A 55,918-nucleotide genomic window follows, 5' to 3' on the forward strand; every position below is an offset into this window, starting at 1 on the left:
CGCAGGTCAGAGGGCACGTCCAACAGCCTTTAGGAGGGCTCGACAACAAACGGTTGTCGGCGCTGGCAGGGCCCGGGTTAACCTGCGAGTGATCGTCCCGCCCACCCGGGCGGGCAATTGCGGACGACGGACGGGGGCCCGTGGATCTCGACCTGGCGCAGGTGCGCGCCTTCGTCGTCACGGCGGAACGGCTGCACTTCGGGCAGGCCGCCGCCGAGCTCTACCTCTCGCAGCAGGCGCTGTCCAAACGGGTGGCCCGGCTGGAGGAGGCGCTCGGCCGCCGGCTCTTCGAACGCTCCGGCCACGGCGTCGAACTCACCGAGGCCGGACGGCGGTTCCTGGACCCCGCGCGTGACGTGATCAGGGCCGGCGAGGCGGCGGTCGCCGCCGCCCGGCACGAGGAACGGGCCCTGCGCGTCAGCGTCTGGGGCCACATGTTCGCACCGCTGCGCACCATACGGACCGCGGTGCTCCGCGAGCCGGGCCTCGACATCGAACTCAGCCTGCGGCCCGGCTTCCTGGCCGCGCTCGCCGGACTGCGCGCCGACGAGATCGACTTCGCGCTCGGCCGCACCCACGCGCTGGACGAGCCGTGGCCGGCGGCGGTCACCCGGCGGCTGGTGCGGCTGGAACCCGTCAAGGCGGTGATGAGCGCTTCCAGCGAACTGGCCGGGGTGTCGGCGGTGACCCCCGCGGGGCTGCGGGCCGGGCGGCTGTGGTTCCCCGCGCCCCGGGAGAAGGTGGAGTTCCTGGACGCGTTCACCCAACGCTTCGACGTGCCAGCGGAGTTCGGGGGGATCAACCTAGGACTCGACCCGTTCTTCGGGCACTTGCGGGAGCACCCGGGTCTGTTCTCGCTGCTGCCCGGGGATGTGGAGGTGCTCGGGGAGGGCCTGTGCGAGGTACCGGTGGTGGATCCCACGCCTTTGTACGCGTGGCATGTGATCTGGCGGACGGGGGAGCGGCATCCGGTGCTGGCCGACCTGCTGGCGACGTTCGCGGCGACGGCGCGCGAGGAGAACTGGCTCTCGTACGACCCGGCGCGCCAGTGGCTGCCGGAGGCGGATCAGGCGGTGCTCGGTTAGGGACGGGGACGGGTGCGGTACGGGCTGCCGCGGAAGTACAGGCTGTGGTGCGGCCGGGGCCGGTCGCCCCGGGGATACGCGGCGTCCGACCGCGCGTCGGGCGCCGAGCGCCCGGCCAGTTCGCGCAGCCGGCTGATCCCGGCGAGGACGGCGGACCGGTTCGCCGCCCGCTTCATCCACGGCGGCAGCCGGGCGATCATCGACATGGTCGGCCGGGCGGCTGCGCGCTCGCGCAGGCGGGCACCTACGTAGGCTTCCAGCTCGTCGAGGTGCTCCTCGTTGAACGCCCACAGCACGTGGCCCGCGCAGCGGGTCTGCAACCAGAGGGGCTGCCCGAAGAACGGATCCTCGGTGCCCCCCAGCGTCACCCCGACCAGCCCGGCCCCGCGGGCCGCCGGCTCCCACTCGGCGGCTGCGCCGCAGCGGGCACAGGTGAGGCGGCGGGGCTGGAACAGCAGCTCACTGAAGTACGCGGGGGCGGGAAGCCCGGGCGCCGGCACGACGCCCGCCCGCCCCCGGCAGCGCGGACACACGACGAGCACCCGCCCGGCATACCGCGCGAGCCACCCTCCGGTGTCCCGATGCCGCGCGACCCGATGCTCTCCGCTTCTCCCCATGGGCCCCAGCCTCCCGCCTACCGCAGCAGCGGTCACCCCCTTTTCCCGGCCGGCCGGGGAATCCGCCCCGGTGGTCGGTTCCGTTGCTTCCCGGCGTGCGGCGCCGTGCCTGCCGTTTTTCCCACCGCCCCGCCCGTGCGGGTGCGTCCTTGGGTGCGGGTCTTCTGGTGGGTGGGGTCGGTGCCGGTCCGTGGCACCTCCTCGGATTTCCTCCGCGCGGGTTTCGCCGTCGGGCGCGCCCCGGTCTGTCGGAAATCCTGCGGGGGCACCCCGGCCCGTCCCCTCCCAGGTCCGGACGGCGGCTTTAAGACCGCTGGGGGTGATCGGTGGGGGTGCGCGTTTGTTGTCGACTGAAGGCCACCGAGGGCCGTTGACCCCATTTCTCCGCGCTAGGGCAGATCCCTACGCCCAACCGACGAACGGCTGGAAGCCGCCGACCGGGCTCTATCAGTAACCGGCACCCGACAACGAACCCCCCGCCGCCCACCGATCACCCCTCGCGGCCTCAAAGCCGCCACTCGGCCTGGGAGGGGACGGTCCGGGGTGCCCCCGCAGGGCTGTGAACGACATGGGGTTCACCAATTGCGCCCCGGTGCCGTGATCAGCCCGAGGAGGTGCCCCGGACCGGCCCCGACCCCACCCACCACAAGACGTGCACCCAAGGACGCACATGGGGGCACCCCCGGCCGAAGGTTGGGGGAGGGTGGGGCGGTGGGAAAAACGGCAGGCACGGCGCCCAGCCGGAAACGAAAAGGGGTCCGCCCACCGGGGCGGAAAGCCCAGCCGGTGGCAACCGGGAGCGACCCACCACCTCCCCCACCCACGATCCGGGGCGACGGCGCCCAGCCGGGAGACTAACCACACCACCCACCCCCCGGTCGCTCGCTTGTAGCCTCCGTGCAGGCGGAGACGCTGCCGTTCCGCCCTTAGAGCTCGTAACACGATCTTGTGGTCTCAGTTGCTGTACCGATGATGCTTGGCCGTCCACCTGCCCGTGATACTTGGGCGATGGACAGCTTCGAGGGCATCGCGACGCTTGAGTGGTGGGCCAACCGGTCGACGTGTTTGGCCAGGCTCGGCGTGCGAGTCGCGGTTCGCATCAGTGGCAATGATTGGGCGTGCGACGCGGTCCTCGAACCGCCCCTGACTGCGGAGGACCGAGAGGGCTTCGACTTCCTGATGGCGTTCGATCCGCTCTTCACCCTGCGCTTCGACGAAGAAGGCATGCTGCACGTAAACGTGGTCGCAGCTGGAGACGACGGACGACTCACTCTTACCGCTTATCAGGCAGAGGCCGCGGAGACAGCCGGTTCCAGGCGGCTGCCGTAGAAGCAGCCCCCTCCAACATCGACTACTTGGTTGAGCCTCGGCGCCCTACGAGGTCCAGACATTGTGATCAGCGTGGCTCTCGGCAGGGCTTGATCAAGTTCCGTGGGGGTCTGGATTGTTCGTAGTGCCCAGGAGCGGAAGTGCGCGTTCGGGGTGGTCGCGGATTGCTTGGGTGGTCTTGGCGATGTTGTCGGCTCCGAGGGTTTTCAGCACGCCGATGGCGAGGTTGCGCAGGGTCGCCATAGCGCGTGGTGCGGTCCCGGTGTGGACTGTGGAGGCGTCCTCGGCGAAGGTGACGTCTCGGATGTGGTGAGAGGAGTTCTCCACTTCCCAGTGCCCGCGGATGGCTGTGGCCAGGTCGGCGGGGCTGGTCTGGTGGGCGTCGAGGCAGGTGACGGCGTAGAGAGCGGATGGCGGCGGATGCCGATAACCGACAGCAGCATGGTCGAGGCGCGCTCGCCCCACTCCGCGAGTTCATCGATGCTCCTCGCGCCCGACCGGACTGCGAAAGCGCACTCCAGCAGGACCGCCGTCAGCGGGTACCACCGGCCGCGCCGCGAGCGCGGGTCGGGCACCGAGTCGCGGTAGGGGCGCAGGTCAGCGACGCGGCCGGCGTCCAGCAGACCTGGCTTCAGCAGCACAGCGGGGACGGGAGAAGATCTAGCGGCAGGCACGGGCGACCTCGTGTTCATCGGGCTTCGACACCGCAATGATCATGGAGCCCGTGCCTGCCCTGCTACGCCCCCACGTCGGTCACCACTCGACCAACCTGCACAACCCCGGAACGTGCAGCCGCCCTGAAGTGGATGTGCATGACAAGGCTTGTCCTGGTCCCTCGTACGTCGATGTCCGCTTCGTGGTGCCGGGCAGCGAGCGGCGGGGAGTCAGACGGCGGTGGTCGAGTACGTGTCGCTATGCCCGTCGGAGCGAACCAGGGTTGTAGTGGTCTGCATTACCACGCCGCGGGTCAAGGACCCCCCGGAAGGGGCGTAGAGGGTCAGCGAACTCCAGGTGGCCGAGCAGCCGTACACGTTGGGGCCGCACGTCCTGTCGTAGGTGAGGGTCTCCTGGCTCGGTCCGGCAGAGCAGGAGAAGCCGAACGGAAGAGAGATCGAGCAGCCCTGCAGGTTGGAGCCGAACACGGTGAAGGAGACCGTCATGTTGATGTGGTCGGCGTAGACGCCGTACCCACCGGGCCCGCAGTCGGTCATCTGATCCACCCACGCGTGCGCGTTGGTGATCGTGTAGTGGCTGTGGTTGGAGGTGTCAGCCGAGTAGATCTCGTGCGTCTCGGAGGATGCCCCATACGGGTTGTACGTCCACTCCTTGCTGCAGCCTTCTGCTTTCTGCGTACTCCAGGTTCCGGAGGCGAAGGCCATCTCGGAGGCGCCGAACACGAGGGCTACGGCAAGCGAGGCGATGACCGCGATTCGGCGGATGATGCGTTGCGGCTGTCGGTCCGACCTGGATATCCGAGTTCGAGTCAAGCCGAGCATTCTGAGCTTCATTCATTTCTCCCTTGGGCGGCGACCCGGGCGGGTCGACCCGCATCTTCGATTCCGGACAGGCTGCGTGGGCACTGCCGGCATGTTGATCGTGAGCCGCCTTCCCGATGCTGGTAAGTTCCTTCGGCCGCACGCCGGCCAGGGGTGCGTCGGGAAGATCAGGGGGCGCTCTTCCCTTCCTTCCGTGGGCGGATCACCCCTCGTCCGAACGGTATGGACGCCTGTCCGTCGTCCGTCCTAGATTCGTCCTAGTGCGAGGTCGGACGGGGGTTCGGCGCTGCTCGGTGAAGTGCCGGGGGACTATGAGATTCGGCGTGCTCGGGCCGCTGCATGCCCGCATCGAGGGGCGCGAGGTCCGCCTCGACGGGCCGCGGCGGTCAAGATGCTGGCCGCGCTGCTGTTCGACGCAAACGGTGTCGTGGCCATGGAGCGGCTCGTCGCCGTGATGTGGGACAAGAAGATTCCCGCGACTGCGGTCCGCCAGGTCCAGGACGCGCTGTCGGGGCTGCTTCGCAATCTCGCCGCGTCCGGGGCACTCGCGTCCCTGATCAGTACGCGGCGCGGCGGCTATCAGATCCATCTGGAACGGGAACAGCTGGACCTGCTGGAATTCGACCGAAAGCGCACTCCAGCAGGACCGCCGTCAGCGGGTACCACCGGCCGCGCCGCGAGCGCGGGTCGGGCACCGAGTCGCGGTAGGGGCGCAGGTCAGCGACGCGGCCGGCGTCCAGCAGACCTGGCTTCAGCAGCACAGCGGGGACGGGAGAAGATCTAGCGGCAGGCACGGGCGACCTCGTGTTCATCGGGCTTCGACACCGCAATGATCATGGAGCCCGTGCCTGCCCTGCTACGCCCCCACGTCGGTCACCACTCGACCAACCTGCACAACCCCGGAACGTGCAGCCGCCCTGGGCTCTCGGTGGAGTCGACGCCAGCAGATGAGCCCGCAGGCGAGTGAGACGAGGGCCTTGTGGAGGTCGAGGCGTCGTTCCCAGCGGATCGCGAGGCGCTTGAACTGATGCAGCAGAGCGAAGGTCTGCTCGACGACATAGCGGAGCTTCCCCAGGCCGGCGATGTTGGGGCCGCCCTGGTACGAGATGACCGGCAGGATTCGGCGGTTCCGTAGTTCCCGGCGGTTGGGGTTGCTGGCGTAGCCCTTGTCGCCGAGGAGAGCATCGGGCCTCCTGCGGGGTCGTCCCCTGCGGCCGGCGACCGGCGGAATGCCGTCGACCAGGGCGAGGGTCTGGGTGACATCGTTGACGTTGGCCGCGGTGGTGATGACTGTGAAGGGAGTGCCGTTGCCGTCGCAGATCAGGTGGTGTTTGCTGCCGGTCTTGCCCCGGTCGACGGGTGACGGGCCGGTCGCCTCGCCCCTTTTTTCGCCTTCACGTGGGAGGCGTCAATGCAGGCGCGCGTCCAGTCGATCTGCCCGGCCGCGTTCAACTCGACTAGCAGTATGCGGTGCAGGGCTTCGAAGACCCCCGCTTGATGCCACCGGCCGAGCCGCCGCCAGCAGGTCTGTCCCGAGCCGAAGCCCAGCTCCAGAGGCAGTTGCTGCCAGGTGATCCCGGTATACAGCACGAACAGGATGCCCTCCAGGCACCGCCGGTCGTCCACCGGACGCGGCCCCGGCGACCGCTGCGGCCACTTCGGCAGCAGCGGCTCGACCACCGCCCATAATGCGTCGTCCACGATCCACGGCCTGTTGCTCACACCTTCACGAACGGCCGAATCGTCACACCGGACACGCCCGCCTGCGCCGAATCACAAGATCGTGTTACGAGCTCTTAGGGATTGGGGTATGCGTGCTCATCGCAGGAGCTCATGACGGGGTAGCAGGCCCCGTGCTGCTGGAGCCCGACCCGACCGGGATGAACGCAGGCTTCGTCTTGGTCTCGACGGAGGATGTGCGTAGCGGGTTGTCCCGATGGGACGCCGAGACCGGTGCGCTGCTCTGGTGTTCGAGAGAGGAATTGTCGGGTGTGAATGCGCTCGCCGCGGTCCGGGTGGCCGGAACCGGGATGTTGATCGCGGCGGCGGGTGAGCAAGGCGTGGATTTCTGGGACGCGTCAGACGGCCGCCCGCTGCCATGGCGGAGCGCGTATCGAGGAACGGTGTGGTCCCTGGCGGCCGCCTATCTGCCCGGTGGGCGAGCGATTCTGGTGGGGGCGGGACACGACGAGAAGGTGCATCGCTGGGAAGTCGATGCCAGCGCTCGTCCGGCTCCCGCGCTGGAGGGCCACGGTGCCATCGTCACGTGCGTGGCTACGAGCAACCTGCCTGACGGCTCCGCACTGATCGCCTCGGGTGGGGACGACGGGCGCGTGCTTCGTTGGGATGCCGCAAGCGGATGCTGGGAGCGCCGCTACGGAGCTGCCGCTTCGCCGGTATCACCAACGTGGCTCTGTTCCCATTGCCGACCGGCCAAATGGTGGTAACGGCAGCTGACACCAACGACCTGCTGTACCGGTGGGACGCGCTCACCGGCCAGCCGATCGGACCACCCATTGCGATGGGCGACCGCGCGCGAATGCTGTGCGCGATCCATCTGAGGGGGACTCCGCTTGTCATTGCCTCCGGTGACGACGAAGTGGTGCGCTGCTGGAACGCCGTCACGGGTGAGCAAATCGACTGGACCGTAACCGGCGTTGCCGTCGCTTGCGCACAGCGCGCCGACGGGACGGTCTTCCTCGCCACCGGCTCATACGGCGGTGACGTCACAGTCCACGACCTGGGCCACGTTCGGCTCTGATGCACCTCGCAGGTCCTGATCGTGCAACCGGCTGCTGGGCCCCGTCATTCAGGCATTGTGCTCGACCGGCTCATCCCGGCCAGCCACGCCTTCAACTCCTTCCAGGCGGCCTGCTCCTCCGCCTGGGTGCCCCACCACCACGTGAAGGGCGGCGTGTCGGACTCCAGGTCCTCCCGCCACCACTCGACGCATTCATCCAAATGCCGTCTGCCGATCTGGCCCATTTCCAATTCCCAGCGGGCCAGCCACGGGGTGGCTGTGGAACTCGCGATCACACACGACGCGAACACCTCCGGCACGGGGGTCGGTGGCGACGTCTCGCGCAGAGTGTGCGTCCACCACGCATCCAGGAAGCCGGAGATTGAGTCGGCCTGTTCACCGGGCCACCGCGACCAGCCCGCCGCAGCCACCCCCCGTGCGATGAGCTCCGGTTCGTTCGCCCCCTCCGCGAGGTAGGCGACGAGTCGCGGCAACTCCCGCCGGATGACCGCCGGTTGGTCACCCCAGTGGCCTGGTTCCTTCTGCGCGACCTGGCGGACGAGATCTACGGGAAGGGGGATTCCAGGACTCCGAAGCAACTCGACCTCCGCTTCGGTAAAGCACCGACCGCAACCGGTCTCGTCCGCGCGGGCCGTCATCCCCCCGAAAGCCGCTGCCACCCGGCCTATCGCAGCGCCGAGGGCGTCGACATCCTCAAAAGTCACAAAGCATCCCGTCAACACTCCAGCAGGCACCCCAGCCGAAGAGAGCAATCCTAGCTCCAGAGCAAGCGTTGCCTGATCCGGCATTAGGGACTGTTCGAGGTTCGGATCATGACCCGAGCCCTGGCTAGACTCACCTCGTGAGGATCAGCCAGGCGAGTGCAGACGACACTTCCGACTTGGCCCGGCTGCTGTGGCTAGATACCCGCAATGAGGAGCCGGCGCAGCGGTCCGTTGACGCATTTGCGGCGGAACTCGCGCAGTGGTGGTCTGCCCGCCAGGACTCGCACCTAGCGTTCGTGGCCCGACTCCTCCGGCCGGAGATCGTCGGCATGGCCTGGGTCGCGGTCGTCCCTCGCGTGCCGAGACCTGGAGCGACGAGTCGGCTATCGGCAGACATCCAGAGCGTATTCGTCGTACCGGAGCACCGGGGCCGGGGGGTCGGCTCGGCACTCGTGGACGCCGCTTCGGAGCATGCGGCACGCCTCGGGGCCCTTCGCGTGACGGTCCACTCCGGTCGCAAGGCAGTTCCGGTGTACGAGCGGCTGGGCTTCGAGTCGTCCCGACAGCTCCTACAGCGATCGCCTGGCTAAAGGTATTTCTGGATGCGCTCCATGGGCTGGTAGGAAGCTGGCGATCCAGATCGTCGCGGCGCGAAGGTGTAGTCCGGCGAGGTAGCTCTCGGGGTTCTTGTCGTAGCGGGTCGCGATGCCTCCCCAGGTCTTCAGCGGCAAGGAGTATGCCTTGTCACCGGCGACTGCGTCGGCCGGGTGGGGACGGCCGGCTTCCCCATACGCCCGAGTGAGTTCAGCTGCCCACAAGCCCAAGCCACGCTCCCACCGGGCTCTTGAAGCCCCATCAGTGACCGTCAGATGACGACGGACCTCCCCCCACCGATCACCCCTCGCGGCCTCAAAGCCGCCGTCCGGCCTGGGAGGGGGCGGTCCGGGGTGCCCCCGCAGGGCTGTGAACGACATGGGGCGAACGAGTTACCCCGGGTGCGTGAGCAGCCCGAGGAGGTGCCCCGGGCCGGCCTCGACCCCCACCCACCAGAAAACGTGCACCCAAGGACGCACTCGCACGGGCGAGCGAAGCGAGATGGGGGTCCCCCCGGCCGAAGGTTGGGGGAGGGTGGGAAACATCGGAAGGCAACCGGGCCGCGCCCGGGATGCAACCGCTCCGGCCGGCCCGGCTAGGGCTCGCGGGTCAGGAGGGCCACCGGGGAGGAGCCCAGGAGGTCGGAGAGGGGAACGTGGGACTCGTACGAGGCGCCGGGGTGGAGCGCGTTGTGCCAGGTGCCTGGGGGGAGGGGGAGCGTGGTGGTGGTGGGCCAGCCGCCGGACTGGGTCAGGCGGTGGGGGAGGCGGGTCACCGCGGTGATCGCGCCGTCGCCGCGGATGAAGGACAGGACGTGGCCGGCCGCGGGGCCCTCCGCCAGGAGCGGGGTGTAGCCGGCCTCCGGGCCGTACCACTCGGGGTGCTCGCGGCGCAGCCGCAACACCACGGCCGTCAGCCGCAACTTCGCGCGGGCGAAGTCAACGGGCTGGTCCTCCCGGGAGAGAAGCGCTTCCAGCGCCTCGACGTCCGCACGCGCCATCGGCCCCCGGTTGTCCGGGTCGACAAGCGTGAACACCGGCCCCTCCGTCCCCTGGTAGACATCCGGCACCCCCGGCATCGTCAGATGCAAAAGCGCCGCCCCCAGCGCGTTCGCCTCCGCCGAAGGCCCCAGCAACCGGGCCAACTCGCCGACCTCCTCGGCGTGGCCCCCGCAGGCCGACACAAAAGCGGTCACCGCCTTCTCGTACGCCTCGTCCTGCTCCGTCCACGTCGTCCGCAGCCCCGCCTCCCGTACCGCCTTCAAAGCGGCCGGGACCAGCCGCTCGGTGTCGCAGCCGGCGAGGCCGACGGCGGTCTGGAAGACGGTGTACTCCGTGTGCCGGTCCGGCGCCGCCGGCGCGCCCGCCCCGACAGCGCGTTCGGCACGCTCGCCGAGCCAGTCCCGCCAGGCGCCGGGGTGTTCGGTCAGTGCGGCCAGCCGCAGACGGAGGTCGGCGCTGCGCTTGGTGTCGTGGGTGGACAGGACCGTGCCGGTGGCCGGACGGTTCCGCTGGATCGTCGCGCAGTACGCGTGGAACTCCTCCGGCGTCGTCGCCGGCTGCCCCGGGTCGCGGCCGACCTCGCACAGCGACAGCAGCGGCGTGTAGCGGTAGAACCCGGCGTCCTCAACGGACTTGGCGTGCAGCGCGGACGCGACCTGCGCGAAGCGCACCGCGAAGTCGGCGGAATCCGGGCCGAGTTCGACCCCGGCACAGGCCCCCAGCGCGAGATCGCGCAAGTAGCCGAGCGCGGAGGCCAGTTCGGGCGCCGACTCCGACACCGCGTCGGCAGCGGCCCGCTGGACCATCTCCGTGTCAGCCGCGGTCGCCGGCCGCCCCGGCACCACGTACGGGCGGTAGACCGGGATGCGGACCAGGAGTTCACGCAGCGCGGCCGTCAGCACCGCGACGTCGCACGCCGGCCGGTCCCGCTGCGCGGCCCGCTGCGCCGCGCCCACCAGCCGGGTCACCTCGGCGGCCAGGTCATGGCCGACCACCCGGTACGCGGCCTGCCGCACGGTCGCCGGCCAGCGCCCGCCCAGATCGTCCGCGACCCCGGTGAACTCCCGGTAGAAGTCGGCGACTTCGGCCGCACCCGCCGGGTCGGTGAACACACCGTCGATCCGGTCGAGCGCGTCGTATCCGGTGGTGCCCGCGCAGTCCCAGTCCGCGGGCAGCGGCTCGTCGCGCTGGAGGATCTTCTCGACCACCGTCCAGCGCCCGCCGGTCGCCTCGGCGAGCTGGCGCAGGTAGCCGGCCGGGTCGGCGAGGCCGTCCGGGTGGTCGATCCGCAGCCCGTCGGCGACACCTTCCCGCAGCAGCCGCAACACCGTGGCGTGGGTGGCCTCGAAGACCTCGGGGCGCTCCACGCGGACGGCGATCAGGTCGGAGATGGTGAAGAAGCGGCGGTAGTTGAGCTCGGTGTGGGCCTGCCGCCAGTACGCCAGCCGGTACCACTGGGCGGCGACGAGTTCGGCCATCGGCAGGGTCTGCGTGCCGGGGCGCAACGGGAAGCGGTGGTCGTAGTAGTGCAACTCCCCGTCGACCACGGACAGTTCGTCCAGCACGTCGGGCAGTGGCGCGCCCAGCACCGGCAGCAGCACCTGGCCGCCGAGCGCGTCCCAGTCGATGTCGAACCAGTCGGCGTACGGCGACCGCGGGCCGTCCCGCAGCACGGACCACAGCGGTTCGTTCAGCTGCTCGGGCACGGGTACGGCCATGTGGTTGGGCACGATGTCCAGGACGAGCCCGAGCCCGTGCGAGCGCGCGGTCTGCGACAGCTCGCGCAGCCCCCGCTCGCCGCCCAGCTCCTCCCGGACCCGGGTGTGGTCCACGACGTCATACCCGTGCGTGGAGCCGGGCACGGCCTCCAGCACCGGCGACAGATGCAGGTGCGAGACGCCGAGCGCGGCGAGGTAGGGCACCTGCCCGGCGACGTCGGCGAAGGTGAACCCGGGCTGCACTTGCACGCGATACGTCGCACTGGGCGTCACGAGCCCCGCGGCGGGCGACCCTGCGGTCACGAAGTCGGCGTTCATGCCACCTTCCCTACCCCGGATCCCCGCCGCAGTGCCCACTCCATGCCGAAGGCGCCCCGATGAACCACCCGCCCGCGCCGCAAGCGCGCACCCACCGCCCGCGCCCCAAGCGTCCACGCACGGCGCGCACCCACGACCCGTGCCGCAAGCGCGCCCCGCGGGCCCCGGCTCAGTCAGCCGGCCGCTGAAGAACCATCATGCTCCGATCCACCAGCACCAACTTGTCCCCCGGCAGAACCTTCTCCCCGGCCCCCGGCGGCACCCCGTCCACCCGCTCCGTGTCCACCACCATCTGCCACTCCTTCCCGTGGTTCACCGGCACCACGAACTCCTGTGGCTTCGGCGCCGCGTTGAAGAGCAGCAGGAACGAGTCGTCGACCACCGGCTCGCCCCGCGGCCCCGGCTCGGAGATCGCGTTGCCGTTCAGGAACACCGCCAGCGACCTGGCGTGCGCCGCCTGCCACTCGCGCTGCGTCATCTCGTTGCCCTCGGGGGTGAACCAGGCGATGTCGGAGAGCTCGTCGTGCGTGCCGTCCGGCGGGCCGCCGTGGAAGAAGCGGCGGCGGCGGAACACCGCGTGGTCGCGGCGCAACCACACCATCGTGCGCAGGAACTCGTGCAGCCGGTGCGCCTCCTCGTCCTGGCCGGCCTTCGGCCAGGCCACCCAGGCGAGTTCGTTGTCCTGGCAGTACACGTTGTTGTTGCCGCTCTGCGTGCGGCCGAACTCGTCGCCGTGCGAGATCATCGGCACGCCCTGCGAGAGCATCAGCGTGGCAAGGAAGTTGCGCTTCTGCCGGCCGCGCAGCGCGAGCACCTTCGGGTCGTCGGTGTCGCCCTCGACGCCGCAGTTCCAGGACCGGTTGAAGCTCTCGCCGTCCCGGTTGTTCTCGCCGTTGGCGTCGTTGTGCTTGTCGTTGTACGACACCATGTCGTGCAGCGTGAAACCGTCGTGGCAGGTGACGAAGTTGATCGAGGCCAGCGGGCGCCGGCCGTCGTCCTGGTAGAGGTCGGACGAGCCGGTCAGCCGGGAGCCGAACTCGGCGAGCGTGGCGCTCTCGCCGCGCCACAGGTCCCGTACGGTGTCGCGGAACTTGCCGTTCCACTCGGTCCACAGCGGCGGGAAGTTGCCCACCTGGTAGCCGCCCTCGCCGACGTCCCACGGTTCGGCGATCAGCTTCACCTGGGAGACCACCGGGTCCTGCTGCACGAGGTCGAAGAACGACGACAGCCGGTCCACCTCGTGGAACTGCCGGGCCAGGGTGGCCGCGAGGTCGAACCGGAACCCGTCCACGTGCATCTCGGTGACCCAGTAGCGCAGCGAGTCCATGATCATCTGAAGGACGTGCGGGCTGCGCATCAGCAGCGAGTTACCGGTGCCGGTGGTGTCGGTGTAGTAGCGCTTGTCGCCGCCGAGCCGGTAGTACGAGGCGTTGTCCAGGCCGCGCAGCGACAGCGTCGGGCCCAGGTGGCTGCCCTCGGCGGTGTGGTTGTAGACCACGTCGAGGATCACCTCGATGCCGGCCCGGTGCAGCGCCCGTACCGCCGTCTTGAACTCCAGCACCTGCTGCCCGCGGTCGCCCAGCGAGGAGTAGGAGTGGTGCGGGGCGAAAAATCCGATGGTGTTGTAACCCCAGTAGTTCGCCAGCCCCGCGTCCATCAACCGGTGGTCCTGGACGAACTGGTGTACCGGCATCAGCTCCAGAGTCGTCACCCCGAGTTCCACCAGATGGCCGATCACGGATGGGTGCGCGAGGGCCGCGTACGTGCCCCGGATCTCCTCCGGCAGGCCCGGATGGGTCATCGTCAGACCCTTCACGTGGGCCTCGTAGATGACGGTCCTGTGGTAGTCGATCCGCGGCTGCCGGTCGTCGGCCCAGTCGAAGTACGGGTTGACCACGACCGACGTCATGGTGTGCGGGGCCGAGTCCAGGTCGTTGCGCGAGTCGGGCTGGCCGAACCGGTAGCCGTAGACCGACTCGTCCCAGTCGATGGCGCCGCTCATCGCTTTCGCGTACGGGTCGAGCAGCAGCTTCGCGGAGTTGCAGCGGTGGCCGCGGGCCGGGTCGTGGGGCCCGTGCACCCGGAATCCGTACCGCTGTCCCGGCATCACGCCCGGCAGATAGGCGTGCCGTACGAAGGCGTCCGCCTCGCGCAGTTCCACCGCTGTCTCGGAACCGTCGTCGTGCAGCAGGCACAACTCGATGCGCGACGCCACCTCTGAGAAGACGGCGAAGTTGGTGCCCGCCCCGTCGAAGGTGGCGCCGAGGGGGTACGACTGACCCGGCCAGACTTGCATGTCGAGACTCTTCCACTCCCGGACCGGGCCACGCGGTCGTCCGCGCGTCCGGCCGTTACGTTGCGATACGTGCGTACGTGCATACGTTCCGAATGTGCATCCTCCCACCTGGTCCAGCCGACGGTGACACCTTCGCAACCGGCAGCAACCGCAAGGGTGATGAGGTTTTCCGGTAGTAGTCAAGTAGGGTCAACACGGCTGCGACGCCCCCCGCACCGCAGTACCCTTCCTTGATCGTGGACGGGGGTGGGAGGCGGTGCCGTGGTGACGTCCGGAGGTCTGATGCTCCCGGGTGGTGGCGAGCAGGGAGACCAGCACGACGACACCTTGGCGGGGATGCCGGCCACGGTCTCCCTGGCCCAGCCGGTGGAGATCGGATCGGAACTTGACTGGGGCGCCGAGGCGTGGGCCGAGGTACGCACCCGGGCCACCCGCGCCGGGCGCGCGTACGTCTGGCTGAACCTGGTGGAGCAGCGGCTGCGCGCCGTCGTCAACGCGGTGCTGCGGCCCATCTACGAGCCCGTGCACGGCGAGGAGTGGGTGGTCGCCGCCGCCGGCCCGGCCGGGCACGAGTGGGTGCAGCGGGCCGTCGCCGTACGCGAGGTGAGCCGGCGCAAGGGCTTCCTGCTCGACCCGGCCGACGACAACGTGCTCAGCTTCCTGACGCTGCCGCAGCTGCGCGAGCTGGTGGTGCAGCACTGGCCGTGCTTCGAGCCCTACTTCGACGACCGCCGCGACCTCGAACTCGCCCTGGACGAGCTGGAGGTGGCCCGGCACGTGGTGTCCCGCAACCGGGCGCTGTCCAGGACGGTCCTGGAGCAGGCCGAACGGGCCTCCTCCCGGCTGCTGGCGCTGCTCGGCGCGGGGCCGTCCGAGGCGGCCTCGCAGCGGCTGCCGGTGGACGCGGTGGAGGACCTGGTCGCCGACCGCTACGCCGACGTCATCGGGGTGTACTCCGACCGGGTGCGGTTGCAGAGGCAGTTGCCCGTCGAGGACCTGTTCTCCGGGGCGCGCCGGCTGGACGCGATAGGCATCGGCCTGAACCTGCTGGTGCAGAACTACTCCGGACGGCGGCTGGTGCGGCTCGCCGAATCCGGCTGCCGGGTGCGGCTGCTGTTCCTGAACCCGGCGAGCAGCGCGGTGCGCCGCCGGGAACGCGAACTCGGCCTCGGGCGCGGCGAGATGAGCCGGTCGGTGGAGATGAACATCATGCACATGCGACGGGTCCGGGCCCGGCTGCGCGACCCCGGCGCGTTCGAGATCCAGGTGTACGACGAGACGCCGCGCTTCACCGCGTACCTGGTCGACGGTGACAGCGGCGACGGGCTCGCCGTCGTGCAGTCCTACCTGCGCCGGGCGCGCGGCATGGAGGTCCCGGTGATGCTGCTGCGGGGCGGGTCGCGGCGGGTGGTCGCCGACGACCGGCCGGCCGAGATGGGCCTGTTCGAGGTCTACCGCGAGGAGTTCGAGGGGATCTGGGGCGACGCCAGACCGGTGTCCTGACGGCGGCGGGGCCGCGCGGCGGTCGTGCGGTGACCGTACGCCGGGTTGTGCGGTGGTCGTACGGCGGGCCGTCGTGCGGCGGTGTCAGTGGTGCGCGCGATGATGGCAGCGCACACCGGGGACGGGGATTCGGGGCGGAAGGAAGCTCGCCATGGCATGGCACGAGGAGCTGTTGGTCGGTTTCGACCTGGAGACCACAGGTACGGATCCGCTGCAGGCGCGGATCGTCACCGCGGCGGTGACCGAGGTGAAGGGCGGTGAGCCGGTCAGGCGGCGGGCCTGGCTCGCCGATCCCGGCGTCCCGATCCCGGCCGAGACCACCGCGATCCACGGCGTCAGCACCGAACGCGCCACGACCGCCGGGCGCCCGGCGCCCGAGGTCGTCGCGGAGATCGCGGACGCGCTGCGCGGCTACTGGGCTGTCGAGGTCCCCGTCGTCGTCTACAACGCGCCCTTCGACCTCACCCTGCTCGACGAGGAGTTGCGCCGCTACGCGCTCCCCCCGCTGGTCGCCCCCGGCGGCCGCCCGGGCCCGGTCATCGACCCCCTGGTGATCGACCGCACCCTGGACAAGTACCGCAAGGGCAAACGCACGCTTGAGGCCGCCTGCACGGTTTACGGCGTCCCCCTGGACGGCGCCCACGAGGCCGGCGCCGACGCCCTGGCCGCCGTCCGCGTGGCAGTGGCCCTGGCCGCCCGCTACCCCGAGGCCGCGGAATCCGACGTCTGGACCCTGCACCACTCCCAGACGACGTGGTACGCCGCCTGGGCCGAGGATTTCTCGGCGTGGCTCCGCCGCAAGGGTTCCGCTGACGCGGAGTTGGACACGGGCTGGCCGCTGCGGGCGGTGGAACACCAGCCCTCTCATCAAGCCCGGCCCGGCTCCTGATCACGGAGCGGGAGAGCTCATGTCCGGGCGAGAGCGGCTCAGAACCATTCAGAGCAGGCGACAGGCTTCCACGACGTGGTCAGATATCCCTGCCCGCAGGCTCTCATTGGGAATTGAACTGGGCCCAGCTGTACTGGTCGCCGTCCGTCACACCATACAGCAGATCAACCTCCGCGAATATGTCGGGGATATCGCCGAACGTCACGGTCTTCGGCCCGGATTGCCATGTCTGAATGTCCGGGTCATGCCCGTCGCAGCCGTAACCGCGGCACGAGGCGGCGGCGGTCACGGTCTTACACGGCAGCTGTAGACCGTTTGTTGATTGCCCTGTGCGTCAAGGGCTCGGCCGGCTGGTTGGGGATGACCGGGCGGCCGTGGGTGACGGCGGACAGCAGGTGCCGGCGGGGTTAGTTCAGGCGGGCGGAGCTGCGCAGTGCCATGGGACTTGCCCTTGATGAAGATGTCCGCTTTTGGGATAGATGGCATTGCTTCCGAACTGGCAGCCAGGTCAAGTGAGGTTAAAGCATGGCGCCCTCCGCCTAGAAAATTAGGCGGAGGGGATTGCTCCGCCTCTGGGGTGCGCATGGTTGAACGCTGGGGTGCGAACGAAATCGTATTCCACGAGGGGGTGGCGGGATTCGGATCCCGACGGCTCGTACGTCCTCCCCAGCGGCGACACCCTATTGAAGGGATAAACCAGTACGCCATGAGACAACAGCCACGGAAGAGGCGGAGCCGACGATCATCCGCTGTCGTCTTCGCTGCGGCAACCGCGTTGGTCGCTTCCGCCTTCACCGTCAACGCCGCACAGGCGGCGACATCGCAACCAGCCGCGAACCCGGCGCAGAAGCAGGCCACCACGCCAGAGAAGCAGAAGCAGAAGCAGGCCACCACACCATCGGCCGCGGTCCCGCTGAAGGACCGTGACAAGGTTCTTGGGAAGGGCTGGAAGACCTCCACCGACCGGGCCGTGACCACAGCTGCCGACAGCGACGGACTCCACCTCCTGACCGCCGACAGCACGACCGGCTACGCATGGAAAACGGCCGCGGTGCTGACCGAGCCCCAGCTCCCGGCCGACATCTGGATCGGCAACAGCTGTGTCATGGACGACCACCACGCGGCCATCGCCTACGCACCCCGCACCTTCACCAACAAGCAGGACCTCATGATGGGCGGCGCGTTCACCGCGATCGTGAACCTCGATGACGGCCGCGTCACCAAGCTGCCCTTCACCGCGTCCCTGGCCTATTTCGACCCCACCTGCAACCCGGCCACGCACAGCGCCGTCTTCACCGCGCTCCGCGACTCGCAGACACGCCTGGTCACGGTGAACACCAAGGGCACAACCCTCGCGGACACCACGGCGAAGGGCGAGATCACCTCTGCCGTGCCCACCAAGGACGGTGTGATCGCAGCCGCGGGGAACCAGCTCGTCACCGTCGACCGCAACGGCCGGACGAGCAGGCTCACCGCCACGAAGCACGCCCCCTACGGCATCCGCGTGACCGGCGACGGCACGGTCGACTACATCGACCGCACAGGCGACACTGACGCCAACGTGCAGACTTACGCGCACGGCAAGAAGACCACCGTCGCCAGCGGCAAGATCACCGCGATGAACCTCCGCCAGGGCACGGATAGCACCGTCTACCTCGCCGGGAGAGCCGGCCACGGCAAGGGCTTCACAGCCAGTCGCATCAAGCCGCTGGATGTCTCGCCCGACGCGGAGGTCTCCACTCGCGGCCGTCTGGCTGTCGACCCGGTTCTGGCGCCCGCCGTGCAGACCGGCCTGACGAGAATCGCGGGGGCGGGGCAAGCCGTGACCGGCACCGAGCCGCAGCCAGCCGCCACCGCGGCCTCCGACGGCCCGCTCGCGGTCACGTCCACGGCCACACCCACGGGCAGCAAGGTCACCCAGACCGTCGTCCCCTGGTCCGGCGGCGCGCCCGCCACGCAGTCCGGCGCGCCCGCCGCGCGGTCCGGAGCGTCGGCCGGCGCGAACGGCACGGCCCCCTCCCCGGCGCTCGCCGGCATGTCGGTGGCGTCTGGTGGCGCGACCGCCAAAGCCGCCGCGACCACCGCGGACCACGACCCGGTGGACACCGACCGCTGGTGCTCCGTGCCGCGCAACGACGTCAACGCCCAGGCCCTGCAACCCACACCGAACCAGGTCGAGTGGGCCGTCGACATGGCCGTCCGCGGCGACCTGACCTCGGCATGGGTTTCCCAGGGCGGCTGGCGCTCCCAGGCCGGACTGGGCACCATCAGCCCGCAGGCTCTGTTCCCCAAGCCCAGCCTGGTCGGCGGCGGAAGTATCCCCGCGCAGGTCGAACTGGGCATCCTGGCCCAGGAGTCCAATCTGTGGCAGGCCGAATCCGGCGCGATACCCGGCCAGATGGGCAATCCCCTGGCGTCGGTGGCCGGCTTCTACGGCCACAAAGGCACCACATCTTCCGACTACTGGAAGATCGACTGGGAGAACTCCGACTGCGGCTACGGAGTCGGCCAGGTCACCGACGGCATGCGCCTGGCGGGGCATGAGAAGACCGGCGAGACCAGCCTGTCGCCGCCCGTGCAGAAAGCCGTCGCGCTTGACTACACCGTCAACGTGGCCGCATCACTGCAGATCCTCGCCGACAAGTGGAACGAGGTGCACACCGCCGGCCAGACCGTCACCGTCAACAACGACGACGCCTCCAAGCCGGAGAACTGGTTCACCGCCGTGTGGAACTACAACCTCGGCTACAACCCGCCCGGCTCCGGCCCCGGCGGACCCAACGGCCCGTGGGGGCTGGGCTGGTACAACAACCCCGCCAACCCCATCTACCCGGCGGCCCGGCAGGCGTTCATGGACACCAGCCTCGACGCGGGCGCCAACCACGACGCCGCCCACCCGCAGGACTGGCCCTACGAGGAGAAGGTGATGGGCTGGGCCGCCTGGTCCATCGACACCGGCCACTCCTACGCCACCTCAGGACGGCAGGACTGGCCCGGCGACAGCGGCTTCTCCTCCGCCGGCTTCCAGCCCTCCTGGTGGCTCACCAACGGCGACCGCAGCGAGATCAAGCCCCCACTGGGCACCTTCTGCAACGAGTCCAACGACTGCGACGTCTCTGACCCGCCTCCGTGCGAGACCGACCACATCGAGGGCTGTGACCAACTCCACTGGTGGCACGAGCAGAACACCGTCTGGAAGACCGACTGCGCCGACACCTGCGGCCACGAGAGCATCAAATACCTGACCCTGCGCGCCGAACCCGGACGCGGCTACCGCCTCCAGTACGGCGAAGCCGACTGCGCGGCAGTCCCCGCAGGCGCCATGGTCGTCCACTCCGTACCCAACGGAACACCCACCTGGAGCCAGACCTGCGGCAACGCCGCCTCCTCCGGAACCTTCCAGTTCACCTTCTACCCCGACAGTGCCGGCCAGTACGAGGCCAAAGGCGACCTGAGCCAGATAGGCGGCGGCTACCAAGGCCACTACTGGTACGCGCACACCCGCAATGAGGCGCACCTCGGCGGTGACGAGGGAAGGATGACCGTCGATGGCACGTGGACGCTCAACCAGAGCCTCAACCAATGGGCCCGGGTCATGGTGCACGTGCCCGACACCGGCGCCCAGACCCAACAGGCGCACTACAAGATCTACGGAATCGCAGGGAAGAGCGGCGGCTACGACCGCTACATCAACCAGCACCGGCAGTCCAACGCATGGCTCTCCCTCGGCGTCTACCAGTTCTCCGGAACCCCGAAGGTGGACCTCAGTAACGCGACCGATGACGGAAGCGCGGACGACGACGTCGCCTGGGACGCGGTCGCGTTCCAACCGCTGCCAGGAAAGCCGAAGCACATCGTTGCGGCTCTCGGCGACTCCTACTCCTCCGGTGAGGGTGCGGGCAACTACTTCCCGGAGACCGACCAGGACCATGGCACCAGCACCTGGAATGCCTGCTCGCGCAGCAAGGACGCCTGGCCCCGCAAGCTCGTGCTACCGGGCGAGACCTCCACGCTGGGCTCGCTCAGCGACGCCTGGAGCACCAGCGCAGAACTCGGCTTCGTCGCCTGCTCCGGCGCCAAGAACTGGAACGTCCAGACGCAAGGCGAACTGACGACGCCGGGCGAATACGGCGCGTACCCGACCGACTGGGACGACCGCACGAAGGACCCCGCCGACGGGCAGTTCCACGAGATGAATCAGATGGACTCCGGCGTACTCGACGACGATACGACACTGGTGACGTTGACCATCGGAGGCAACGACCAGAACGCTTTCAGCGACGCGATCTCGGAATGCGCCAGCAGTCCATTCAGCTGCGGCGGCGACGCCTTCACGGCGAAGTACGAAAAGCTCATCGACGACGCCGAGACAAACATCCTCGAAACACTCAAGGAGATCAGGGACAGGGCAACCAACGCCGAGATCGTACTGATCGGCTACCCGGCCCCGATCAGTACGAGCAATACCTGCGACGCTGCCGGCGGCGCCGTGGGGGGCGACCCGCAGGCCCTGACCGACCTGGCGTTCTACTTCGCCGCAGAGGACCAGGACACGATTTTCAAGATCAACGACACGAAGGTTAACCAAATCGATCCGTACTCGTGGTTCACCGACCACGAGGTCTGCGACAGCGACTCCTGGATCAAGGGAGTCAGCATCGGGCCCAACAGCGAGGGCGACTTCCACGCCGGCGACCCCAACGCCACGTGCGCGTGGAAGTTCGACACCTGTGTGAGTCGGGAGTCCTTCCACCCCAACGTGTCGGGAACCACCGGCTACGCGGAGTTGGTCGACCAGGAGTTGGCCAACACCATTGGATATACTGGAGGATGATTCAAATACGGTCGGCCCACACGCCCGGCCACAACCCGTGGTCGGTCGTGTGGGCCATCGCCCTCTTCCTTGTGCTGCTGTTCATCGGGACATGGATTCCTTACACCATGCTCAGGGGCCTCTCGCCGCACGACCCCAAGCCCCACGGCCCCGACACGCGATCGGCCGTAAAGGCGGCCGAGCAGACAGCGCACGCCCTGGAGCAGGCCGACGCTGACGGAACCCTGTCCGAACCGGAGGCCCGATCGGCCGTCGCAGACGGCGGCGTACTGACCCAGCTGAGCCTGGAGGACGACTCGGGCAGCCTGACGGTGGCCTTTCCCTACACCGAGGAACCCCCGGGGACCGGCGTCACACTCCGCCGCTACGTGTGCGTGTACTTCCTCGTGCTCACCGGGCAGGCCGTGGAGACCAACTACTCCGGTGGCTGCTCCGCGCACCCGCGGCCCATCACCACCACTACCACCACCGGCGTCGGCGAGTCTGTACGGTGACCGGCTCTGTTCCTTAGTCGGTGGTAGTCGTCGCAGCAGGACGCGATGGCGGAGGAGGCCGAAGCCGGTGTCCTTTCCTAGCCGGTCGGAGGGGCGCGGAGGGTTGCGGTGATCTCCGCTATAGCATGCGGGGACCGCTGTGTTCGCCCCGATGGAAGGCGCGTTCGTGATCACTCCCTCCGATGAGGTCCTGCTGCGGCGGGCGATCGGGCTCGCGGCCCGGGCCGTGGAGTTGGGGGACGCGCCCTACGGGTCGCTGCTCGCCTCCGCGGAGGGTGACGTGCTCGTCGAGGAGCACAACACCGTGCGGCGGGACAAGGACATCAGTGCGCATCCGGAGCTGAAGCTCGCGCGGTGGGCGGCGCGGGAGCTCGACGCCGCGACGGCCGCGCGCACCACCATGTACACCAGTTGCCAGCCGTGCGGGATGTGCGCCGGGGGGATCGTGCGGTCGGGGCTCGGGCGGGTGGTCTACGCGCTGTCCACCGAGCAACTGGTCGAGCTCAACCCGGAGTCGGGGGCGTGGCCGGACGTGGCGCAGGACGGGCCCGGGCTGTTCGAGGAGGCGCGCGGACCCATCGAGGTGTACTACCGGCCGTAGACCGGCTGTCGGGGGCGGCGGAAGAGGGCCGTCCACAGGAACGGCTCACCGAACGCGCCGGACTCCGGGGGCTCGTCGCGCATCGGGCGCAGCTCGACCTCCGTCAGGTCGGCGAAGATCCAGCGCAGCGACTCCTCGGTGTACGCGAGGCCGCCGTGCAGGGCGGACTGCCGGTAGAAGTCGGCGTCGGGCACCTCCGAGCCCATCTTCCCGGCGGCGAAACACGTCAGGGACAGGTGGCCGCCGGGCGCCAACGTCCGCTCCACCAGGGCGAGATAGCTGATCCGGCGGTGCGGCGGCAGGTGGTGGAAGCAGCCGGAGTCGTGAATCAGATCGTACGGTCCGGCCAACTCGGCCCCGGCGAGGGCGAACGCGTCGCCGTGGTGGAACGTGATGCCCTCCGCGCCGACCTCGCGGGCCCGTTCCCGCGCCCAGGTGATCGCCGCGCCGGACAGGTCGACTGCGTCCACCTCGTAGCCCGCGGCGGCCAGTTGGAGGGCGTTGCGGCCGGGCCCGCACCCCAGGTCCAGCGCGCGGCCGGGTGCGACCAGGCCCCGGTCCAGGTACGAGACCAGGTTCTCGTCCGGCTTCGCCGCGAAGAACGGGATCGGCTTGTCGCGGTCGGCGTAGAAGCCGTCCCACCAGTCGGCGCCACCGGCCGTCCAACGGTCCGCCTCCGGCGCGAACAGGCCGTCGAGCAGGGCGAGTACGTCGTCGACGCTGCGGATGTTCCGGTCCATCGGGTCCCCCTCCGTGAGGCCCCCAGAATATCGCTCCCGCGAGGTAAAACACCAGGTCAGCGGCTATGTGCGGATGTCGTGAGCGGCTGCTTCCCGGGCCGCCGGCCCGGTGGCGGACCGACGCCCCGGACTCCGCGCGCCCGGCCGCTCGTGCCCCCGCCGGGGGCGCTCCCGGGCACGTTCTCGGGTGACCTCACCGCACTGAGGGAACACGTTTGGGCAATAGCGTTGTCGGCGAGAGGAGTTGGCGGTGAGTGACGTGCGGTCGCAGGCCGGGAGGGCTGTGCGGAGCGCTCTCGCCGTGCTGCTCGTTTTCGGCCGGGCCGCGGGCGGGGCCGTCTTCTCGGGCATCCCGGTCAATCTCCGGTTGCACCGGATCGCCCGGTCGGGTCCCGTCCGCCGGGCCCGGCGGGAGGCGGAGGATGCGCTGCGGGAACGGATCGCGGCGGCGGCCGCGGCGCTTCCTTCGGCGCGGCTGGTGTGTGTTCGCGTTGAGGACCGCGTCGTGCGGGAGCGGCGCTTCGCGCCGCGGATCTTCGGCCGGCGTCCGGCGGGCCCCGCGGGCGGGGGCGCGATGAGGGGGACGGTTTACGCGGCGGCGTATTTCGCTGGGGGCGGGGCGATGGACGAGCGCGAGCTTGCGGAGGGTTTGGCGGGGGAGTGGCGGGCCGGGGGTTCGACGTGGAGCGCGACGTCATTCGCCGCATGGGAGTACGACCGCCCGGGCCGCCCGGTGGTGTTGCCCCCGCTCCGCCCCGCCGGGGGCCCCGAGGTGATCCTCCACCGCGAGGCGGTGGCCCCTCCGGGTTGGTCGCCCGGCGACGCGCGCGGCCCGGCGACTCCCACGCTGATGCGCTGGACCTCCCAGCTCACCTACCTGACCACCCCGAGGTGGCCCCTCCTCCACCGTCTGTCCCACCGGGCCGCCGGGTAGGCGGGGCGCCTTGGGGGGCGGCCGTTGCGTTTCCGGGCTCCGGGTGGGTGGGGGAGGCGGTGGCTCGCCCCGGTTGCCACCGGCTGGGCTTTCCGCCCGGTGGGCGGACCCGTTCGTTTTCACGGCTGGGCGCCGTGCCTGCCGTTTTTTCCCACCCCGCCCGCCCGTGCGGGTGCGTCCTTGGGTGCACGTTTTCTGGTGGGTGGGGTCGGTGCCGGTCCGGGGCACCTCCTCGGATTTCCTCCGTGCGGGTTTCGTCGTCGGGTGCGCCCCAGTTTGTCGGAAATCCTGCGGGGGCACCCCGGCCCGTCCCCTCCCGGGCCGAGTGGCGGCTTCACGGCCGCTGGGGGTGATCGGTGGGGGTGCGCGTTGGTTGTTGGGTGCGGGTTACTGATGGAGCATTGCGCCCCTGCCCGTGCCTGCTGGGGCCCGGTTGGCGGCTGCGGGTCGTTGGTGGGTGAGGTCTTGGGCTGATAGCCGCCGTCGAAGTTCAGCCCTCCACCCTGGCTACTTGCGGAAGACTTTCGCCCTCAGCGGCCGTGAGCCGCCAGCCGGGCGCAGGAGGGGACCCGCAGGGCGCTTGATGCTCCCTCAGTGACCGTCACCTGCCAACGAACCTCGGCCCCATCCACCGGTGTCTTGCGGAAGACCTTCGCCTCGGGCGGCCGTCAGCCGCCAGCCGGGCTCAAGCGAGGACCGGTAGGGGGCGCAATGCTGCATCAGTGACCGGCACCCGACCACGAACCCCCGCCGCCCACCGATCACCCCTCGCGGCCTCAAGCCGCCGTCCGGCCTGGGAGGGGGCGGTCCGGGGTGCCCCCGCAGGGCTGTGAACGACATGGGGCTTCACGATCTACCCCGGTGCCGTGATCAGCCCGAGGAGGTGCCCCGGGCCGGCCCCGACCCCCACCCACCAGAAGACCCGCACCTAAGGACGCACCTGCACGGGCGGGCGGGGTGGGAAAAACGGTAGACACGGCACCGTTCGCCGGGAGATCACGGAACTGACCGCCGGCGCCCGGGGCGCAGCCCCAGTCCCGCCCCGGCCGCCCCCGGTCAGAGCAGCTGCGCCGCGATGGCCTGCGCGCAGGCCAATGACTCCGTCCGCGTCGTGTCGACCTCCAGGTCGTAGAACACCCCCCGGTGCACCAGGTCCGCCTGCTGCGCCGCCATGCCGGCGACCCGGTCACCCCGCGCGACCTCGCGGCCCGCGGCGACAGCCGCCTCGCAGCGGACGCCGACCCACAACACCCGCACATCGTGCAGCGCCTTCACCCATCGCCGCTGCGACTCCGTCCCGCCGAGGAACACCTCGTCCACGATGACCCGGGCCCCCGCGCGGGCCATCGCCGCGATCCCCTCGATCCACGCCGCCTCCAGCGTGCGGAACTCCGGGCCGACGCTCACCCCGCCGTCAGCGGCGAACGCGATGCCCCCGTCCGACGCCCGCATCGCCGCGGGCATCGCGTCGACGAGGGTGTCCGTCCCGAGCGTGAGCCACGGATCTGGCAGGACCGCCTGCAAGCACCGGGCCACCCCGGACTTCCCCGAACTGGAACCCCCGTTCAGGACGATCACCTGGGTCCCCACGATCACCTGGCTCATCAGCGCGCCACACCTCTCAATGCCGGACTCGGACGACCAGTTTGCCGGTGGCGCGGTCGTTTTCCATGGCTTCGTGGGCCTCGGGGACCTGGGCGAGGCCGTCGTAGACGCGGTCTACGGGGAAGGAGAGTTGACCTGCGGCGACCGCGTCGACGATCTCCTGGAACGTTGCCCGCGGCAGATCCGCCGCGTCGCCGAAGTAGCCGGAGAGGCGGACGCCCCGGGGGAGGTACTCGTTCGGGGAGAAGTCCCGGACCGTCCACTGGTTGGAGAGGCTGCCGCCGAAGCAGCACGTGCCGTGCACGCGGACGGTGCGGAGGGTGTCGGGGAGCGTCGGCGTGCCGACGAGGTCCAGGGCCGCGTCGACCCCGTCGGGGTAGAGCTCGCGCACGGCGGGTGCGACCTCGCCGGTGTCGAGGAGGGGGTGGTGGACGCCGTGCTCCTTGAGCGCGTCGAGCCGGTCGGCCCGCCGGGTCGTGGACAGGACGGTGGCCCCGCGCCACGCGGCCAGAGCGGCGGCGGCCAGGCCGACGGAGGACGTGCCGCCGCGGATCAGCAGCGTCTGGCCGGGCTGGAGGTCGAGGCCGACGGTGAGCGAGCCGTTGGCCGTCTGCACCATCTCGGGGAGCGCGCCGAGCACCTCCCAGGGCAGGTCGGTCTCGACGGGGATCACCTGCGACACCGGCACCGACGTGTACTCGGCGTACCCGCCGTCGTACGTGCGACCCATATCGCCCATCATCGCGACGACCTTCTGCCCGCGGACCAGCCCGCTGCCGGCCGGCGCCGCGTCTATCGTCCCGGCGGCCTCGATCCCCGGCACCCGGGGAAAGCTGACGCCCACGCTCACGCCCAGCCGCAGCTTCAGCTCCGAGCGGTTGAGGCCGAACGCCTCGACGCGGATCCGCGCCCACCCGTCCCGCTCGGGCGGCAGCGGGAGCGTGGTCAGCCGCAGGTTGTCGGCCGGACCCGGCGCGAGGAGCTGGACGGCGCGCATGGTGGCCGGTGCCGGTGCCGGTGCCGGTGCTGGTCTCGGTTCCGATGCCGGTCCCGATGATGGTGGCGGTGGCGGTGAGGACGTCATGACCTTGCCTTCTTCCCGAGATACCCGAGGCACCACCTGATGTAGCGCAGAGGTAGCGGAGTCGTCAGGCGTGATCAACCGCCGGCCGCCGCCCCGGCATTCCCCCTCCGGGGCCGTCAGAGGTCGAGTTGGTACTCGAACGTCGTGTGCGTCGGCACGTAGCCGAGCGCGTCGTTGATCTGCCGCATGTACGGGTTGTTGTCGGCGGTGTCCGTGAGCAGGCCGCCGAGTTCGGGGTGCCGTTCGGCCGCCTGCCGGATCGAGGCCGCCTTCATCCAGCGGCCGAGGCCGTGCCCGCGGTGCGCGCTGAGGACGCCGGTGCCGTAGTGCTGGCCGTCGCCCTTGCCGTCGCCGGGGACCACCAACTCGGTGAACCCGGCGATCGAACCGTCCGACTCGTCGATCGCGACGACCGTGTGCAGCAGCTCCCCGCGCTTCTCGACGGCGGCGGCCGCGGCCCGGACGCGTTCCAGGTCCCAGACCACCGTGCCGAAGTCGGTGCCGCCCATCGGCATGTCGTCCATGGCGTGCCGCGACGCGACGAAGGTCACGGCGAGGTCGTCCGGGACCGTGCCCTCCCACGACGCCAACCGGTAACCGGGGTGCGGCCGTTCGCTGAGCGCGGCGACTGCCGTGAGGTCCGCGCCGGCCAGCGGGAGACGGGTGTAGGTCATCGTCAGGACCTTGCGGAAGCCCCGGGCCGGGAGGAATCCGTCGCCGGGAGAGCCGGCCTCGGCCTGGGTGACGACGGAGCGCCGGCCGTCCTGGCGCGCGGCGGCCACGGCCGCCTCCAGGAGCAGGGAGCCCGTGCCGCGACGCCGCTCGGCCGGATGGACGCCCAGGTCGAGTTCGGCGAGGTGGTCCTGCCCGGCCCGGGTGAAGAGGCGCAGGAACGCCGACCCGACCGGGACCCCGTCCGCGTCGGACGCCAGCCACGCCAGGCGGCGGGCCGACGTCCCGCCGTCGGGGTCGATCAGTGCGGTGATGCGAACGGACAAGGACAAGGTGTCTCCGTCGAGGCGAGGGGACGAGGGGGCGGGGGTGCCGGTGGTCGGGCGAAGGTAGCCGCCCCCCTCGTCGGGAGCAACGGATTTACCCCGGCCCCCGGAGACCCCCGCTCAGGCCGCCGGCCCCGGCGTCCCGGTCCCGGTCCGGGTCCGGGTCCGCGTCCGGGTCAGAGCGTGACCGGTGTGCACTTCGTGAGTTCGGTGATGAGCTGGTTCGCCAGGAACCAGCGGGTGGCGTTCGTCCGGCCGTACGGCAGGTGGTCGTCCTGCGCGCGGGGGATGAGGCGGCCGACGCGGTTGGGGATGTAGACGCCGCCGAAGGCGCCCCAGAGCAGCGGTTTGCGGCTGCGGAAGGCGACCGGGTCGCCCAGGTGCGGGCACATGCGGGCCGCGAGCTGCGCGCATCCGGAGCAGACGGGCGGCTTGGACGTGCAGCCCTGGTAAGGGGCCGACGGGTCGGGCAGGTTGGCCATGTGCTCGCCGCGCGCCTCCAGGAACAGCCAGCCCTCGCGCGTGCGGTCGGCCGGCTTGCCGCACACCTGGCAGAGCTTGAGCAGCATGGCGTCCCGCTGGCGGAGCGGGTGCATGTCCGCGAAGCGCGGCTTGCCGGAGCCCGGCGCCCACGTCATCCGGGCCCACAGCACGCCGTGCCGGTCGCGGTCCTCGGGGCGCTCGTCCCGGTAGGCCAGCCCCGGCACCCCCTTGTGGTCGGTCCGTACGTAGAGCTGGCTGATGTCGGTGTGCTCGCCGGTCCACGAGACCGAGAACGGCACCGGCATCTCCCGTGGCCCCCAGGTGACTTGGGACCAGGTGTACACACCGGGCTGACCGGCGGGCTGAACGGCAGGCTGTGCGGCGGATCGTGTTGCAGACATCGTCTTCCTCGATGAGCGGTCGGAGCAGGCTGAGTTGGCATGGGTGGAGTTGGCATGGGTTGAGTTGAGGGGGCGGGCGGTACGCGGCCGTCCCCGATCGCCCGCGCGCGCGTTGTCCGGTGCACCGGCCGCAGGCCGTACGGGTCAGCCGACGAGCGCCCACACGCTCTTGCCGGGCCGGAGGTCGGTCAGAACGCCCCACCGCCCACCGGTGATCGCGTCGACGAGGCCCAGTCCGCGCCCGCCGTCGTCCTCGTCGCCGGCGGCCCGCACGCGCGGGCGGACCTCCGAAGCGTCGTGCACTTCCAGCCGCACGCCGGCGCCGTCGAGTTCGAGACGCGTCTCGATGTCCCAGCCGCAACCGGCCGCGTGCTGGAGGGAGTTGGTCAGCAGCTCGGAGAGGACGAGCTCGGCGGCGTCGGCCAGCTCCGACCGTCCCCACTCGGCAAGAGCGGCCCGCAACTCCTGGCGGGCGAGCGGCACGGACAGCGGGTTCTGCGGCCAACGTCCCGTCAGGGGCGCGGTGCTGGTGGGACGCACAGTCACCATGGGGGGTGGCCTTCCGTTCGCTGTCTGTGCTGGACTGCTCACAGCGTGACGCAAAAGGGGCTAGCCTCGGGAGGGTTGGCTGTTGTCCCTTCTGGGTGGTCAACAGGTGAAATCGGTGGAGGGGTGCAAGCTGTGACGGTGGAACCATCCGGACGGCCATCGGCCAGAAAAGTCTTCGCCGTCGAACTGGCGCGGTTGCGCGAGGCGTCGGGCTGGTCGCTCAGCGATCTCGCCGACAAGACGACGTACGACCGGACGTATCTCTCCAAGCTGGAGCACGGCCACAAGCTCGGCGCGATCGAGGCGATTGCCGCACTCGACGCCGCCTACGGGACCGGCAACCACCTCCAGCAGCTCTGGAGACTGGCCGACGACGAGGTCGTGCCGGACCGCTACAAGCGGTTCATGCGGCTCGAACCCGACGCCACGGTCATGCAGCAGTACAACACCGCTACCGTTCCCGGGCTGCTCCAGACCGAGGACTACGCCCGAGCTCAACTGCGGACTGCCCGTCCCCGTAGCGAAGAGGTGCTGGCCGAAAAACTCGCCGCCCGTATGAGGCGGAAGTCACTTCTGGATCGTGACGATCCGCCACATCTGCGCGCACTGATGGACGAGTCGGTCATCCGCCGTCCCACGGCCGAGCGGGAGATCTGGCGGAACCAACTCGAAGTACTGGTGGACGAGAAGCGGCCGAACGTCGTTCTCCAAATCCTGCCGTTCAGCGCCGGTATTCACGATCTGCTCGAAGGCTGCATGACGCTGCTGTGGCTGCCGGGTGGCCGGTCTGTCGCCTGGGTGGAGAGCAGCGTCGAGGGCGTGCTGATCGAGGACGCGCCACGAGTCGAGCAGCTCAAGCTGTCCTATGATCTGTTGCGGGACTCCGCACTGTCACCCTCCGAGTCCCGGGCATTCATCCGGCACGTGATGGAGGACAGCACCTCATGCACACCCCCGATTCAGCTCTGAGCGCTGCGTGCTGGCGCAAGTCCACGTACAGCAATGCCGACGGGGGCAACTGCATCGAGGTCGCTGACGGCATCCCCGGCGTCGTCCCGGTCCGCGACAGCAAGGACCCGCAGGGCCCGGCCCTGACGTTCACCCCGGGCGCCTGGTCCGCCTTCGTCGCCGACGTGAAGGCGGGCACGCTCGCCTGAGCGCGCCTTCCCGCTTCGTCCCGCCCCCTGGCCCTCTGGGCCCAGGGGGCGTTCTTCGTTTTCGGCGGGATTGCCGCCGCCGCGCGACCCGGCCCGAGCGGTGGCCGAATCGCGCCACCGCGCCCGGGCAGCACCCCGTCGCGACCGGGAAGACGGATTGCGGAATTCGGCGCTCCGAATGGGCTCTGGCCTGTGCTCCGGGACTCGGAAAAGCCCCGAACCCATCCACGAACCTCTGAGTTCACGTATTGATCCAAGCCACATCACTGGCTCAGAAGTGACTGATGAGCGCGCACTCCGGATGGCTAATGTCGTCGCCGGATCAACGTGATCCGTGAAACACCCCGAGGGGGAGACGGCATGAGTGGTGCGCGTAAGCGGTTGATGGGTCTGGCGGCGCTTCCGGTGGCCGTCGTGGCGGTGCTGGCGGCGGCGCCGCAGGCCATGGCGGGGTCGGGCAGTGCCTGTGGGACCGACACCCAGTCGGTGGACCGGTGCCTTCGGTTCTCCTTCAACAGCAACGAACAGGGGTCGCAGACCTATGTCTGGGGGAACATCCCGAACCTGGCGTCCTACAAGTTCATCACCCTCGGCGGCGGCCAGGGCTACTCGTTGAAGAACCACGCCGCGTCGGCGGCCAACTTCAGCAACACCAGTACGACGATCTACTACAACAGCAATTACGGCGGTTCGTGCGACACGCTCACCTACTACGCCATCGCCGAAAAGCTGCACTACACGTACAACAACGACGCGTCGGTGAAGTTCAACTACGGCAAGTCCTCTTGCTACCAGTTCTGAACGCGGCGCGATGAGGCACACCACAGGGTCGGCCGCGCTGGCCGCTCTCGCGGGCGTCGTCGTACTGGCCGGCTGTTCGACGGCGGAGCACTCCGCTGCCGGGCGGCCGGCCGTGTCGGCCCCCTCCGGGACGGCGACGACCGCCGAGCCCCCGGCGGGTGATGACCCCCGGTTCACCGCGAGGCTGCCGATCGCGGAATACTCCTTCACCGATCAGCAGACGTCGGCGATCGATGCCGCCGTGAGCGTCCTCACCGACCGCTGCATGCGGCGGTACGGCATGACGTTCCGCGCGCCCGGGCAACCGCCGCCGCTCGCACGGGAGTCGGCAGATCGCCGCTACGGGTTGTCGAGTGCGTTCGACGCCGCTCACTACGGCTATCACCTGACCCCCGACGAGGAGTCGGCGCAGGCGCCCGCCGACCCGGTGCGCAGCGGCACCGCGCAGTACCTGGTGCTCTTCGGGCGGAAGGACGCGCGGCAGCCCGACGCGACGACGGCCGTGAGCTATCACGGCCGGGCGGTGCCGGTTGGCGGCTGTCGTGGTGAGGCGGCCACCGCGATGGGCGCATACGACGACCCGTCGGCGTCGCAGACCGCCTCCGACATCGCGAGCGGGAGCTATGCCGCCTCGGCGAAGGACCCGGCGGTGCGGAAGGCGACCGGGGCGTGGTCGGCCTGTATGAGGGCGAAGGGCTTCGACTACCCGACGCCGATGGACGCGCTCGGCGACAACGCGTTCCTCAGCGGTGCCGCGCCCTCGGCGCGTGAACTGGCCACCGCGAAGGCGGACATGGCGTGCAAGGACAGCACGGGGCTGCTGGACACGTGGTTCGCGGCGGAGAGCCGGATCCAGCGCGGGATGATCGCGTCCCGGCAGGCGGACCTGACCCGGCTCAAGTCCGCGCACGCGGCGAAGGTGGCGGCGGCCGAGAAGATCGCCCAGGGGACGTGACCGCGTCCAGGCGTCAGCGGGGGACGAGGTCGCGGAGGTCGGCGAAGATGCGGTTCTGTGCGGCTTCGGCGGCGGGGTCGTCGTTCTGGATGAAGCCGTGTTCGAGGCTCGGTTCGCAGCGGTGGCGGACCGGGACGCCGGCCAGGGCGAGGCGGCGGGCGTAGGCGTCGCCCTCGTCGCGGAGGGGGTCGTGCTCGGCGGTGACCACCAGGGCGGAAGGTAGGTCCGCGAAGTCGTCTGCGTGCAGGGGTGAGGCGGCCCGGCGGGCGGCGGGGTCGGGGACGAACGACTCGACGAACACGGCGAGCGTTTCGGCGTCCAGGCCGTGGCCGGTGCCCTTCTCGATGACGGACGGGCCGGCCAGCGTCAGGTCGGTGTTGGGGCAGAACAGCGCCTGGACGGCGGGCAGTCGGGACCCCTCGTCGCGCAGCGCCATGCAGGCCGCGATGGCCAGGAACCCGCCCGCGCTGTCACCGGCGACGGCGGCGGGCCGCGACTGGCGCAGCACGGCGACGGCGTCCTCGACACCGGCGGGGTAGGGGTGTTCGGGGGCGAGCCGGTAGTCGACGGCCAGCACGTCGAGTTCGCAGGTGAGGGCGATCCGGCGGCAGACGCGGTCATGGGTGTCGAGGTCGCCGAGGACGAAGCCGCCGCCGTGCAGGAACACCAGCAGGGGGCGGTCCCCGTCGGCGGGGCGGTAACGGCGCAGCGGCAGGCCGCCGGGCCCCGACACGTCCTCCACGGACCGGAGTTCGGGGCCGCGAACCCGCGTCGCGCGCCGCTCGCGGGAGCCGGCCCGCAGCCGGGTGACAAGATCGTCAGGCGTCGTCATGCCCCCATCCTGACGGACCCGCGCCCCGGCCATGGTGGCGCCGGGCCGGATGTCCGGTTCCGGGCGGCCCCGGGGCTGTGAGGTCAGCCGGCGGCAGCCGTGGCCAGGGCCTCCAGCAGCGCCGGAAGCCGGCCCAGTGCCGTCGCGCCCGCGATCGGGTCGGCGTAGTCGCGGGTGTGCACGATCAGGCCGTCCCGCACGGTCATCACCATCAGGAACGACAGCGTGAACGGCTCCCCGCCGGCGAGCAGCCGCCCGTGCAGGTCGTACTCGACGATCACGACCTCCGGGTCGGCCGTCTCGTGGATCCGCACGCCGGACAGGCGCTCGTACCGGCGCAGCGCGGCGCCGGCCCGGAACCGGGCGCGCAGCGACTCGCGGTCGGTCTCCGTGCGGGCCGGGTAGAGGGCGGCCGGCGCGAACGGCATCTCGATGACGACCTGCGGGGCGTAGCAGTCGGCGAGGTCGCCGGGGTCGGCTCCGGTGGTGGCGCCGAGGAAGCGTTCCGCGATGTCGCGGGCGGTGCTGGGCATGCTGGTGTCCTCCCTGGGGGCGGACAGGCCGTAGGATCGGCGGCAGTGAATCGGAGAGTGCGCCCCGGTTAGACCGTACCGGAGAGTGCGCCCCGGTTGGAAGGACTCCCGGAGAGTGGGGTGGCCGCAGATGCGGGCCGACGCACGGCGCAACCGCGACCTGGTGCTGCGAGCGGCGCAGGACGCCTTCGCCGAGGAGGGGCTGGCGGTGCCGCTCGACCGGATCGCCCGCCGGGCCGGGGTCGGCCCGGGCACCCTCTACCGGCACTTCCCGACCAAGGAGGCGCTCTTCGAGGCCGTCGTCCACGAACGCCTGCGCCAACTCGTCGGCCACGCGCGCGAGTCCGCCGCCGCCGCAGACCCGGGCGCGGCCTTCTTCGACTTCGTCGCCCACCTGGTGCGCGAGGCCGCGCCCAAGCAGGACCTGGTCGACGCGCTCGGCGGCGCCGGGGTCGACGTGCGAACCGCCGTCTCCGCCACCGCCGCCGAACTGCGGGACGAGGTCGGCCGCCTCCTGGCAGCGGCCCAGCGCAGCGGTGCGGTGCGGCCCGACCTGACCGCCGACGACCTGATGACGCTCCTCGCAGGCGTCCTCCACGCGCTCCGCGCCCACCCGGCCGCCCCGATGGACGAGCGCCTGGCGGTGTCCGTACTGTGCGACGGGCTGGCCGCCCGGGCTGTCAGGTGATCGGCAGGACGAGTCCTAGTCCTGCCAGTAGAACAGCAGGGTGCTCACGCCCAGGGGCTTCCGCTCGCCGAAGTAGTACACGCACAGGCCCGTGACGAGGATCTGGTGGACCGGTTCGTCGATCCAGCGGAAACCGGCTGATTCGAGGGCCCGGTGAGCGGCGGGATCGACGTCGTCGTCGCAGTACGCGAAGCGGCCGAGCGTGCTGATGAGCACGCGGTCCCCGTCGTACCGGATGACGTGATAGGTGCCCTCGCCCTGCCGGTTGTCCGCGCCGGCCGAGACCGGGGGCTCCGGATGGAAGCCGGCCTCCCGCAACGCGGTGGTCGCGGCGCGGAGTCGGGCGTCCTTGTCGGGCCGGGCGGGCGGCTCCGCGCAGAGCGCTTCGACCCGCCACCGCGGATCGCTCTGCCACTCGCAGCCGCTCGCGTACTCGTGCAGGATCGCGGCGCGCAACTCCTCGTCCAAGCCCGGTACTTCGACCCGGGGGCGACCCAACGACGCGTATATCGCCCGGGTCTCGGCGGTGTCGTCGGTCAGCCGGTGCAGGGCGTAGGCGGTCCAGAGCTTCGCCTCGGTCGTCGGCGCCGCGTCGAGCCGGGCGCGCAGCCGGACCGGGTCCGTCAGGAGGGACTGGGCCAGGTACGCCACACCGTGATCGGGGTCCGCCAGCGCGTCCGCGACGTCGTCCCCGGCGCGGTGCCTCATCCGGACGCGGAAGGCCCGGTCCTCAGGCCGCGTGTCGCCGAGTTCCGACAGCACCGCCTCAACCCCGTACCGGGTGACCAGCGCGTCAAGCCCCGCCTCGCCGCTCTCCCGCCGATGCGGCCAGGGCGAGGCCGCGAGCGTCGCAAGACCGCCGGCCGCCGAACGGTCGCCGAGCACGCCGCGCGCCTTGATGATCGCCTCGGGCATGCCGTACGACCGGTCTCGCCGCCGGTCCTCGTGCCGGAGCCAGGGCAGGAGCTCGGTCCGGTCCGCGAGCAGGTCGAGCAGCGCGATCCGGACCATGGCCTCGTCCCGCGGGTCGCAGGCGCGGGCGATCAGGGCGGCCACCCGCGATTCCGGGACCCGGCCCGCCAGCGCGACCACGCACGGCCTTCGCCGCCACCACGGGTGCGCCGGATCGGCCACATATGCGGCGAGTTCGTCGCCGCTCAGCTCGCGGAGCGCGGCGGCGTCGACCTCGCCGGCCGACGGCACCAGCGTCTCTATGGTCGGCATCCCGGGATGCTACCGCGCGGCCGCGGACCGGTCAGAAGCTGTACCAGCGCACCGTCGGGTCGTCCGCGCGGAGTGAGGCCACCCGGCGGCGGAACTCCGTGCGGGCGGCCGGGTTGGCCGGGGCGAACTGGGCCACCCAGGCGCAGCTGGCCGTTTCGCGGGCCGCGCGCAGGACCGTGGAGCCGGGCCAGGTGGCGACGTCCCAGCCGTACGCGGTGGTGAAGGCGTCGTAGGCGGCGGGATCGACGCCGTAGCGGTCACGGCTGAGGGTCTGGACGACGAGGTCGTGCTCGCGCAGGTCGGAGGAGAACGTCTCCAGGTCGACCAGGACCGGGCCGTCGGGGCCGATGTGCACGTTGCGGGGGAGCGCGTCGCCGTGGATCGGGCCGCGCTCCAGGTGCGGCACGAGTTGGGCGGAGGCCACCGCGTAGTCGTCCCTGCGGGCCCGCAGGAAGGCGGCGTCGGCCGGGTCGATCGCGTCGCCCGCCAGCCGCAGCCAGCGTTCGACGCCGCCGAGCAGGTCGCGCGCCGGCAGCCCGAAGTCGGGCTCGGGCAGCGCGTGCACCAGGAGGAGCAGCGGGGCCACGTCGGCGGGCTCGGCGGGGCGCAGCGACTCCGGCAGCCGCTGCCAGTACGACACCGGGTGGCCGTCGATCAGGCCGACCTCGGACTCGGCCGAGCGGACGGCGGGCACGTCGTGCTTGGCGAGCCAGTCGGCGGTACGCACCTCGCGCCGCGCGCGGTCGAGCAGGTCGGTGCGGCCGACCTTGATCACCAGCCGGCCGGCCGCGAAGACCGCGTTCTCCCCGAAGGAGAGCAGCTCCGCCGCCGGATACCCGGCCGCCTCCACCACCGCCCGCGCCCGCTCCTGCGTGAACCCCGCGTCCGCCATCCGAGCGCCTTCCTGGTTGCGTTGGTCGCATATGCCGTTGTCATCGCTCGCCCGTATCGGACACCGTCAGTGTCGCACCCGCGCGCCCCCGTTTCGCGCCCGTATTCCCGCGAATGCGCCGCGAATACGTCTGCGCGCGGGCGATGAGTCCGACGGGTGAGAAGGGTCGGTATGGAGGGGGCCTCATGGCGGGGCCCGGATCGAGGTGATCGACAGTGGCGGCGGTCTCCGGCCCGGACGGGCCGGGCGATCCGGCGTGCCCTCGGGCGACGCTGGTGCTCGACGTGAGCGGGCTGGTTCCGGCAGGTGAGCGGGCCGGGGATGAGCAGCGGGAAGCCGGGCGGGTGCCGGAGCCGCTGCCGGAGGCGGACCTGCGGCTGCTGGCCGCCCTCGCCCGGCTGCGGCTGGCCGCGCGCAGGACCGGGCACCAGGTCAGGCTCAGCGGCGCCTGCCCGGCACTTCGCTCGCTGTGTGAACTTGCAGGGCTAGCGGGGGAGTTCGAGTGGGAGACCGAACAGCGGGAAGAGGTGCGCGGTGTCAAGGAATGAGTTCAGCCCGGTGATCCGGCCGTCCCTGATCTCCAGCACCTGGAGCGCCCACGCCTGGTGCTCGCCGTTCGGACCGCTGGGCCGGTACTGGCCGAAACCGGGCGATCCGTTCGCCGACACCGGCAGCAGCCGGGAGCCCCGGCACTCGATGCCGGTGCCGAGCATCCACGCGGTTATGTCCTCGTGCCCGCGCAGCCACAGCTCGTAAGGCGGCATGGACAGCGTCGCGTCCTCGTGCAGCAGGCTGGTCAGCGACTCCAGGTCGTACTGCTCGAAGGCCGCCACGTAGCGGTCGAGCAGCGCCCGCTGGTCCTCGTCCATCGGGGCCGGCGGTGCGGGCTCGGAGGTGCTGACGCCGGCCTCGGACAGCGTGGCCCTGGCCCGTTGCAGCGCGCTGTTGACCGAGGCGACGGTGGTGCCGAGCAGCTCGGCGGTCTCGGCGGCCTTCCAGGCCAGCACCTCGCGCAGGATCAGCACGGCCCGCTGCCGGGGCGGCAGGTACTGGAGCGCGGCGACGAAGGCCAGCCGGATGGTCTCCCGGGAGACCACCACGTCGGCCGGGTCGCCGGCCGACGGCAGTGCCCGCACGTCGGGCACCGGCTCCACCCACACCGACTCGGCGGTGGCGGCGGGCAGCGTGGCGTCCGCGTGCGAGGCGGGGGACAGGTCCATCGGGCGGGCCCGGCGCTTGCCCGCGTTCAGGCTGTCCAGGCACACGTTGGTGGCGATCCGGTAGAGCCAGGACCGCAGGCTCGACCGGCCCTCGAAACGGTCATGGCTGCGCCAGGCGCGCACCAGGGTCTCCTGCACGGCGTCCTCGGCCTCGAAGGCGGAGCCGAGCATCCGATAGCAGTACCCGGTCAGTTCGACCCGGTGCTCCTCAAGGCGACGCTCGATGCCGTCGCCCACCAGTACCGTTCCGGTGCGTTCACTGTCCATTGCGGTCACAAAATCCACCCTACTCGCGGGCACTGACAGTGCCCCCGTCCACGCGTGGACGAGGGCACTGTGTTCACCGTTTCAGCAGGTCAGGCTCTTCGCTGCGGGTTCGCAGCAGGCCCGGACCCGGTTCCGCTTCCGGTTCAGACCCGGTCCGGCACCGGCGCCAGGGGACGCGTCCCGGCCGGCTCGCCGGCCCCCGCCACCGGAGGCTGCGGCAGCGCCGACTCGTCGTGCGTCATGTCGGGCAGCCGGTGCATCCAGCGCGGCAGGTACCAGTTGCGCTCGCCCAGCAGCGTCATCACCGCCGGCAGCAGCACCCCGCGGATCACGGTGGCGTCGATCAGCACCGCGAAGGCCAGGCCGACACCCATCTGCTTCATGCTCTGCATCGACAGCGTCCCGAAGATCGCGAACACCGCGACCATGATGACGGCGGCGCTGGTGACCACACCCGCCGTGGTGGTGATGCCGTGCTCGATCGCGGCCTTCGTGCTCAGCCCGCGCATCTTGGCCTCGCGGATCCGGGAGACCACGAACACGTGGTAGTCCATGCTCAGCCCGAACAGGATCACGAAGAGGAACAGCGGCAGCCAGGCCACCACCGCGCCGGTGCCCGTCGCGCCGACCAGCGAGGCGCCCCAGCCGTGCTGGAAGACGATGGTCAGCACACCGTAGGCCGCGCCCACCGACAGCAGGTTCAGCACCACCGAGGTCAGCGCGATGGTCAGCGACCTGAAGGACAGCAGCATCAGCAGGAAGGCGAAGACGATCACGAAGGCGAACACCGGCGGCACGCTGCTGGTGATCTTGTGGGTGAAGTCCATCGAGCCGGCCGTCTCACCGCTGACCGGCGCCTGGACGCCGTCGATCTTGCCGAGCGTGTCCGGCCGCACCTTGTCCCGCAGCGTGTGGACGTCCGCCTCCGCCTTGTCGTGGTCGGTGCCGCCCGCCAGCGGTACGTCGATCTGGGCGACGTTCTCCTTGGCGTGCACGGTGACCGTCACCGGGCCCTTGCTCGCGCCGGACGAGACCGCCTCGGCGCGGAAGTCCGCGATGGCCTGCTTGACGGCCGGGGAGTTGATCGAGTCGGCCTTGACCACGACGTGCGCCGGGTCCGGGCCGCCGGGGAACGCGGTGTTGATGTCGTCGTAGGTCTGGATGATCGGCAGGCTGCCGCCCAGCTCCTGGTCGAGCGAGAGGTTCGCGGTGTGCATGGTGAACGCGGGCACCGCGATGGCCGCCAGCAGCCCGCCGGCGATCACGGTGGCCGCCTTGGGGTTGCGCAGCACCGGCCGCAGCACGGTCTTCCAGAACCGGCTGCCGCTGTTCACCGGGCGCTTGCCGCGGCGGCCCGCCGCCTTGCCCAGGAACGGGATCCGGCCCTTCTCGACCTTCTCGCCGAGCAGCGACAGCAGCGCGGGCAGCACCGTGACCGAGCCGAACATCGCGATGGCCACCACGATCATCGTGGCCACGCCCATCGCCTTGAAGTCGCCGATGCCGGTGAAGAGCATGCCCGCCATGGCCACGATCACGGTGACACCGGAGATCAGGATCGCCCGGCCGGAGGTGGCTGCGGCGATCCGCAGCGCCGTCCCCGCGTCATGCCCGGCGGCCCGCTCCTCGCGCTCCCGGCGCAGGTAGAACAGGCAGTAGTCGACGCCGACCGCGAGGCCGACCAGCAGCATCACCGAGTTGGCGGTGTCACTCATCGGCACGATGTGGCTGACCAGCGCCACCACCCCGGTCGCCGCCAGGAACGCGGTCATCGCGAGCGCCACCGGCAGCAGCGCCGCCACCAGTGCGCCGAACGCGATCAGCAGGATGCCGAGCGCCACCGGCAGCGCCGAGAACTCGGCGGTGGCGAAGTCCGAGCCGAAGGCGTCGTTCTCCGCCTTGTCCGCGCTGGCGTCACCGAACTCGGCGATCTTCAGGGCGGGATGCCTGGCCTGGGCGTGGTCCACCGCGTCGAGCACCGGCTTGACCCGGTCGCCCGCGGTGTCCTCGTCACCGAGCATGTCGAACCTGACCAGCGCGCTGCGATGGTCGGCCGAGATCGCCTTGGTGTCGTAAGGGGAGGTCACCGCGGTCACCTTGCCGGTGGCCTTCACGGTGTTGATCACATCGGTGACGGCGGCCCTGAAGGCCGGGTCGGTGGTTCCGCCGCCGCCCGCCTTGGCCTGGATCAGCACCATCTCGTTGGCCGCGCCCTTGAGGCCGTTGTCGTCGATGATGCTCGCGGCCTGGCTGACCTCGCCGGACATCGACTTGTCCTCGTTGACGTCCACCCGGCCCGCCGACTGGCCGATGAAGATGGCGAGCAGGACGAAGAGCAGCCACCCGCCCACCGCGGCCCAGCGGTGGCGTGCGCTCCAACCCCCCATCGCCGCCGCGATACCCATCTTGCTGCCGTGTGCGCCTGCGCGACTCACGGTGTCCCCCTTTGCCCGAGGCCGGTGAAGAATCGTCATGGGAAGGAGGCGGTGAAACCGTCGCTCGTTCCATTGACGAATCTATGAGCCGCAGGGGCCATGACCCATCCGGCCTGCTGGTGAGATCCCGGCGGGCCATCTCCCCCTTGAGGGGTGGGGACAACCCCACCATGGCGCGCAGTTGTCCCCTACACGCAAAGCTTCCGGAGGGCCGGGGCCGTCAGCCGGTGCCCTTCCAGGTCGCCGAGCCCAGCGAACGCCTCACCGCGATCGCCAACGGGCGTTCGGCGTACCGCTGGAGCACGTACGACAGGGCCACCAGGAGGACGGTGACCACGGCGACCAGCGCCCACGGTGTGATCCGGCCGCTGAGGAAGTGGGTCATCGAGATGCCGACGCAGTCGTGCGTCAGGTAGAGCGGGAAGGTCAGCGCGCCCGCCGTACGCAGCCAGCGCCAGCGCACCCGCGCCGTCCAGCCCAGCGCGACCGCGGCCACCAGCGCGTAGAAGACGCTGATCGTCAGCAGCAGCCAGCCGCGGCCGGGCGACCACTGGCTCCAGTCGATCCGGCCGTCGCTCGGCGCCAGCAGGTACTGGGCGGCCACCAGCCAGGACATGGCGACGATCCCCCACAGCAGCGGGGTCGGCCGGAACCGGTACATCAGGTGGAAGGCCATCCCGGCGATGAAGTAGGGCGCGTAGACCGGGTTGACCAGCATCGTCACCAGCGGGTTGTCGGCGGTCGGCGCCAGGACGGCGGCCAGCGTCCACAGCCCGCAGAAGACCACCACCCGGCGGTAGGTCACCCCGCGCCAGACCACGACCGCGAACATCAGGTAGAAGCACAGCTCCGGCCAGAGCGTCCAGTAGACGGAGTCGAGGTTGTCCACGCCCATCGGAGTCTGGAGCATGGTCAGGTTCGCGATCACCGTACGCAGCTCGGGGCGGCCGAACGGGGTGCGGAACGCCGTCAGGAAGGCCGCGGTGAGCAGCAGGGCGACCCAGTACATCGGGAACAGCCGGGACACCCGGGACACGAAGAACTGCCGCGGGCTGCGGCCCCAGCCGCTCAGCGCGATCACGAACCCGCTGATCAGGAAGAACAGCTCGACGCCCAGCCGCCCGAAGGCGAAGTACTCGTGCGCGGCCGGAAAGACCTCCTGGTAGGGCTGCCCCCAGATCCAGTGGAAGGTGCCGGGGGTCTGCCCGACGAAGTGGAACAGGACGACGGACAGGGCGGCGGCGAACCGCATCCCGTCCAGCGCCGCCAGCCGTTCACCGGAGGGGGCGCTCGTTCGTACGGAGGCGGCGGCCGGGGCCGGGGTCGTCTCGGGTCTGGGCGCGGTGCGGGTTGGTGGCAGGGCACGTTGCGGCCGGACGGTCTGGCCCGTCCGGCCGTCCTTCGTGTCGACCTGGTCGATCGCGCCCATCCTGCCCGGCCTTCCTCACTCGCGGACCGTGCCCCCGCACACCTGACCCGGAGTGCCCTGCCCGGCGCCGCCGACCCCATGCAAATCGGTCCGGGAAGCGCGGAAGGTGCGGAATCGGCGGGATGTCCGCTCATGTCGGCGCAGGTCAGGCGTGGATCAGCCGCAGCGCGTGCTTCAGGTTGTGCTCGGCGATGCCGGCCATGAACGCCCGGTCGGGGAAGTCGCCGTCGAGCAGCCGCAGCGGGCCCGCCGTCAGCGACAGCCGCTCGGCGAGCATGTAGAGCGCGAGCCGGTCCTCGTCGAGGCCGGCCGCCTCCAGCGGGCGGTAGTCCTCGTGCAGGCGGATCCGCAGGAAGACGTGCTCCCACTCGACGTCGAAGTACATCAGCCCCTCGATGTCGATCAGTACGGGGTTGCCGCCGGCGTCCACCCGCACATGGTCGGGGCCGAGTTCGCCGTGCACGACCGCGTACCGCGTGCGCGGTCGGACCGCCGCCGTCAGGGCCCGCAGGCGTTCCTCCAGCCGGTCGCGGCTGCTGGCGATCCGCGGGTCGCGGGACGCGGCCTCGGCCAGGTCCCGCAGCGCGCGGTCCAGGACCACGCCCTCGCAGGACGTGCCCCGTGACGTCCCGCCGCCGTCGATCACGGCGACCTTGCCGTACGCCGGTGCCCGGTATTCGCCCATCGCCGCCAGCGACTCCGCCAGGCGGGCCATGACCGGGGCCGCCGCGGCCGGGTCGCTCGCGAGCATCTCCTCCAGGCTCGCGCCCGGAAGGTCCTCGACGACGGCGAGGGCGGCGGGGAAGTCCGGGAGGTGGACGCCGTCGCTGTCGGCGAGGCGGATCGCCGGGACGCGGACGCCGACCGCGGCGAGGCGCGCGTGCGCGGCCAGGAACAGGTCGAGGCCCAGGGCGGGGGAGAACGGGTCGGTGCGGTCGTCGTCGCCCTCGGCCGCGGGCCAGTAGTTCTCGGTGCCGTCCCACAGGTAGGCCATCGCGGACGTCGTGTCGTCCATCACCAGGCGGTACACGCCCTTCTTGGTGCCGCCCGCGACCCGCTCGACCGATTCGAGCCGCCGCCCGCCGCCCAGCGCGGCGCGCGCCGCCCCCGCGAACTGCTCCCGTGTCACTGCCCTGGGTGCCATGGTCCCGAACCGCCCCTCGTGTCGACGACAACCCGCGCACTTTACGGGGGCGCCGGGGCGGGGGCGATCGGTTTGTTCGGCTCCTCGGGCGCCCGGGCCGGTCAGGCGGAGAGCAGGCCCGCGGACGGGGCGGCTGCCTCGTCGTAGCGGTGCAGGAGGAGGGTGGCCAGCTCGGGGGACGGGCCCAGCACCGGCGCCAGGACGTCCGCGCCGGACTCGGCGGCGCCGCGCGCGATGCGGTCGGGGAGGAAGCCGGGGGCGATCACGTACGGGGCCACGGCGATCCGGCGGACGCCCTCCGCGCGGAGGCGGCGGACGGCGTCCTCCGTGCGCGGGAGCGCGGCGGAGGCGAAGGCCGGGCGGACGGCGCGCCAGCCGGCCGAGCGGCGCCAGCGGCGGGCGATCGCCGCGATCACCGCGCGGGCCTCGGGGTCGGTCGAGCCCGCGGAGGCCAGGACGACGCCGGTCGTCGCGCGGTCGGCGGGGTGCAGGCCGGCCTCCTGGAGGCGGCGCTCCAGGGCGGCGGTGAGGAGGGGGGACGGGCCGAGGACGTCCGTGGTGCGGATGCGCAGTGACGGGTAGGGGGCGGTGGATTCGCGGAGTACCGCGGGGATGTCGGTCTTCGCGTGGAACGCGCGGGTGAGGAGGAGGGGGAGGGCTATGGCGTTTTGCACGCCGTCCGCGGCGAGGCGGTGGACGGCGTGCGGGACGGAGGGGGTGCAGAAGTCCAGGAACGCGGTTTCCACGCGGAGCCCTGGGCGGGCGGCCGCGACCTTGGCGGTGAGCGCGCGCACGGTTTCCGCGTGGCGCGGGTCGCGGGAGCCGTGCGCGATCACCAGGAGCGGCGGGGTCGCCGCCGGGACCGGGGCGAGCGGGAACAGTCCGGGGCGGTGACCGTGGTCGCCCGAGTGCCGGTCCGCTTCGGCTGGGCGCGCCCGCGCGGCGGAAGCCGCATATGGGATGCAGCCCCGCGCCCCTTCCGGGCCTGAGGCCCGGCTGCTCATCTGCGGGCGCCTCTGGGCTGGGCGCGCAGTTCCCCGCGCCCCTTCCGGGCGCGCCCCTTCGGGGCTTGTTCTGGGGCCGGTCATTGGGCCGCCGAGGTCAGGCCGCGGGAGCGGAGGACGTAGCGTTCCAACGGGCTGAAGATGATCTGGTCGATCGCTATCCCGACGAAGAGGATCAGCAGGATGCCCAGGAAGACGCCTGCCATGTCGGAACCCTCGCGCATGTTCTCAAGGTACCTGCCCAGGCCCACGCCCAGGTCGGGGGACGAGGCGATCAGCTCCGCGGCCATCAGGGAGCGCCAGGAGAAGGCCCAGCCCTGCTTCAGGCCGGCCACGTAGCCGGGGAGGGCCGCCGGGAGCAGGATGAACCACGCGCCGCGCAGGCCCGTCGCGCCGATCGTGCGGCCCGCGCGGAGGTACAGCGGCGGGACCTGGTCGATGCCGGCCACCAGGCCGTTGGCGATCGAGGGCACCGCGCCGAGCAGGATCACCGCGTACATCGTGGAGTTGTTCAGGCCGAGCCAGATCACCGCGGCCGGCACCCACGCCACCGACGGCAGCGACTGGAGGCCGGACAGGATCGGGCCGATCGCCGCGCGGATCAGCGGGACCCGGGCCACGACCAGGCCCAGCGGCGTGCCGATCACCAGCGCGGCGAGGAAGCCGAGCAGGCCGTGCGAGACGCTGGTCCAGATGATCGAGAACAGGTCGCCGGCGTTCCACCGGTCCACCAGCTCCTGGCCGACCGCCGACGGCTTCGGCAGCTTCGTCTGGTCGGCGAGGTTCGCCCAGACCGCCAGCTGCCACACCACGAGCACCAGCAGCACCGCGCACACCGGCGGCAGCACCTTCTTCAGCAGCACCTGGCCGATCGGGGCGCGCCGGATCTGCACCTCGTCCAGCGCGTCCAGGCCCGCTTCCAGCCCGGACAGGTCGTGCCGGCCGCCGTCCCGCTGCGCGGGGACGCCGTCCTTGGTGAGCACCGGCGCGTCCGGCGCGGCGGCCTCGGGCCCTGGCCCGTCCTGCGGGTCCCGGTCGGTCTCAGTGCTGGCCATGGCGGCGGATCTCCCCACGCAGTTCTTCGGTGATCTCGACGGACAGGTCCGCCACGGCCGCGTCCTCGATCCGGCGCGGCTGCGGGATGTCGATGGTCCACTCCCGGGCGATCCGCCCGGGCCGTGACGACATCAGCACCACCCGCTGCGCCAGCCGTACGGCCTCGCGCACGTTGTGCGTCACGAAGAGCACCGACAGGTCGGTCTGCGACCAGATCCGGGTCAGCTCGTCGTGCAGCACATCGCGGGTGATCGCGTCGAGCGCCGCGAACGGCTCGTCCATCAGCAGCAGTTGGCTGTCCTGGGCGAGCGCCCTGGCCAGTGCCACCCGCTGCCGCATGCCGCCGGACAGCTCGTGCACCCGCTTGCCGTACGCGCCGCCGAGCCGTACCAGCGACAGCAGCCGCTCGGCCTCCGGGCGGCGCTCCTCGCGCGGCACCCCGCGCAGCCGCAGCGCCAGTTCGACGTTCTTGCCCGCGGTCAGCCACGGGAACAGCGCGTGCTCCTGGAACATCAGCGCCGGCCGGCCGCCGGGCGCGGTGATGGTGCCGGCGCTGGGCTCGTCGAGCCCCGCGACCAGGTTCAGCAGCGTGGACTTGCCGCAGCCCGAGGCCCCCAGCAGGCAGACGAACTCGCCTGGCGCCACGTCGAGCGTGATGTCGTCCAGTACGAGCTGCTGGGCGCCGGGCCTGCCGAACGCCTTCGACACATGGTCGAGCCGGGCCGCGTGCGCGGCGGTTGCCACGCTCTGGGCGGCGGCGGCCGGGTTGAGAGTGTCGGCCATGGGTGTCACCTCCTGGGGGTCCTCGGAACGGGTTGCGGGATCGGTACGGACGGTCGCGCTGCTGCCGGCGCGCCGCTACGGGCTACCGCGCTGCTACTGGGTGCCGAGACCCGCCGCGTCCACCGACGGCTGCCCGGCCGCCTTCAGGATCTTGTTGAGCGGCGCCAGGTCGTAGATGCCGTCCAGCTTCGGTGCCTTGAGCAGCCCGGCCGACACGGCGTGGTCGGCCTCCTCCTGGGCGGTCTTGGCCAGCGGGTCGTCGAGGAACTGGATGGACTTCCAGGCCGGGTCGAGCTGCGTGGCCGGCAGCGCCTTCTGGGTCAGCGCCTTGAGCTGGTCGTTCGCGTCGGCCTTGGCCTTGTCGGAGTTGGCGTTGATCCACGCGTTGGTCTTCACCGACCCGCGCAGCACTGCCTCGACCACATCGGGGTGAGCGGTCAGGAACTTCTGCGACACGATCACGTTGGTGATCACGAACTTGCCCTGCGGCCACAGCGTGCTCTCGTCCAGCAGCACCTTGGCGCCCTCGTTGACCAGCTTCGACGCGGTGGGCTCCGGCACCCACGCGCCGTCGATGGAGCCGGCCTTGTACGCGTCGGGGGTGATCTTGTTGTCGGTGCGGATCACCGACACATCGCCCTTGCCGCTCTGCGCGTCGACCTTCCAGCCCTTGGACTTGATCCAGGCCAGCAGCGCCACGTCCTGGGTGTTGCCGAGCTGCGGGGTGGCGATCTTCTTGCCCTTGACGTCGTCCAGGGTCTTGATCTTCTTCGGGTTGACCACCAGCTTCACGCCGCCGGACGCCGAACCCGAGATGATCCGCAGGCTCTTGCCGTCGGACTTGGTGTAGCCGTTGATCGACGGGGAGGGGCCGATCCAGCCGATGTCGATCGCGCCGGCGTTCAGCGCCTCGATCTCGGCGGGGCCCGCGTTGAACGTGGCCTGCTTGATCTTGGTGGAGCCCAACTCCTGCTGGAAGAAGCCCTCCTTGAGCCCCACCAGCGCGGTGGCGTGCGTCAGGTTGGGGAAGTAGCCGATCTTGACCTGGTCGGCGGAGAGCTTCTTCGCCCCGCTGGCCACCGGTGCGGCGGCGGGGGCGGAACTGGCGTCGTCGTCCGACTTCTTGTCGGATCCGTAGCCGCAGGCGGCCAGGGCGCCTATCAGGATCGGCAGAACGGCGGCCGCGGCGACGAGTCTGGAGCGGGCGCGGGAGGTGCGTCGGACGTGCGCAGACACGGGAGTGTCCCTTCGTAAGGCCCGGCGTGTCGCGCGCTAGGGCGCGGCCGGAGGTTCGTCAGGTCTTCGAAAGCGCTGCCGCCGAGGAGCGGCAACGCGGGTACCTACCGGGGTGGCGGCGGCTGTTGCCAGATCCGCCCGGGGCGTCAGCACACACATCGTGCGACCCCGCCCGTACCCGCACCGAGCGCGCCGCTTCCTACCCGGCCGCCCTCCTTCGCGAAGCCCGAGAAGGCGTCGTGGATCATCATCAGAAGTCCCAACCCTCGTCGTCAGCCGTGGTGTTCACCGCGGGGTGCTTCTCGGCGAACGCCTCGCCGGCCATCCCCGCGGTCAGTGTCGTGCCGTCCGCCGGGTCGATCAGCAGGAAGGAGCCGGTCAGCCGGGAGTCGGCGTACGCGTCGATCGGCAGCGGCTCCGCGGTCCGCAGCACCACCGCGCCGATGTCGTTGACGGCCAGCTCCGCCGGGCCGTTGTCGTGCGCCAGGCCCGCCGACAGGTCGATCCGGTACGGCAGTTCGCGCACGATCGCCTTCACCGTGCGGGTGGCGTGCTTGAGCAGCACCCGCTCGCCGACCCGCAGCGGGCGCTCGTGCAGATGGCACACCGTGGCCCGGATGTCCCGGGTGATCTCCGGGGCGGTCTCGGTGGGCGCGATCAGGTCGCCGCGCGAGACGTCCAGGTCGTCGGCCAGCAGCACCGTCACCGACTGCGGCGCCCACGCGGTGTCGACCGCCCGGCCGAGCGCGTCGATCCCGGAGATCGTGGTGGTCCGGCCGGACGGCAGGACGGTGACCGGTTCGCCGACCCGCAGCATGCCGGACGCGATCTGGCCCGCGTAGCCGCGGTAGTCGGGGTGCTCGGCGGTCTGCGGCCTGATCACGTACTGCACCGGGAAGCGCGCCGGGCAGCCGGTCAGGTCGTGGCTGACCGGGACGGTCTCCAGGTGCTCAAGCACCGTCGGGCCGCCGTACCAGTCCATGTGCGCGGACGGCTCCACCACGTTGTCGCCGGCCAGCGCCGAGATCGGGATCGCGGTGACGTCGGGCACGCCGAGCGAGGCCGCGTAGGAGGTGAACTCCTCGGCGATCGCGGCGAAGACCGGCTCCGCGTAGTCGACCAGGTCCATCTTGTTGACCGCGAGCACCACATGCGGGACGCGCAGCAGCGCGGCGACCGCGGCGTGCCTGCGGGTCTGCTCGACCACCCCGTTGCGGGCGTCCACCAGCACCACGGCCAGCTCCGCGGTCGAGGCGCCGGTCACCATGTTGCGGGTGTACTGCACATGGCCCGGGGTGTCGGCCAGGATGAACCGGCGGCGGGCGGTGGCGAAGTAGCGGTAGGCCACGTCGATGGTGATGCCCTGCTCGCGCTCGGCCCGCAGGCCGTCGGTGAGCAGCGCCAGGTCGGGGGCCTCCTGGCCGCGGCCGAGCGACACCCGCTCCACGGCCTCCAGTTGGTCGGTGAGCACCGACTTGGAGTCGTGCAGCAGCCGGCCCACCAGGGTGGACTTGCCGTCGTCGACCGAGCCGGCGGTCGCGAAGCGCAGCAGGGTGGTCGCCGACAACTGCTCGGCGGTCAGCGGGTTCACGGTGCTGGTCATGGTTAGAAGTACCCCTCGCGCTTGCGGTCTTCCATCGCGGCCTCGGACATCTTGTCGTCCGCCCGGGTGGCGCCCCGCTCGGTGAGCCGGGAGGCGGCGATCTCGGCGATCACCGCGGCAAGCGTGGTGGCGTCGGAGTCGACGGCGCCGGTGCAGGACATGTCGCCGACCGTCCGGTAGCGCACCAGCCGGGTCTGCACCGGCTCGCCGTCCTTCGGGCCGCCCCACTCGCCGGGCGTCAGCCACATGCCGGACCGGCTGAACACCTCGCGCTCGTGGGCGAAGTAGATCCCCGGCAGCTCGATGTGCTCCCGCGCGATGTACTGCCAGACGTCCAGCTCGGTCCAGTTGGACAGCGGGAAGACCCGGACGTGCTCGCCGGGCGCGTGCCGGCCGTTGTAGAGCTGCCACAGCTCGGGGCGCTGGCGGCGCGGGTCCCACTGCGAGAACTCGTCCCGCAGCGAGAACACCCGCTCCTTGGCGCGGGCCTTCTCCTCGTCGCGCCGGCCGCCGCCGAACACCGCGTCGAAGCGGTGCGCCTGGATCGCCTCGGTCAACGGCACGATCTGCAACGGGTTGCGGGTGCCGTCGGGGCGCTCGCGCAGCCGCCCGTCGTCGATGTACTCCTGCACCATCGCCACATGCAGCCGCAAGGAGTGCTCGGCGACTGTGCGGTCCCGGAACTCCAGCACCTCGGGGAAGTTGTGGCCGGTGTCCACGTGCAGCAGCGAGAACGGCACCGCGGCCGGCGCGAACGCCTTCAGCGCCAGGTGCAGCATCACGATCGAGTCCTTGCCGCCGGAGAAAAGGATCACCGGCCGCTCGAACTCGCCCGCCACCTCACGGAAGATGTGCACGGCCTCGGACTCCAGCGCGTCCAGGTGCGAGAGCGCGTAGGGGCTGTCCGTCGGGCCGGTGTGCGCGACGCCGGTCGTCGTCATATCGCTGATTCCCTCTCGCTCACGTGCCCGGATGTCCCGCTCAGGAGCCCGGAGGCGACGGGCGCGGGGGCCGCGGCCAGTCCCCGTTCTGCCAGCAGCGCGTACACCGCCGCCGCCGAGTCCGCCACGGTGCGGCCCTGCGTCTCGATCCGCAGGTCGGGGTCCTGCGGGATCTCGTACGGATCGTCCACGCCGGTCAGCCCGCTGAGCTGCCCCGCGGCCTGCTTGGCGTACAGCCCCTTGACGTCACGCACCGCGCACACGTCCACCGGGGTGGCCACGTGCACCTCCAGGTAGCCGGTGCCGTTGTGCTGGTGCCGCTTGCGGACGGCCTCGCGGCTGTCGGTGTACGGCGCGATCACCGGCACCAGGGCCAGCACGCCGTGCGAGGCGAGCAGTTCGGCGACGAAGCCGATCCGCTGCACGTTGGTGTGCCGGTCCTCGCGGCTGAAGCCGAGGCCCGCGGAGAGGAACTCGCGGATCTCGTCCCCGTCGAGCACCTCCACCCGGCGGCCCTCGGCGCGCAGCAGGGCCGCCAGCTCGTGCGCGATGGTGGTCTTGCCCGCACTGGGCAGTCCCGTGAGCCAGACGGTGGCACCGGTCCCCATGTCGAACTCCTGAGGTCTCGTCACAGGTGGATCCCGCACTCGGTCTTACCCAGACCCGCCCAGCGTCCCGCGCGGGCGTCCTCGCCCTCTAGTACCCGGCGGGTGCAGGGTGCGCAGCCGACCGAGGCGTAGCCGTCGGTCAGCAGCGGGTTGGTGAGCACGCCGTGCTCCGCCACGTACCGCTCCACGTCCTCCTGCGTCCAGCGGGCGATCGGCGCGATCTTGACCTTCTGCCGCTTCTCGTCCCAGCTCACCACGGGTGTGTCGGCCCGGGTCGGGGACTCGTCGCGGCGCAGCCCGGTGGCCCACGCGTCGTAGCCGCGCAGGCCCTCCTCCAGCGGGGCGACCTTGCGCAGCGCGCAGCACAGGTCCGGGTCACGGTCGTGCAACTTGGCGCCGTACTGGGCGTCCTGCTCGGCGACGGTCTGCTTCGGGGTCAGCGTCAGCACGTTGACGTCCATCACGGCGGCCACCGCGTCCCGGGTGCCGATCGTCTCCGGGAAGTGGTAGCCGGTGTCGAGGAAGACCACGTCGACGCCGGGCATGGCGCGCGAGGCCAGGTGCGCCACCACGGCGTCCTCCATCGAGGAGGTGACGCAGAAGCGGCGGCCGAAGGTGTCGGCGGCCCAGCGCAGTACGTCGAGCGCCGAGGCATCCTCCAGATCGCGGCCCGCCTGCTCTGCCAGTTGCCGCAGATCGGCCGCGGTGTGCTGTGCGGTGGTCACGAAGCGCCTCCATGCGGGGGTTCGGACGTAAGTCCCCTGGCCAGCAGACCGAGGAACTTCAGTTGGAAGGCCCGGTTGCACGCCCGGCATTCCCAGGCGCCGTGACTTTCCTCGGAGGGACGCAGGTCCTCGTCCCCGCAGTAGGGGCAGTAGAACGGTGCCGCGCGCTCGGTCACGACAGCGACTCCTCGGAGGCCCGGACCGCCCACTGCGCGAACCGCTCGCCCTCGGTGCGCTCGGCCTGGAACCGGGTCAGCACCCGCTCGATGTAGTCCGGGAGTTCGGCCGAGGAGACCTTCAGGCCGCGCACCTTGCGGCCGAAGCCGGAGTCCAGGCCGAGGCCGCCGCCCAGGTGCACCTGGAAGCCCTCGACCTGCTCGCCGTCCTTGTCGGTGATCAGCTGGCCCTTGAGGCCGATGTCGGCGGTCTGGATCCGGGCGCAGGAGTTCGGGCAGCCGTTGAGGTTGATCGCGATCGGCTCCTCGAACTCCGGCAGCCTGCGCTCCAGTTCGTCGATCAGCGAGGCACCGCGGGCCTTGGTCTCGACGATGGCCAGCTTGCAGAACTCGATGCCGGTGCAGGCCATGGTGCCGCGCCGGAACGGCGAGGGGCGGACCTGAAGGCCCAGCGACTCCAGGCCCGCGACCAGCGACTCGACCCGGTCCTGCTCGACGTCGAGCACGATCATCTTCTGGTCGGTGGTGGTGCGCACCCGGTCGGAGCCGTGGTCGCCGGCCAGTTCGGAGATCTTCGTCAGGGTGGCGCCGTCGATCCGGCCGACCCGGGCGGCGAAGCCGACGTAGAACCGGCCGTCGTTCTGCCGGTGCACGCCGATGTGGTCACGCCACTGCTGCTCCGGCAGCTCGGGGGCGGGGCCGTCGATCAACTCCCGCTTGAGGTACTCGTCCTGGAGCACCTGGCGGAACTTCTCCGGGCCCCAGTCGGCCAGCAGGAACTTCAGCCGGGCGCGGCTGCGCAGCCGCCGGTAGCCGTAGTCGCGGAAGATGCCGACCACCCCGGCCCACACGTCGGGCACCTCGTCCAACGGCACCCAGGCGCCCAGCCGTTCGCCCAGCCGCGGGTTGGTGGACAGCGCGCCGCCGACCCACAGGTCGAAGCCCGGTCCGTGCTCGGGGTGCCGCACGCCGACGAAGGCCACGTCGTTGATCTCGTGCGCCACGTCCAGCAGCGGCGAACCGGACACCGCGGTCTTGAACTTGCGCGGCAGGTTGGAGAACTCCTTGCTGCCGATGTGCCGTTCCTTGATCGCGTCGATCGCCGGGGTGCCGTCGATGATCTCGTCGGCGGCGACGCCGGCCACCGGGGAGCCCAGGATCGTCCGCGGGGTGTCGCCGCACGCCTCGGTGGTGGACAGGCCGACGCCCTCGAGGCGCCGCCAGATCTCCGGCACGTCCTCGATCCTGATCCAGTGGTACTGGATGTTCTGCCGGTCGGTGATGTCGGCGGTGCCGCGGGCGAACTCCTGCGAGATCTCGCCGATCACGCGCAGTTGGGGCACGGTCAGCCGGCCGCCGTCGATCCGGACCCGCATCATGAAGTAGCGGTCGTCCAGCTCCTCGGGCTCCAGGATCGCGGTCCGCCCGCCGTCGATCCCGGGGCGGCGCTGGGTGTACAGGCCCCACCAGCGCATCCGGCCGCGCAGGTCGGCGCCGTCGATCGAGTCGAAACCGGCCTTGGCGTAGATCGTCTCAATGCGTGTCCGCACGTTGAGACCGTCGTCGTCCTTCTTGGTCTGCTCGTTGGCGTTCAGTGGCGTGAAGTGACCCTTGGCCCACTGGCCCTCGCCACGGTGCCGGCCGGCCTTGCGGCGGGCGGGAGCGGCGGCCTTGGGAGCACCCCCGGCGGCAGGCTGGGGGGAGTCGGGGCTTGAAGCCATGGCGATGCGTCCTTCGGGCAGGCTCGAATAGGGTCGGTACAGCGCGGAAGAACCCTATGGCCTGCGAGAACGCCGAGCAGACAGGCTCAGCGGGCGGCGACGGGCTCCCGCGCATCCACGACGACGGGGAGGGCGGAGACAGGCGGGTGCGGTCAGCCGGCCGGACAGATGGCGCTGGACACGCGGCAGAAGTCGACGTGTGGCCGACCTACCAAGGCGATTCCAGTGCGTGACATGACGAAAGCGTGGCACGGCGGTCTCCGGAGCGTCCACCGCCTTCCATCATGTGGACCAGATAATCTCACTCAGTGAGACACTGTGTTTTGCGTCACCCGGCGGTCGCCGCGGTGGCCGGTTCGACCACCGTGTCGTACAGGCGGAAGCCGCGCCGCTCGTAGTTGCGGCGCGCGTGGGGGCCGTCCAGCGAGCAGGTGTGCAGCCAGACCCGGCGGGTCGGCGGGTGCTCCGGCCGGCGCTCGGCCAGGTCCCAGCCGCGGGCGGTGCCGTACGACAGCAGGTGGCCGCCGAGGCCGCGGCCCCGGAAGTCCGGCAGCAGCCCGAAGTAGACGATCTCCACCGAGCCCTCGTCGGGATCGCCCGCGCCCAGCTCCACGAAGCCGGCCGGGGTGCCGCGCACGTAGGCCACCCACAGCTCGTGCCCCGGCTGCCCGAGCACCGCCCGCCACCGCTCCGGCGGCCAGCCGAGCCGGTCCACCCAGGACACGTCCGAGCCCACCGCCGTATACAGGAAACGGCCGAACTCGGGGGACGGGACCTCGGCCCGTACGACCGTGATCCCGGCGTCGGCGGGCGGCTCGGGGGCGGCCCGCAGCTCCTCGGGAGCGGTCATTTCAAGCCACCAGGTGGTCAGGGGCGTGCTCATACCGCCACCCTAGGCGGCCCGGCGGCGGCCTCCCGCTCCGGGCTCCGAACCCCGGGTGTCGGGGCGCCCTGTTCGGAGCCCGGTCGCTCAGAGCCGGGCGGCCAGCACCGCCGGGGCCAGCGAGTGCGGCAGCAGGTCGGTGGGGCGCGGCGGGCGGAGCAGTTCGACGTCCACGCCGTCGGCGAACCGGTACGGGCGGTGGGCCAGTACGCCCGCCAGGGTGCGGCGCAGCCGGCTCAGCTCGGCCCGGACCGTCACCGTACGGCCGGCGTCGCCGAACAGGTCGGCGGCCAGTTGCGCCGCGCTGCGGCCCGAGCGGTGCACCGCGAGCACGAACAGCAGCTCGGCGTGCCGCGGGCTGAGCTGCTGCGCCCAGCTGCCGGCCGCGCCGCTCACCGTCACCGCCCAGCTGTGCGGCCGGCTCACGTCGAGCACCACCCGGCCGGCCGCCGGTGTACGGTCCCGGCCGCCGACCCGGATCAGCCAGCCGCCGGGCAGCGGTTCGAGCGAGCACAGCCCGAGCGTGGGCAGGAACACCTCACCGGCCCGTACCGACGCGGGCAGCGGCACCCGGTCGGTGGGGGTCATGCCGACCACCCCGGCCGTCCACCCGTTGTGGTCGACGACCAGCGCCCGGCCGTCGAACCCGGCGAGCAGCGGCGCCGACACCGACCTGAGCCGGTCGACCGCGGCCCAGTGCCTGAACCGCAGCTCGCCCTCGGCGACCCGGGCCACCGAGGACACCAGCGAGAGGGTGGCCGGATGCACGCTGGCGGCGGGCCCGCTGACGTCGACCACACCCAGCAGCCGCCCGTCGCGCGGGTCGTGCAGCGGGGCCGCGGCGCAGGTCCAGCCGTGGTGGGTGCGGACGAAGTGCTCGGCGGAGTGCACCTGGACCGGGGCCCTGGCCACCAGCGCGGTGCCGATCGCGTTGGTGCCGACCACCTCCTCGGCCCAGGACGCGCCCTCGGCGAAGCCCAGCCGGTCGGCGCTCTTGCGGACTGCGCTGCTGCCGTCCCGCCACAGCACCCGGCCGTCGGCGTCGGTGACTACCATGATGTGCCAGGCCGCCTCGGCCACCGACACCAGTCCCTCGCGCAGCACCGGCAGGATCTCGCGCAGCGGGCTGTGCTGCCGCCGGTGCTCCAGCTCGTCGGTGGACAGCAGCCCGTTGTGGCCGCCGACATCGGGATCCACGCCGTGGTCGATCGTCCTGGTCCAGGACGCGCCGATCACCGAGCGGGGGGCCCGCGGCGGGGTGTCGCCGGCGAGGGTGGCCTCCCGGACGGAGGCCAGCAGATGCGCGGACACCCGCAGATCCGCCGGCTGTTGCGGTCCGATCGGAAGATGTACCACGCCGCTCCCCGCCCCTGGGTCGGTCCGTCCCGGTGCCGCCGCCGTGCCGGCCGGCGGCGCGGGCGCTTCCGGGCGCCTGTGACCACGGGGGCAAGCGTGCAACGGGCTGCAACTGTTGCCAGGCTACGCGCATTAGACGGAGAGTGACGCCTCGTCACCGCAGTCCGCGGCCCGAATCTGCCGGGCCCGTTCCTGCGGGAGGCCGGCGGACCGAGGGTGGTGCCGAGTCGGCGCGGCGCCACCCTCTGCCGGCGGTCCATCGATCAGACCGCCGCCGGGCGGGCGCGGTCCACGACGGACGGCAGGTCCAGCGTGTGCGGCAGCGTGCCGAACGTGCTGCCCCAGTCGCCGCCGAGCCGGGACGCGCAGAACGCGTCGGCGACCGGCGCGGGCGCGTACCGCACCAGCAGCGAGCCCTGGAGCACCAGGGCCATCCGCTGCACGATCCGGCGGGCCCGGCTCTCCATCCCCTCCAGGTCGCCCAGATCCGTCAGCAGGTCCTTCGCCGCCGCGTCCAGGCGGTGGTCCGCGCCGCGGGAGATGCCGATCTCGCCGAGGAACGCGTTCAGCGCCTGCGGCTCGCGTTGCAGCACCCGCAGCACGTCGAGCGCCTGCACGTTGCCCGAGCCCTCCCACACCGAGTTCAGCGGCGACTCGCGGAAGATCCGCGGCATCCCCGACTCCTCCACGTACCCGTTGCCGCCCAGGCACTCCAGCGCCTCGGCCGCCACCACCGGGCACCGCTTGGTCACCCAGAACTTGGTGACCGCCACCGCCAGCCGGCGGAACGCGCGCTCCTGCTCGCTGCCCTCGTCGTAGGACGCGGCCAGCCGCAGCACGGTGGCGGTGGCCGCCTCCGACTCCAGGGCCAGGTCCGCCAGCACGTTGACCATCAGCGGCTTGTCGATCAGCGGGCCGCCGAACGCCTGCCGGTAGGTGGCGTGGTGCACGGCCTGCGCCACCGCCTGCCGCATCAGCGCCGCCGACCCCAGCGCGCAGTCGAGCCGGGTCGCCGCCACCATCTCGATGATGGTGGCCACCCCGCGGCCCTCCTCGCCGACCCGGCGGGCCCAGGTGTCGTGGAACTCCACCTCCGAGGAGGCGTTGGAACGGTTGCCGAGCTTGTCCTTCAGCCGCTGGATCGCGAAGACGTTCCGGCTGCCGTCGGGCAGCACCCGCGGCAGCAGGAAGCAGGTCAGCCCCCCGGGCGCCTGC

At 71.1% G+C, this 55,918-nt stretch carries 53 protein-coding genes and 1 pseudogene (1 of these 54 only partly in view); 17 read left to right on the forward strand and 37 right to left on the reverse strand.

The window, feature by feature from the left end; all coding sequences use genetic code 11:
* Positions 1–140: 140 nt before the first annotated feature.
* On the forward strand, positions 141–1,085 hold the full coding sequence (locus ACQPW6_RS32730) for a LysR family transcriptional regulator (protein ID WP_433893329.1): 945 nt from the start codon (positions 141–143) through the stop codon (positions 1,083–1,085).
* Here the strand turns inward: ACQPW6_RS32730 and ACQPW6_RS32735 are convergent.
* Positions 1,082–1,627, reverse strand: coding sequence for a hypothetical protein (locus ACQPW6_RS32735; RefSeq protein ID WP_433893330.1), 546 nt, complete (start codon positions 1,625–1,627; stop codon positions 1,082–1,084). The genes ACQPW6_RS32730 and ACQPW6_RS32735 overlap by 4 nt on opposite strands.
* Positions 1,628–2,710: 1,083 nt before the next feature.
* On the opposite strand from ACQPW6_RS32735, the gene ACQPW6_RS32740 reads away from it, so the two are divergent.
* Positions 2,711–3,031, forward strand: coding sequence for a hypothetical protein (locus ACQPW6_RS32740; RefSeq protein WP_433893331.1), 321 nt, complete (start codon positions 2,711–2,713; stop codon positions 3,029–3,031).
* A gap of 93 nt (positions 3,032–3,124) precedes the next feature.
* Here ACQPW6_RS32740 and ACQPW6_RS32745 read toward each other — a convergent pair whose 3' ends face one another.
* The 3 genes and pseudogenes from ACQPW6_RS32745 to ACQPW6_RS32755 all read right to left on the reverse strand — a co-directional run bounded on the left by ACQPW6_RS32745 (position 3,125) and on the right by ACQPW6_RS32755 (position 4,428).
* Positions 3,125–3,496 carry a transposase gene (locus ACQPW6_RS32745; protein WP_433894808.1) on the reverse strand — a complete coding sequence of 124 codons (372 nt, stop codon included), beginning with the start codon at positions 3,494–3,496 and terminating at the stop codon, positions 3,125–3,127.
* 8 nt (positions 3,497–3,504) lie between these two features.
* Positions 3,505–3,723: pseudogene (locus tag ACQPW6_RS32750) on the reverse strand (hypothetical protein); the annotation flags it as partial.
* Between the two features lie 192 nt (positions 3,724–3,915).
* Positions 3,916–4,428 (reverse strand): hypothetical protein, encoded by a 513-nt coding sequence (locus tag ACQPW6_RS32755; RefSeq protein ID WP_433893332.1) that lies wholly within the window; start codon positions 4,426–4,428, stop codon positions 3,916–3,918.
* Positions 4,429–4,918: 490 nt separating this feature from the next.
* Between ACQPW6_RS32755 and ACQPW6_RS32760 the strand changes: the two genes are divergently transcribed.
* Positions 4,919–5,311 carry an AfsR/SARP family transcriptional regulator gene (locus ACQPW6_RS32760; protein ID WP_433893333.1) on the forward strand — a complete coding sequence of 131 codons (393 nt, stop codon included), beginning with the start codon at positions 4,919–4,921 and terminating at the stop codon, positions 5,309–5,311.
* Between the two features lie 72 nt (positions 5,312–5,383).
* Here the strand turns inward: ACQPW6_RS32760 and ACQPW6_RS32765 are convergent.
* Positions 5,384–6,231, reverse strand: a protein-coding gene (locus ACQPW6_RS32765) for an IS5 family transposase (protein WP_433894728.1) whose coding sequence is annotated in 2 segments (ribosomal slippage) — positions 5,384–5,916 and positions 5,916–6,231 — 849 coding nt in all. Because the reading frame shifts where the segments join, the coding sequence is not laid out codon by codon here.
* A gap of 149 nt (positions 6,232–6,380) precedes the next feature.
* On the opposite strand from ACQPW6_RS32765, the gene ACQPW6_RS32770 reads away from it, so the two are divergent.
* Complete coding sequence (locus ACQPW6_RS32770; protein WP_433893334.1) at positions 6,381–6,974, forward strand: WD40 repeat domain-containing protein; 594 nt, start codon at positions 6,381–6,383, stop codon at positions 6,972–6,974.
* On the forward strand, positions 6,965–7,288 hold the full coding sequence (locus ACQPW6_RS32775; protein WP_433893335.1) for a hypothetical protein: 324 nt from the start codon (positions 6,965–6,967) through the stop codon (positions 7,286–7,288). The genes ACQPW6_RS32770 and ACQPW6_RS32775 overlap by 10 nt, the downstream gene beginning before the upstream one ends.
* 44 nt (positions 7,289–7,332) lie before the next feature.
* On the opposite strand, the gene ACQPW6_RS32780 is transcribed toward ACQPW6_RS32775, so the two are convergent.
* A complete protein-coding gene (locus ACQPW6_RS32780; protein WP_433893336.1) occupies positions 7,333–7,992 on the reverse strand; it encodes a hypothetical protein in 660 nt (219 codons plus the stop codon).
* Between the two features lie 137 nt (positions 7,993–8,129).
* Here ACQPW6_RS32780 and ACQPW6_RS32785 point away from each other — a divergent pair, with 137 nt between their 5' ends.
* Complete coding sequence (locus tag ACQPW6_RS32785) at positions 8,130–8,582, forward strand: GNAT family N-acetyltransferase (protein ID WP_433893337.1); 453 nt, start codon at positions 8,130–8,132, stop codon at positions 8,580–8,582.
* A 599-nt stretch (positions 8,583–9,181) separates the two neighbouring features.
* Here ACQPW6_RS32785 and treY read toward each other — a convergent pair.
* A complete protein-coding gene (gene treY, locus ACQPW6_RS32790) occupies positions 9,182–11,623 on the reverse strand; it encodes a malto-oligosyltrehalose synthase (RefSeq protein WP_433893338.1) in 2,442 nt (813 codons plus the stop codon).
* Positions 11,624–11,792: 169 nt separating this feature from the next.
* The gene (gene glgX, locus ACQPW6_RS32795; protein ID WP_433893339.1) at positions 11,793–13,919 is read right to left on the reverse strand and encodes a glycogen debranching protein GlgX; all 2,127 of its coding nucleotides are present in this window, start codon (positions 13,917–13,919) and stop codon (positions 11,793–11,795) included.
* A 282-nt stretch (positions 13,920–14,201) separates the two neighbouring features.
* Between glgX and ACQPW6_RS32800 the strand changes: the two genes are divergently transcribed.
* A complete protein-coding gene (locus ACQPW6_RS32800) occupies positions 14,202–15,422 on the forward strand; it encodes an SAV2148 family HEPN domain-containing protein (protein ID WP_433894729.1) in 1,221 nt (406 codons plus the stop codon).
* A 151-nt stretch (positions 15,423–15,573) separates the two neighbouring features.
* Positions 15,574–16,311 carry a 3'-5' exonuclease gene (locus ACQPW6_RS32805; protein WP_433893340.1) on the forward strand — a complete coding sequence of 246 codons (738 nt, stop codon included), beginning with the start codon at positions 15,574–15,576 and terminating at the stop codon, positions 16,309–16,311.
* A 103-nt stretch (positions 16,312–16,414) separates the two neighbouring features.
* Here the strand turns inward: ACQPW6_RS32805 and ACQPW6_RS32810 are convergent, their stop codons facing one another.
* A complete protein-coding gene (locus tag ACQPW6_RS32810) occupies positions 16,415–16,600 on the reverse strand; it encodes a hypothetical protein (RefSeq protein WP_433893341.1) in 186 nt (61 codons plus the stop codon).
* Between the two features lie 486 nt (positions 16,601–17,086).
* Between ACQPW6_RS32810 and ACQPW6_RS32815 the strand changes: the two genes are divergently transcribed.
* The 3 genes from ACQPW6_RS32815 (at position 17,087) to ACQPW6_RS32825 (ending at position 22,240) form a co-directional block, all read left to right on the forward strand.
* Entirely contained in the window at positions 17,087–21,145 is a 4,059-nt protein-coding gene (locus ACQPW6_RS32815; protein WP_433893342.1) for an SGNH/GDSL hydrolase family protein, read from the forward strand.
* Complete coding sequence (locus ACQPW6_RS32820; RefSeq protein ID WP_433893343.1) at positions 21,142–21,639, forward strand: hypothetical protein; 498 nt, start codon at positions 21,142–21,144, stop codon at positions 21,637–21,639. The genes ACQPW6_RS32815 and ACQPW6_RS32820 overlap by 4 nt, the downstream gene beginning before the upstream one ends.
* Before the next feature lie 166 nt (positions 21,640–21,805).
* On the forward strand, positions 21,806–22,240 hold the full coding sequence (locus ACQPW6_RS32825; protein ID WP_433893344.1) for a nucleoside deaminase: 435 nt from the start codon (positions 21,806–21,808) through the stop codon (positions 22,238–22,240).
* Here the strand turns inward: ACQPW6_RS32825 and ACQPW6_RS32830 are convergent.
* The 6 genes from ACQPW6_RS32830 to ACQPW6_RS32855 form a co-directional block, all read right to left on the reverse strand.
* Complete coding sequence (locus ACQPW6_RS32830; RefSeq protein ID WP_433893345.1) at positions 22,228–22,980, reverse strand: class I SAM-dependent methyltransferase; 753 nt, start codon at positions 22,978–22,980, stop codon at positions 22,228–22,230. The two genes, ACQPW6_RS32825 and ACQPW6_RS32830, sit on opposite strands and share 13 nt — an antisense overlap.
* 1,990 nt (positions 22,981–24,970) lie before the next feature.
* Positions 24,971–25,519, reverse strand: coding sequence for a chloramphenicol phosphotransferase CPT (gene cpt / locus ACQPW6_RS32835; RefSeq protein ID WP_433893346.1), 549 nt, complete (start codon positions 25,517–25,519; stop codon positions 24,971–24,973).
* 16 nt (positions 25,520–25,535) lie between these two features.
* Positions 25,536–26,516, reverse strand: a complete 981-nt coding sequence (locus ACQPW6_RS32840; protein WP_433893347.1) for a zinc-binding dehydrogenase — start codon at positions 26,514–26,516, stop codon at positions 25,536–25,538.
* A gap of 203 nt (positions 26,517–26,719) precedes the next feature.
* Positions 26,720–27,601 (reverse strand): GNAT family N-acetyltransferase, encoded by an 882-nt coding sequence (locus tag ACQPW6_RS32845; protein WP_433893348.1) that lies wholly within the window; start codon positions 27,599–27,601, stop codon positions 26,720–26,722.
* Between the two features lie 176 nt (positions 27,602–27,777).
* Complete coding sequence (locus ACQPW6_RS32850; protein ID WP_433893349.1) at positions 27,778–28,383, reverse strand: hypothetical protein; 606 nt, start codon at positions 28,381–28,383, stop codon at positions 27,778–27,780.
* 246 nt (positions 28,384–28,629) lie between these two features.
* On the reverse strand, positions 28,630–29,034 hold the full coding sequence (locus ACQPW6_RS32855; RefSeq protein ID WP_433893350.1) for an ATP-binding protein: 405 nt from the start codon (positions 29,032–29,034) through the stop codon (positions 28,630–28,632).
* Positions 29,035–29,166: 132 nt separating this feature from the next.
* On the opposite strand from ACQPW6_RS32855, the gene ACQPW6_RS32860 reads away from it, so the two are divergent.
* From ACQPW6_RS32860 to ACQPW6_RS32875, 4 genes are all read left to right on the forward strand, one after another.
* Positions 29,167–30,003, forward strand: a complete 837-nt coding sequence (locus ACQPW6_RS32860) for a helix-turn-helix domain-containing protein (RefSeq protein WP_433893351.1) — start codon at positions 29,167–29,169, stop codon at positions 30,001–30,003.
* Positions 29,979–30,191 (forward strand): DUF397 domain-containing protein, encoded by a 213-nt coding sequence (locus tag ACQPW6_RS32865; RefSeq protein ID WP_433893352.1) that lies wholly within the window; start codon positions 29,979–29,981, stop codon positions 30,189–30,191. The genes ACQPW6_RS32860 and ACQPW6_RS32865 overlap by 25 nt, the downstream gene beginning before the upstream one ends.
* Positions 30,192–30,551: 360 nt before the next feature.
* A complete protein-coding gene (locus ACQPW6_RS32870; RefSeq protein ID WP_433893353.1) occupies positions 30,552–30,992 on the forward strand; it encodes a peptidase inhibitor family I36 protein in 441 nt (146 codons plus the stop codon).
* 10 nt (positions 30,993–31,002) lie between these two features.
* Positions 31,003–31,947 (forward strand): hypothetical protein, encoded by a 945-nt coding sequence (locus ACQPW6_RS32875; RefSeq protein WP_433893354.1) that lies wholly within the window; start codon positions 31,003–31,005, stop codon positions 31,945–31,947.
* A 13-nt stretch (positions 31,948–31,960) separates the two neighbouring features.
* On the opposite strand, the gene ACQPW6_RS32880 is transcribed toward ACQPW6_RS32875, so the two are convergent.
* Complete coding sequence (locus ACQPW6_RS32880) at positions 31,961–32,779, reverse strand: alpha/beta hydrolase (protein ID WP_433893355.1); 819 nt, start codon at positions 32,777–32,779, stop codon at positions 31,961–31,963.
* Positions 32,780–32,862: 83 nt separating this feature from the next.
* Positions 32,863–33,312, reverse strand: a complete 450-nt coding sequence (locus ACQPW6_RS32885; RefSeq protein ID WP_433893356.1) for a nuclear transport factor 2 family protein — start codon at positions 33,310–33,312, stop codon at positions 32,863–32,865.
* 130 nt (positions 33,313–33,442) lie between these two features.
* On the opposite strand from ACQPW6_RS32885, the gene ACQPW6_RS32890 reads away from it, so the two are divergent.
* On the forward strand, positions 33,443–34,000 hold the full coding sequence (locus ACQPW6_RS32890) for a TetR/AcrR family transcriptional regulator (protein ID WP_433893357.1): 558 nt from the start codon (positions 33,443–33,445) through the stop codon (positions 33,998–34,000).
* A gap of 15 nt (positions 34,001–34,015) precedes the next feature.
* Here ACQPW6_RS32890 and ACQPW6_RS32895 read toward each other — a convergent pair whose 3' ends face one another.
* Positions 34,016–35,224 carry a hypothetical protein gene (locus tag ACQPW6_RS32895; protein ID WP_433893358.1) on the reverse strand — a complete coding sequence of 403 codons (1,209 nt, stop codon included), beginning with the start codon at positions 35,222–35,224 and terminating at the stop codon, positions 34,016–34,018.
* A gap of 31 nt (positions 35,225–35,255) precedes the next feature.
* The gene (locus ACQPW6_RS32900; RefSeq protein ID WP_433893359.1) at positions 35,256–36,116 is read right to left on the reverse strand and encodes a phosphotransferase; all 861 of its coding nucleotides are present in this window, start codon (positions 36,114–36,116) and stop codon (positions 35,256–35,258) included.
* 284 nt (positions 36,117–36,400) lie between these two features.
* Here ACQPW6_RS32900 and ACQPW6_RS32905 point away from each other — a divergent pair, with 284 nt between their 5' ends.
* Positions 36,401–36,664, forward strand: coding sequence for a hypothetical protein (locus tag ACQPW6_RS32905; protein ID WP_433893360.1), 264 nt, complete (start codon positions 36,401–36,403; stop codon positions 36,662–36,664).
* On the opposite strand, the gene ACQPW6_RS32910 is transcribed toward ACQPW6_RS32905, so the two are convergent.
* The 18 genes from ACQPW6_RS32910 to ACQPW6_RS32995 all read right to left on the reverse strand — a co-directional run.
* Positions 36,602–37,603 carry a sigma-70 family RNA polymerase sigma factor gene (locus tag ACQPW6_RS32910; protein ID WP_433894730.1) on the reverse strand — a complete coding sequence of 334 codons (1,002 nt, stop codon included), beginning with the start codon at positions 37,601–37,603 and terminating at the stop codon, positions 36,602–36,604. The genes ACQPW6_RS32905 and ACQPW6_RS32910 overlap by 63 nt on opposite strands.
* A gap of 143 nt (positions 37,604–37,746) precedes the next feature.
* On the reverse strand, positions 37,747–40,008 hold the full coding sequence (locus ACQPW6_RS32915; RefSeq protein WP_433894731.1) for an MMPL family transporter: 2,262 nt from the start codon (positions 40,006–40,008) through the stop codon (positions 37,747–37,749).
* Positions 40,009–40,258: 250 nt separating this feature from the next.
* Entirely contained in the window at positions 40,259–41,467 is a 1,209-nt protein-coding gene (locus tag ACQPW6_RS32920; RefSeq protein ID WP_433893361.1) for an acyltransferase family protein, read from the reverse strand.
* 145 nt (positions 41,468–41,612) lie between these two features.
* Positions 41,613–42,611 carry a phosphotransferase family protein gene (locus tag ACQPW6_RS32925; protein ID WP_433893362.1) on the reverse strand — a complete coding sequence of 333 codons (999 nt, stop codon included), beginning with the start codon at positions 42,609–42,611 and terminating at the stop codon, positions 41,613–41,615.
* Between the two features lie 101 nt (positions 42,612–42,712).
* Entirely contained in the window at positions 42,713–43,492 is a 780-nt protein-coding gene (locus ACQPW6_RS32930; protein WP_433894732.1) for a sirohydrochlorin chelatase, read from the reverse strand.
* Between the two features lie 203 nt (positions 43,493–43,695).
* Positions 43,696–44,670, reverse strand: a complete 975-nt coding sequence (locus ACQPW6_RS32935; RefSeq protein ID WP_433893363.1) for an ABC transporter permease — start codon at positions 44,668–44,670, stop codon at positions 43,696–43,698.
* On the reverse strand, positions 44,657–45,454 hold the full coding sequence (locus ACQPW6_RS32940; RefSeq protein WP_433893364.1) for an ABC transporter ATP-binding protein: 798 nt from the start codon (positions 45,452–45,454) through the stop codon (positions 44,657–44,659). Before ACQPW6_RS32940 ends, ACQPW6_RS32935 begins: the two co-directional genes overlap by 14 nt.
* Before the next feature lie 93 nt (positions 45,455–45,547).
* Positions 45,548–46,690: an aliphatic sulfonate ABC transporter substrate-binding protein gene (locus ACQPW6_RS32945; protein WP_433893365.1), complete on the reverse strand. Its 1,143-nt coding sequence runs from the start codon at positions 46,688–46,690 to the stop codon at positions 45,548–45,550.
* 250 nt (positions 46,691–46,940) lie between these two features.
* Entirely contained in the window at positions 46,941–48,293 is a 1,353-nt protein-coding gene (locus tag ACQPW6_RS32950) for a sulfate adenylyltransferase subunit 1 (protein WP_433893366.1), read from the reverse strand.
* Between the two features lie 2 nt (positions 48,294–48,295).
* On the reverse strand, positions 48,296–49,234 hold the full coding sequence (gene cysD, locus ACQPW6_RS32955) for a sulfate adenylyltransferase subunit CysD (RefSeq protein ID WP_433893367.1): 939 nt from the start codon (positions 49,232–49,234) through the stop codon (positions 48,296–48,298).
* A complete protein-coding gene (gene cysC / locus ACQPW6_RS32960) occupies positions 49,231–49,842 on the reverse strand; it encodes an adenylyl-sulfate kinase (RefSeq protein WP_433894733.1) in 612 nt (203 codons plus the stop codon). The genes cysD and cysC overlap by 4 nt, the downstream gene beginning before the upstream one ends.
* A 20-nt stretch (positions 49,843–49,862) precedes the next feature.
* Positions 49,863–50,567 carry a phosphoadenylyl-sulfate reductase gene (locus ACQPW6_RS32965; RefSeq protein ID WP_433893368.1) on the reverse strand — a complete coding sequence of 235 codons (705 nt, stop codon included), beginning with the start codon at positions 50,565–50,567 and terminating at the stop codon, positions 49,863–49,865.
* The gene (locus ACQPW6_RS32970) at positions 50,564–50,743 is read right to left on the reverse strand and encodes a hypothetical protein (RefSeq protein ID WP_433893369.1); all 180 of its coding nucleotides are present in this window, start codon (positions 50,741–50,743) and stop codon (positions 50,564–50,566) included. The genes ACQPW6_RS32965 and ACQPW6_RS32970 overlap by 4 nt, the downstream gene beginning before the upstream one ends.
* Entirely contained in the window at positions 50,740–52,464 is a 1,725-nt protein-coding gene (locus ACQPW6_RS32975; RefSeq protein WP_433893370.1) for a nitrite/sulfite reductase, read from the reverse strand. The genes ACQPW6_RS32970 and ACQPW6_RS32975 overlap by 4 nt, the downstream gene beginning before the upstream one ends.
* Before the next feature lie 152 nt (positions 52,465–52,616).
* A complete protein-coding gene (locus tag ACQPW6_RS32980; RefSeq protein ID WP_322899662.1) occupies positions 52,617–52,700 on the reverse strand; it encodes a putative leader peptide in 84 nt (27 codons plus the stop codon).
* Positions 52,701–52,792: 92 nt separating this feature from the next.
* Complete coding sequence (locus ACQPW6_RS32985; RefSeq protein ID WP_433893371.1) at positions 52,793–53,347, reverse strand: GNAT family N-acetyltransferase; 555 nt, start codon at positions 53,345–53,347, stop codon at positions 52,793–52,795.
* A gap of 87 nt (positions 53,348–53,434) precedes the next feature.
* On the reverse strand, positions 53,435–54,664 hold the full coding sequence (locus ACQPW6_RS32990; protein ID WP_433894734.1) for a GAF domain-containing protein: 1,230 nt from the start codon (positions 54,662–54,664) through the stop codon (positions 53,435–53,437).
* A 302-nt stretch (positions 54,665–54,966) separates the two neighbouring features.
* Positions 54,967–55,918, reverse strand: the 3' portion of a protein-coding gene (locus ACQPW6_RS32995) for an acyl-CoA dehydrogenase family protein (protein ID WP_433893372.1). 686 nt of this gene lie beyond the right edge of the window; only the last 952 of its 1,638 coding nucleotides appear in the window; the start codon falls outside the window, past its right edge; its stop codon occupies positions 54,967–54,969.

Origin of the sequence: Streptomyces sp. CA-111067 (genome assembly GCF_050956065.1) — a bacterium.
Classification (GTDB): domain Bacteria; phylum Actinomycetota; class Actinomycetes; order Streptomycetales; family Streptomycetaceae; genus Actinacidiphila.

What these genes read in the sequence shown, in the direction of transcription:
- ACQPW6_RS32820 (WP_433893343.1), top strand. Translation starts at nt 21,142, where the DNA reads ATGATTCAAATACGGTCGGCCCACACGCCCGGCCACAACCCGTGGTCG.
- treY (WP_433893338.1), bottom strand. Translation starts at nt 11,623, where the DNA reads ATGAACGCCGACTTCGTGACCGCAGGGTCGCCCGCCGCGGGGCTCGTG.
- ACQPW6_RS32980 (WP_322899662.1), bottom strand. Translation starts at nt 52,700, where the DNA reads ATGTCACGCACTGGAATCGCCTTGGTAGGTCGGCCACACGTCGACTTC.
- ACQPW6_RS32800 (WP_433894729.1), top strand. Translation starts at nt 14,202, where the DNA reads ATGCTCCCGGGTGGTGGCGAGCAGGGAGACCAGCACGACGACACCTTG.
- ACQPW6_RS32740 (WP_433893331.1), top strand. Translation starts at nt 2,711, where the DNA reads ATGGACAGCTTCGAGGGCATCGCGACGCTTGAGTGGTGGGCCAACCGG.
- ACQPW6_RS32950 (WP_433893366.1), bottom strand. Translation starts at nt 48,293, where the DNA reads ATGACCAGCACCGTGAACCCGCTGACCGCCGAGCAGTTGTCGGCGACC.
- ACQPW6_RS32870 (WP_433893353.1), top strand. Translation starts at nt 30,552, where the DNA reads ATGAGTGGTGCGCGTAAGCGGTTGATGGGTCTGGCGGCGCTTCCGGTG.
- ACQPW6_RS32880 (WP_433893355.1), bottom strand. Translation starts at nt 32,779, where the DNA reads ATGACGACGCCTGACGATCTTGTCACCCGGCTGCGGGCCGGCTCCCGC.
- ACQPW6_RS32855 (WP_433893350.1), bottom strand. Translation starts at nt 29,034, where the DNA reads ATGGTGACTGTGCGTCCCACCAGCACCGCGCCCCTGACGGGACGTTGG.
- ACQPW6_RS32900 (WP_433893359.1), bottom strand. Translation starts at nt 36,116, where the DNA reads ATGGCGGACGCGGGGTTCACGCAGGAGCGGGCGCGGGCGGTGGTGGAG.
- ACQPW6_RS32865 (WP_433893352.1), top strand. Translation starts at nt 29,979, where the DNA reads ATGCACACCCCCGATTCAGCTCTGAGCGCTGCGTGCTGGCGCAAGTCC.
- ACQPW6_RS32975 (WP_433893370.1), bottom strand. Translation starts at nt 52,464, where the DNA reads ATGGCTTCAAGCCCCGACTCCCCCCAGCCTGCCGCCGGGGGTGCTCCC.
- ACQPW6_RS32925 (WP_433893362.1), bottom strand. Translation starts at nt 42,611, where the DNA reads ATGGCACCCAGGGCAGTGACACGGGAGCAGTTCGCGGGGGCGGCGCGC.
- ACQPW6_RS32875 (WP_433893354.1), top strand. Translation starts at nt 31,003, where the DNA reads ATGAGGCACACCACAGGGTCGGCCGCGCTGGCCGCTCTCGCGGGCGTC.
- ACQPW6_RS32940 (WP_433893364.1), bottom strand. Translation starts at nt 45,454, where the DNA reads ATGGCCGACACTCTCAACCCGGCCGCCGCCGCCCAGAGCGTGGCAACC.
- ACQPW6_RS32920 (WP_433893361.1), bottom strand. Translation starts at nt 41,467, where the DNA reads ATGGGCGCGATCGACCAGGTCGACACGAAGGACGGCCGGACGGGCCAG.
- ACQPW6_RS32840 (WP_433893347.1), bottom strand. Translation starts at nt 26,516, where the DNA reads ATGCGCGCCGTCCAGCTCCTCGCGCCGGGTCCGGCCGACAACCTGCGG.
- ACQPW6_RS32915 (WP_433894731.1), bottom strand. Translation starts at nt 40,008, where the DNA reads ATGGGTATCGCGGCGGCGATGGGGGGTTGGAGCGCACGCCACCGCTGG.
- ACQPW6_RS32895 (WP_433893358.1), bottom strand. Translation starts at nt 35,224, where the DNA reads ATGCCGACCATAGAGACGCTGGTGCCGTCGGCCGGCGAGGTCGACGCC.
- glgX (WP_433893339.1), bottom strand. Translation starts at nt 13,919, where the DNA reads ATGCAAGTCTGGCCGGGTCAGTCGTACCCCCTCGGCGCCACCTTCGAC.
- ACQPW6_RS32910 (WP_433894730.1), bottom strand. Translation starts at nt 37,603, where the DNA reads ATGGACAGTGAACGCACCGGAACGGTACTGGTGGGCGACGGCATCGAG.
- ACQPW6_RS32935 (WP_433893363.1), bottom strand. Translation starts at nt 44,670, where the DNA reads ATGGCCAGCACTGAGACCGACCGGGACCCGCAGGACGGGCCAGGGCCC.
- ACQPW6_RS32805 (WP_433893340.1), top strand. Translation starts at nt 15,574, where the DNA reads ATGGCATGGCACGAGGAGCTGTTGGTCGGTTTCGACCTGGAGACCACA.
- cysC (WP_433894733.1), bottom strand. Translation starts at nt 49,842, where the DNA reads ATGGGGACCGGTGCCACCGTCTGGCTCACGGGACTGCCCAGTGCGGGC.
- ACQPW6_RS32985 (WP_433893371.1), bottom strand. Translation starts at nt 53,347, where the DNA reads ATGAGCACGCCCCTGACCACCTGGTGGCTTGAAATGACCGCTCCCGAG.
- ACQPW6_RS32830 (WP_433893345.1), bottom strand. Translation starts at nt 22,980, where the DNA reads ATGGACCGGAACATCCGCAGCGTCGACGACGTACTCGCCCTGCTCGAC.
- ACQPW6_RS32760 (WP_433893333.1), top strand. Translation starts at nt 4,919, where the DNA reads ATGCTGGCCGCGCTGCTGTTCGACGCAAACGGTGTCGTGGCCATGGAG.
- ACQPW6_RS32890 (WP_433893357.1), top strand. Translation starts at nt 33,443, where the DNA reads ATGCGGGCCGACGCACGGCGCAACCGCGACCTGGTGCTGCGAGCGGCG.
- ACQPW6_RS32775 (WP_433893335.1), top strand. Translation starts at nt 6,965, where the DNA reads ATGGTGGTAACGGCAGCTGACACCAACGACCTGCTGTACCGGTGGGAC.
- cysD (WP_433893367.1), bottom strand. Translation starts at nt 49,234, where the DNA reads ATGACGACGACCGGCGTCGCGCACACCGGCCCGACGGACAGCCCCTAC.
- ACQPW6_RS32885 (WP_433893356.1), bottom strand. Translation starts at nt 33,312, where the DNA reads ATGCCCAGCACCGCCCGCGACATCGCGGAACGCTTCCTCGGCGCCACC.
- cpt (WP_433893346.1), bottom strand. Translation starts at nt 25,519, where the DNA reads ATGAGCCAGGTGATCGTGGGGACCCAGGTGATCGTCCTGAACGGGGGT.